The sequence below is a fragment of the Streptomyces durmitorensis genome (assembly GCF_023498005.1).
In the GTDB taxonomy this organism is placed as follows: domain Bacteria; phylum Actinomycetota; class Actinomycetes; order Streptomycetales; family Streptomycetaceae; genus Streptomyces; species Streptomyces durmitorensis.
This window is the reverse complement of sequence record NZ_CP097289.1, coordinates 5,288,797-5,345,414: the sequence shown is the minus strand read 5'-3', so window position 1 is coordinate 5,345,414 and position 56,618 is coordinate 5,288,797. Positions and strand designations below refer to the sequence as shown.

At 71.5% G+C, this 56,618-nt stretch carries 50 protein-coding genes (2 of these 50 only partly in view); 21 read left to right on the top strand and 29 right to left on the bottom strand.

What is annotated here, in order from left to right; genetic code table 11:
• Positions 1–649 carry the 3' portion of a cyclase family protein gene (locus M4V62_RS24085; protein ID WP_249589301.1) on the top strand. It extends 314 nt beyond the left edge of the window, so only the last 649 of its 963 coding nucleotides appear in the window; its start codon lies beyond the left edge, outside the window; its stop codon occupies positions 647–649.
• A gap of 379 nt (positions 650–1,028) precedes the next feature.
• Here M4V62_RS24085 and M4V62_RS24080 read toward each other — a convergent pair whose 3' ends face one another.
• The 3 genes from M4V62_RS24080 to M4V62_RS24070 all read right to left on the bottom strand — a co-directional run bounded on the left by M4V62_RS24080 (position 1,029) and on the right by M4V62_RS24070 (position 4,099).
• Positions 1,029–1,556, bottom strand: coding sequence for an ATP-binding protein (locus M4V62_RS24080; RefSeq protein ID WP_249589300.1), 528 nt, complete (start codon positions 1,554–1,556; stop codon positions 1,029–1,031).
• A gap of 489 nt (positions 1,557–2,045) precedes the next feature.
• On the bottom strand, positions 2,046–2,921 hold the full coding sequence (locus M4V62_RS24075; protein WP_249589299.1) for an acyl-CoA dehydrogenase family protein: 876 nt from the start codon (positions 2,919–2,921) through the stop codon (positions 2,046–2,048).
• Between the two features lie 8 nt (positions 2,922–2,929).
• A complete protein-coding gene (locus tag M4V62_RS24070) occupies positions 2,930–4,099 on the bottom strand; it encodes an acyl-CoA dehydrogenase family protein (RefSeq protein WP_249589298.1) in 1,170 nt (389 codons plus the stop codon).
• 162 nt (positions 4,100–4,261) lie between these two features.
• Here M4V62_RS24070 and M4V62_RS24065 point away from each other — a divergent pair, with 162 nt between their 5' ends.
• Entirely contained in the window at positions 4,262–5,869 is a 1,608-nt protein-coding gene (locus tag M4V62_RS24065; RefSeq protein ID WP_249589297.1) for an AMP-binding protein, read from the top strand.
• Positions 5,870–5,882: 13 nt separating this feature from the next.
• On the opposite strand, the gene M4V62_RS24060 is transcribed toward M4V62_RS24065, so the two are convergent.
• The gene (locus tag M4V62_RS24060; RefSeq protein WP_249589296.1) at positions 5,883–6,395 is read right to left on the bottom strand and encodes an EF-hand domain-containing protein; all 513 of its coding nucleotides are present in this window, start codon (positions 6,393–6,395) and stop codon (positions 5,883–5,885) included.
• Between the two features lie 424 nt (positions 6,396–6,819).
• Between M4V62_RS24060 and M4V62_RS24055 the strand changes: the two genes are divergently transcribed.
• The 3 genes from M4V62_RS24055 (at position 6,820) to M4V62_RS24045 (ending at position 10,341) form a co-directional block, all read left to right on the top strand.
• A complete protein-coding gene (locus tag M4V62_RS24055; protein ID WP_249589295.1) occupies positions 6,820–7,269 on the top strand; it encodes a hypothetical protein in 450 nt (149 codons plus the stop codon).
• An 85-nt stretch (positions 7,270–7,354) separates the two neighbouring features.
• Positions 7,355–8,074 carry an ABC transporter ATP-binding protein gene (locus M4V62_RS24050; RefSeq protein ID WP_249589294.1) on the top strand — a complete coding sequence of 240 codons (720 nt, stop codon included), beginning with the start codon at positions 7,355–7,357 and terminating at the stop codon, positions 8,072–8,074.
• Positions 8,071–10,341 (top strand): ABC transporter permease family protein, encoded by a 2,271-nt coding sequence (locus M4V62_RS24045; protein WP_249589293.1) that lies wholly within the window; start codon positions 8,071–8,073, stop codon positions 10,339–10,341. Before M4V62_RS24050 ends, M4V62_RS24045 begins: the two co-directional genes overlap by 4 nt.
• 54 nt (positions 10,342–10,395) lie before the next feature.
• Here M4V62_RS24045 and M4V62_RS24040 read toward each other — a convergent pair whose 3' ends face one another.
• Entirely contained in the window at positions 10,396–10,770 is a 375-nt protein-coding gene (locus tag M4V62_RS24040; RefSeq protein WP_249589292.1) for an STAS domain-containing protein, read from the bottom strand.
• A gap of 308 nt (positions 10,771–11,078) precedes the next feature.
• Between M4V62_RS24040 and M4V62_RS24035 the strand changes: the two genes are divergently transcribed.
• A complete protein-coding gene (locus M4V62_RS24035; protein ID WP_249589291.1) occupies positions 11,079–11,678 on the top strand; it encodes a sigma-70 family RNA polymerase sigma factor in 600 nt (199 codons plus the stop codon).
• Positions 11,675–12,997, top strand: coding sequence for a maleylpyruvate isomerase mycothiol-dependent enzyme family protein (locus tag M4V62_RS24030; protein WP_249589290.1), 1,323 nt, complete (start codon positions 11,675–11,677; stop codon positions 12,995–12,997). Before M4V62_RS24035 ends, M4V62_RS24030 begins: the two co-directional genes overlap by 4 nt.
• A gap of 40 nt (positions 12,998–13,037) precedes the next feature.
• On the opposite strand, the gene purU is transcribed toward M4V62_RS24030, so the two are convergent.
• Both purU and M4V62_RS24020 read right to left on the bottom strand, forming a co-directional pair.
• Positions 13,038–13,922: a formyltetrahydrofolate deformylase gene (purU, locus tag M4V62_RS24025; RefSeq protein WP_249589289.1), complete on the bottom strand. Its 885-nt coding sequence runs from the start codon at positions 13,920–13,922 to the stop codon at positions 13,038–13,040.
• Between the two features lie 119 nt (positions 13,923–14,041).
• The gene (locus M4V62_RS24020; protein WP_249589288.1) at positions 14,042–14,545 is read right to left on the bottom strand and encodes an SCO4402 family protein; all 504 of its coding nucleotides are present in this window, start codon (positions 14,543–14,545) and stop codon (positions 14,042–14,044) included.
• 117 nt (positions 14,546–14,662) lie between these two features.
• On the opposite strand from M4V62_RS24020, the gene M4V62_RS24015 reads away from it, so the two are divergent.
• Entirely contained in the window at positions 14,663–15,937 is a 1,275-nt protein-coding gene (locus M4V62_RS24015) for an ABC transporter substrate-binding protein (protein ID WP_249592963.1), read from the top strand.
• Between the two features lie 36 nt (positions 15,938–15,973).
• Here the strand turns inward: M4V62_RS24015 and M4V62_RS24010 are convergent, their stop codons facing one another.
• Both M4V62_RS24010 and M4V62_RS24005 read right to left on the bottom strand, forming a co-directional pair.
• Entirely contained in the window at positions 15,974–17,941 is a 1,968-nt protein-coding gene (locus M4V62_RS24010; protein ID WP_344646341.1) for a hypothetical protein, read from the bottom strand.
• A 273-nt stretch (positions 17,942–18,214) separates the two neighbouring features.
• Entirely contained in the window at positions 18,215–19,603 is a 1,389-nt protein-coding gene (locus M4V62_RS24005) for an NsdA family TPR-like regulatory protein (RefSeq protein WP_249589287.1), read from the bottom strand.
• A 298-nt stretch (positions 19,604–19,901) separates the two neighbouring features.
• Between M4V62_RS24005 and M4V62_RS24000 the strand changes: the two genes are divergently transcribed.
• The 4 genes from M4V62_RS24000 (at position 19,902) to M4V62_RS23985 (ending at position 24,901) form a co-directional block, all read left to right on the top strand.
• Positions 19,902–20,549, top strand: coding sequence for a bifunctional DNA primase/polymerase (locus M4V62_RS24000; protein ID WP_249589286.1), 648 nt, complete (start codon positions 19,902–19,904; stop codon positions 20,547–20,549).
• A gap of 105 nt (positions 20,550–20,654) precedes the next feature.
• Positions 20,655–21,449, top strand: a complete 795-nt coding sequence (locus M4V62_RS23995) for an ABC transporter ATP-binding protein (protein WP_249589285.1) — start codon at positions 20,655–20,657, stop codon at positions 21,447–21,449.
• Positions 21,446–23,053: a transporter gene (locus tag M4V62_RS23990; protein ID WP_249589284.1), complete on the top strand. Its 1,608-nt coding sequence runs from the start codon at positions 21,446–21,448 to the stop codon at positions 23,051–23,053. The genes M4V62_RS23995 and M4V62_RS23990 overlap by 4 nt, the downstream gene beginning before the upstream one ends.
• 474 nt (positions 23,054–23,527) lie before the next feature.
• Positions 23,528–24,901, top strand: a complete 1,374-nt coding sequence (locus M4V62_RS23985) for a PAS domain-containing protein (protein WP_249589283.1) — start codon at positions 23,528–23,530, stop codon at positions 24,899–24,901.
• A gap of 121 nt (positions 24,902–25,022) precedes the next feature.
• Here the strand turns inward: M4V62_RS23985 and M4V62_RS23980 are convergent, their stop codons facing one another.
• From M4V62_RS23980 to M4V62_RS23965, 4 genes are read right to left on the bottom strand one after another with little or no spacing between them, the layout of a single operon-like run.
• Complete coding sequence (locus M4V62_RS23980) at positions 25,023–26,240, bottom strand: ABC transporter permease (protein WP_249589282.1); 1,218 nt, start codon at positions 26,238–26,240, stop codon at positions 25,023–25,025.
• Positions 26,237–26,938, bottom strand: coding sequence for an ABC transporter ATP-binding protein (locus M4V62_RS23975; protein WP_249589281.1), 702 nt, complete (start codon positions 26,936–26,938; stop codon positions 26,237–26,239). The genes M4V62_RS23980 and M4V62_RS23975 overlap by 4 nt, the downstream gene beginning before the upstream one ends.
• On the bottom strand, positions 26,935–28,002 hold the full coding sequence (locus tag M4V62_RS23970) for a peptidoglycan-binding protein (RefSeq protein ID WP_249589280.1): 1,068 nt from the start codon (positions 28,000–28,002) through the stop codon (positions 26,935–26,937). The genes M4V62_RS23975 and M4V62_RS23970 overlap by 4 nt, the downstream gene beginning before the upstream one ends.
• Positions 27,999–28,481 carry a hypothetical protein gene (locus tag M4V62_RS23965; RefSeq protein ID WP_249589279.1) on the bottom strand — a complete coding sequence of 161 codons (483 nt, stop codon included), beginning with the start codon at positions 28,479–28,481 and terminating at the stop codon, positions 27,999–28,001. The genes M4V62_RS23970 and M4V62_RS23965 overlap by 4 nt, the downstream gene beginning before the upstream one ends.
• A 132-nt stretch (positions 28,482–28,613) precedes the next feature.
• Between M4V62_RS23965 and M4V62_RS23960 the strand changes: the two genes are divergently transcribed.
• Together M4V62_RS23960 and M4V62_RS23955 are read left to right on the top strand one after the other, a co-directional pair.
• Positions 28,614–29,282, top strand: a complete 669-nt coding sequence (locus tag M4V62_RS23960; RefSeq protein WP_249589278.1) for a response regulator transcription factor — start codon at positions 28,614–28,616, stop codon at positions 29,280–29,282.
• A gap of 86 nt (positions 29,283–29,368) precedes the next feature.
• Positions 29,369–30,538, top strand: coding sequence for a sensor histidine kinase (locus M4V62_RS23955; protein ID WP_249592961.1), 1,170 nt, complete (start codon positions 29,369–29,371; stop codon positions 30,536–30,538).
• Here the strand turns inward: M4V62_RS23955 and M4V62_RS23950 are convergent.
• Positions 30,526–31,290: an SIS domain-containing protein gene (locus tag M4V62_RS23950; protein WP_249589277.1), complete on the bottom strand. Its 765-nt coding sequence runs from the start codon at positions 31,288–31,290 to the stop codon at positions 30,526–30,528. The genes M4V62_RS23955 and M4V62_RS23950 overlap by 13 nt on opposite strands.
• Before the next feature lie 228 nt (positions 31,291–31,518).
• On the opposite strand from M4V62_RS23950, the gene M4V62_RS23945 reads away from it, so the two are divergent.
• Positions 31,519–32,211 carry an iron-dependent transcriptional repressor DtxR gene (locus M4V62_RS23945; protein WP_249589276.1) on the top strand — a complete coding sequence of 231 codons (693 nt, stop codon included), beginning with the start codon at positions 31,519–31,521 and terminating at the stop codon, positions 32,209–32,211.
• 615 nt (positions 32,212–32,826) lie between these two features.
• Entirely contained in the window at positions 32,827–33,690 is an 864-nt protein-coding gene (locus M4V62_RS23940; protein WP_249589275.1) for an alpha/beta fold hydrolase, read from the top strand.
• Between the two features lie 43 nt (positions 33,691–33,733).
• On the opposite strand, the gene pdxH is transcribed toward M4V62_RS23940, so the two are convergent.
• Positions 33,734–34,453 (bottom strand): pyridoxamine 5'-phosphate oxidase, encoded by a 720-nt coding sequence (pdxH, locus tag M4V62_RS23935; RefSeq protein ID WP_425575129.1) that lies wholly within the window; start codon positions 34,451–34,453, stop codon positions 33,734–33,736.
• 314 nt (positions 34,454–34,767) lie between these two features.
• Between pdxH and M4V62_RS23930 the strand changes: the two genes are divergently transcribed.
• A complete protein-coding gene (locus M4V62_RS23930) occupies positions 34,768–35,868 on the top strand; it encodes a citrate synthase 2 (protein ID WP_249589274.1) in 1,101 nt (366 codons plus the stop codon).
• A 92-nt stretch (positions 35,869–35,960) separates the two neighbouring features.
• On the opposite strand, the gene M4V62_RS23925 is transcribed toward M4V62_RS23930, so the two are convergent.
• From M4V62_RS23925 to M4V62_RS23880, 10 genes are all read right to left on the bottom strand, one after another.
• Complete coding sequence (locus M4V62_RS23925; protein ID WP_249589273.1) at positions 35,961–36,563, bottom strand: TetR/AcrR family transcriptional regulator; 603 nt, start codon at positions 36,561–36,563, stop codon at positions 35,961–35,963.
• Entirely contained in the window at positions 36,551–37,285 is a 735-nt protein-coding gene (locus M4V62_RS23920; protein WP_249589272.1) for an enoyl-CoA hydratase family protein, read from the bottom strand. The genes M4V62_RS23925 and M4V62_RS23920 overlap by 13 nt, the downstream gene beginning before the upstream one ends.
• Before the next feature lie 33 nt (positions 37,286–37,318).
• On the bottom strand, positions 37,319–38,485 hold the full coding sequence (locus M4V62_RS23915) for an acyl-CoA dehydrogenase family protein (RefSeq protein ID WP_249589271.1): 1,167 nt from the start codon (positions 38,483–38,485) through the stop codon (positions 37,319–37,321).
• A 36-nt stretch (positions 38,486–38,521) separates the two neighbouring features.
• Positions 38,522–40,447, bottom strand: a complete 1,926-nt coding sequence (locus M4V62_RS23910) for an ATP-binding protein (protein WP_249589270.1) — start codon at positions 40,445–40,447, stop codon at positions 38,522–38,524.
• Positions 40,448–40,457: 10 nt separating this feature from the next.
• Complete coding sequence (locus M4V62_RS23905) at positions 40,458–42,059, bottom strand: acyl-CoA carboxylase subunit beta (protein ID WP_249589269.1); 1,602 nt, start codon at positions 42,057–42,059, stop codon at positions 40,458–40,460.
• The gene (locus M4V62_RS23900; RefSeq protein WP_249589268.1) at positions 42,056–43,816 is read right to left on the bottom strand and encodes an acyclic terpene utilization AtuA family protein; all 1,761 of its coding nucleotides are present in this window, start codon (positions 43,814–43,816) and stop codon (positions 42,056–42,058) included. Before M4V62_RS23900 ends, M4V62_RS23905 begins: the two co-directional genes overlap by 4 nt.
• A gap of 155 nt (positions 43,817–43,971) precedes the next feature.
• Positions 43,972–44,772 carry a TIGR03084 family metal-binding protein gene (locus M4V62_RS23895; protein WP_249589267.1) on the bottom strand — a complete coding sequence of 267 codons (801 nt, stop codon included), beginning with the start codon at positions 44,770–44,772 and terminating at the stop codon, positions 43,972–43,974.
• A 76-nt stretch (positions 44,773–44,848) separates the two neighbouring features.
• On the bottom strand, positions 44,849–45,889 hold the full coding sequence (locus M4V62_RS23890) for an EamA family transporter (protein ID WP_425575130.1): 1,041 nt from the start codon (positions 45,887–45,889) through the stop codon (positions 44,849–44,851).
• 287 nt (positions 45,890–46,176) lie between these two features.
• Complete coding sequence (locus M4V62_RS23885) at positions 46,177–46,956, bottom strand: GntR family transcriptional regulator (protein WP_249589266.1); 780 nt, start codon at positions 46,954–46,956, stop codon at positions 46,177–46,179.
• On the bottom strand, positions 46,953–47,498 hold the full coding sequence (locus tag M4V62_RS23880; protein WP_249592958.1) for a UTRA domain-containing protein: 546 nt from the start codon (positions 47,496–47,498) through the stop codon (positions 46,953–46,955). Before M4V62_RS23880 ends, M4V62_RS23885 begins: the two co-directional genes overlap by 4 nt.
• A gap of 189 nt (positions 47,499–47,687) precedes the next feature.
• On the opposite strand from M4V62_RS23880, the gene M4V62_RS23875 reads away from it, so the two are divergent.
• A complete protein-coding gene (locus M4V62_RS23875) occupies positions 47,688–48,134 on the top strand; it encodes an ATP-binding protein (protein ID WP_249592957.1) in 447 nt (148 codons plus the stop codon).
• 782 nt (positions 48,135–48,916) lie between these two features.
• Here the strand turns inward: M4V62_RS23875 and M4V62_RS23870 are convergent.
• The gene (locus M4V62_RS23870) at positions 48,917–51,787 is read right to left on the bottom strand and encodes an FAD-binding and (Fe-S)-binding domain-containing protein (protein ID WP_249589265.1); all 2,871 of its coding nucleotides are present in this window, start codon (positions 51,785–51,787) and stop codon (positions 48,917–48,919) included.
• Positions 51,788–51,989: 202 nt separating this feature from the next.
• Between M4V62_RS23870 and serC the strand changes: the two genes are divergently transcribed.
• Positions 51,990–53,108: a phosphoserine transaminase gene (gene serC, locus M4V62_RS23865; protein ID WP_249589264.1), complete on the top strand. Its 1,119-nt coding sequence runs from the start codon at positions 51,990–51,992 to the stop codon at positions 53,106–53,108.
• A gap of 126 nt (positions 53,109–53,234) precedes the next feature.
• Here serC and M4V62_RS23860 read toward each other — a convergent pair whose 3' ends face one another.
• Together M4V62_RS23860 and M4V62_RS23855 are read right to left on the bottom strand one after the other, a co-directional pair.
• Positions 53,235–54,080: an ABC transporter permease gene (locus tag M4V62_RS23860; RefSeq protein WP_249589263.1), complete on the bottom strand. Its 846-nt coding sequence runs from the start codon at positions 54,078–54,080 to the stop codon at positions 53,235–53,237.
• Complete coding sequence (locus M4V62_RS23855) at positions 54,077–55,156, bottom strand: ATP-binding cassette domain-containing protein (RefSeq protein WP_249589262.1); 1,080 nt, start codon at positions 55,154–55,156, stop codon at positions 54,077–54,079. The genes M4V62_RS23860 and M4V62_RS23855 overlap by 4 nt, the downstream gene beginning before the upstream one ends.
• Positions 55,157–55,269: 113 nt before the next feature.
• Here M4V62_RS23855 and M4V62_RS23850 point away from each other — a divergent pair, with 113 nt between their 5' ends.
• Positions 55,270–56,055, top strand: a complete 786-nt coding sequence (locus tag M4V62_RS23850) for a TetR/AcrR family transcriptional regulator (protein ID WP_249589261.1) — start codon at positions 55,270–55,272, stop codon at positions 56,053–56,055.
• A gap of 31 nt (positions 56,056–56,086) precedes the next feature.
• Positions 56,087–56,521 carry a PPOX class F420-dependent oxidoreductase gene (locus M4V62_RS23845; protein WP_249589260.1) on the top strand — a complete coding sequence of 145 codons (435 nt, stop codon included), beginning with the start codon at positions 56,087–56,089 and terminating at the stop codon, positions 56,519–56,521.
• A gap of 30 nt (positions 56,522–56,551) precedes the next feature.
• On the opposite strand, the gene M4V62_RS23840 is transcribed toward M4V62_RS23845, so the two are convergent.
• A protein-coding gene (locus M4V62_RS23840; RefSeq protein ID WP_425575132.1) for a TolB-like translocation protein crosses the window boundary here: on the bottom strand, positions 56,552–56,618 show its final stretch. Its footprint extends 926 nt past the window's final position; 67 of the gene's 993 nt are visible here — the last part of the coding sequence; its start codon lies off the right edge, out of view — the gene reads right to left on this strand; it ends in the stop codon at positions 56,552–56,554.

The following is a 56,618-nucleotide window of genomic DNA, read 5'->3' as shown; positions in this document are numbered from 1 at the left end:
CGACGCGGTCACCATGGGCCTGCAGACGGCCACCCACTGGGACGCGCTGACCCACGCCGCGCACTCGGGGAAGATCTACAACGGCCGCCCGGCGGACAGCATCACCGCCCACACCGGCGCCCGGTTCAGCGGCATCGACAAGGTGCCGCACCTCGTCTCGCGCGGCGTCCTGCTCGACGTCGCCCGCGCCAAGGGCGTCGACCGACTGCCCGGCGACCACGCGGTCACCCCCGAAGACCTCGCGGAGGCCGAGGAGTTCGCGGGGCTCACCGTCCGCGCCGGCGACATCGTCCTCGTACGCACCGGGCAGATCCAGACCTACCTGGCGGGCGACAAGCACGCGTACGGCTATCCGTCCCCCGGCCTCTCGATCCGCACCCCGGAGTGGTTCCACGCGCGCGATGTCGCGGCGGTCGCCAACGACACCCTGACCTTCGAGATCTTCCCGCCCGAGATCGAGAACCTCTGGCTGCCCGTACACGCGCTCGACCTGGTCGAGATGGGGATGCTGCAGGGTCAGAACTGGAATCTGGAAAAGTTGTCCACAGCCTGTGCAGAAGTTTCCCGCTACAGCTTCCTGCTCTCCGCGATGCCCGAGCCGTTCATCGGCGGCACCGGAACACCCGTGGCCCCGGTCGCGATTCTGTGAGTCCCGCCCCACACACCCTGTGAGCCTTCGGATGGCGGCGCCCCGGCTCCCGCCCCGAGCGCGTTGCCGCACGCGCCGCCATCCGGCTCCGGCGCGCAAGTCCTGCCTTCCACGGCCACGAAGGGACCGGCGCCGACTGGCGACCCACATCTCGTCGAGGACCGGGCCACGGGCCGCAGGCCACGGACCACCGTCCCTCGACGTCCCCTCGCGGCGAATCGCTGCACACAAGCGTGATCAATCGGACACGTTACGTCAACACCCGTCCGGTGATTAATGAATTATGCCGCTTTTGTTCGGACCGCGCACGGCCGCGCATCGTGGCATGTGACGGCGCATGCGGGCGCCCACCACGGACAAGTGACGTTCAGAGGCTTCGTCAGACCGCTTCGTACGCGACGTCTTCGTACGTCGTCCCCTCGAACGCGACCGCCGAGACCCCCGGCTCGCACCGGTCCACCTCGCACCAGATGCTCTTGCCCGCGCCCTCGGTCTGCCAGCCCCAGCGATCGGCGAGGCCGTCGACGAGTTCGAGGCCCCGGCCGTTGGTCGCGTCACCGTCCGCGTGCCGTTGCTTCGGCGGACATGCGCTGGCATCGGCGACCTCGACGCGCACCGTCCCGGGGCCCGCTCCCGCGGCTCCCGCAGCGCCCGAGGAGCCCGAAGCGTCCGCGGCCTTCTCGGCGACGTCGGGGGCGTCCGGGAGCCGCATGCGCAGGACAGCCGGACAGCCCGTGTGCACCACCGCGTTGGTGACCAGCTCCGAGATCAAGAGGATCAGCGTCTCGGCCAGTGGCTCATCCACCCCTATCCCGGAACAGGCGAGCCGCGAACGCGCCCACCTTCGGGCCCGCCCCACCTCCGCGGGGTCAGGCCTGACCTCCAGCTGAACTTGAAGCACCTGCACCGCTCACACCATCCGAACCGGCGGACACATCGCCTCGCGACTCCACAGGGTCACGGAACGTGATCCCCTTGAGAGACAGCATGGTTGACGTTCAGTCACCCCAACAAGCGCTTCAGGCATATTCCAGCGCGAAGGAGTACGCGTGCGGCATACTGTGCGACGCGCGCTGCGGGGGGTCGAACAGGCGGGCATACAGCCCCCTCCTGCACTGCGAACGGCACGCATTGCCGGGCCCGGCGCCGCCTCAGGGGCAACACCGGCATGGCTCGACCTCAGAACCACTCGCATCTCACACAAGGTACCGGAGCGGAAGCCCGACTCCATGCCGTGACGAGTCACGCCTAGGACACAACCCGATATCGACGCTCAGTAGCCTCCCCCCACTTCGGGGACCCGGCAAGTCGATCACTCTCCGCGCATCCGCCCCAGGGCAATTCCCCCGCCCCAGGGACCCCAAAGGCCCCACGGACCCCGCCGAGCCCCACAGGCTCACAGCGCCGCAGCCAGCTCCTCCTCCGCGCGAGCCGCCGACCGCCCGAGTCCTTCCCGCACCCAGGCCCGCTTCAGATGCAGATGCACATCGGCTTCCCAGGTGAACCCCATTCCGCCGTGCACCTGAAGACAGTCCCGCGCGTTGCGCACCGCCGCCTCGTCGGCGAGCAGCTTGGCGCCCGCGATCTCCGCACCGTCACCGGTGACGGACGCGGCGTACACGGCGGCGCGGGCGACCTCGGCGCGGACGAGCATCTGCGCGCAGAGGTGCTTGACGGCCTGGAAGGCCCCGATGGCCTGCCCGAATTGCGTACGTTCACGGGCATAACGGACGGCCATCTCGCAGGTCTTCCCCGCGCTGCCGAGCTGCTCCGCTGCGATCAGCAGGTCACCCTCCGCGTCCGCCGCCCCGCCCTCACCACCGTCGCCGGGCACCCGATGCAGCGGCGTCAGCGGATCGACGGACCGCAGCGGAACAGCCCCGGACACATCCCCCCGCACCACGTCCGCCTCCTCCAGCCAGGGCACGAGCCCGCCCGAGGCAGCCGTCACCACGGTCGTCCCCTGCGCCGCGCCCGCGACTTCCCCCGCCGCGAGGAACGTCGCCACCAGCGGCCCGGGAAGCAGCGCACGCCCCGCCTCCTCGAAGGCCAACACGGCCTCCGCAAGCCCCAGTCCGACCCCGCCCTCCGCCTCCGGCACCCGCAGCGAGAAGAACCCGGCGTCCCCGAGCTCCCGCCACAGGGCCCGGTCCAGCGAAGGGGGCCCGGAGTCCGCCGCGCCCCGCAGCGCGGCTCCGTCGAACCTCCCTTCCAGGATCTCCCGCACCCCGTCCCGCAACGCCCGCTGGTCCTCGGTCAGTTGGAAGTCCATGCGCCCCCTCACCGCCCCTTCGGGAGGCCGAGTATCCGCTCGGCCACGATGTTCTGCTGGATCTGCGAGGTCCCTGCGGCGATCGTGTACGAGAGCGAGGAGAGCCGGTCCAGGGTCCACTCGTGGCCCAGGTCGAGCGCGCCCGCGGGCCCGAGGACCTCGCCCGCGGCCTCGTACAGCTCCTGGCGGGCGTGCGAGTACCGCAGCTTGAAGACGGACCCGCCGACCCCCGGCACTCCGCTCCCCGCCCGCTGCGACTCGCTGACGTTCCACTGCGTGAGCCGCCACAGCGCCCCGAACTCGGCGCTCAGCCTGCCGAGCCTGCGCCGCAGCACCGCGTCGTCCCAGCGGCCGTTCTTGCGGGCCTCGCGCGCGAGATCGCCCAGGACCCGCCGGCAGGCGACGACCTCCCCCACGAAGGCCGTGCCGCGCTCGTACGACAGGGTCACCATCGTCACGCGCCAGCCGTCGTTCTCCGCGCCGACGCGGTTGGCGACCGGCACCCGCACCTCGTCGAGGAACACCTCGGCGAACTCGGTCGATCCCGCGAGCGTGCGCAGCGGACGGACCGTGATCCCCGGGGCGTCCATCGGCATCGCGAGCCACGAGATGCCGCGGTGCTTGGGCACGTCATCGCTGACCGGGGTCGTCCGCACGAGGAGCTCGCACCAGTCGGCGACCTCGGCGTGCGAGGTCCAGATCTTGGAGCCGCTCACCACGTAGTCGTCGCCGTCGCGCCACGCGCGCGTGCGCAGCGACGCGAGGTCGGAGCCCGCGTCCGGCTCGCTGAACCCCTGGCACCACACCTCGTCGCCGCGCAGGACCGGCGGCAGCCATCGGGCGCGCTGCTCGGCCGTCCCCTCGGACGCGATGGTCGGCCCCGCGTGCAGGAGGCCGACGAAGTTCGCCCCCACGTAGGGCGCGCCCGCCTTCTCCGTCTCCTCCAGGAAGATGAGGTGCTGGGTGGGGGTGGCTCCCCGCCCGCCCGCGTCCACGGGCCAGTGCAGCCCCGCGTACCCGGCGTCGTACAGCCTGCGCTGCCACCCCATGTCGTACGCGCGGCGCCCCGGCCAGTCCAACGGGTCGGGGCGCGGTGGGAGTTGGGGAAGTGTCCGGGCCAGCCACTCCCGCAGGCCCGCCCGGAAGGATTCCTCCTCCTGCGTGTACGTGAGGTCCACGTCCGTCTCCTCCGGTCGTCTCTCCGGCCCTTCCGGCATACCTGATGGCCCGTCAGATAGCAGCAGGCTATCCCCGCACCTCTGGACCGACAAGGCGGTGAGGCTTACGCTCTCGGCACGATCTGACTCACCGTCAGTTCAGGGCCGTCCAGAGGGGATCGCATGAGGACCTCGGAGAACGAGACCGCGTACGAGCTGGGAGCGTCCCGCACCCTCTGGGAGCTCATCGAGCGCCGCGCCGCGCTCACCCCCGACGCGCCCGTCCTCATCCAGGCCGCGCCCGACGCCGCCGACGACAGGACGCTGACCTTCGGGGAACTGCGCGACCGCTCCGAGCGCGTGGCCGCCGGGCTCTACGGGATGGGCGTGCGCCCCGGCACGGTCGTCGCCTGGCAGCTGCCCACCCGCATCGAGACCGCCCTGCTCTCCTTCGCGCTCGCCCGCATCGGCGCGGTCCAGTCACCGGTCATCCCCTTCTACCGCGACCGCGAAGTCGGCTTCGCGCTGCGGGAGTCGAAGGCGGAGTTCTTCGCCGTGCCCGGGGTGTGGCGCGGCTTCGACCACGCGGAGATGGCCGAACGGCTGGGCGCCCGGGGCATCTTCGAGGCGTACGCGTACGACGACCTGCCGGACGGCGATCCCTCCGTGCTGCCCGCGCCGCCCTCCGACGGCACTTCCGTGCGCTGGATCTACTGGACGTCGGGCACGACGTCCGACCCCAAGGGCGTGCTGCACACGGACCGTTCACTGATCGCGGGCGGCTCCTGCCTCGCGCACGCGCTGCACCTCTCGGCGGACGACGTCGGCTCGATGGCGTTCCCCTTCGCGCACATCGCGGGCCCCGACTACACGGTGATGCTGCTCCTGTACGGCTTCCCCGCGGTGATGTTCGAGCAGTTCGCGCTGCCGGACGCGCTGGCGGGCTACCGGCGGCACGGCGTGACGGTGGCGGGCGGGTCGACCGCGTTCTACTCGATGTTCCTCGCCGAGCAGCGCAAGCTGGCGCCCGGCGAGAAGGTCATCCCCACCCTGCGCCTCCTCGCGGGGGGCGGGGCGCCGAAGCCGCCGGAGATCTATCACGCGGTCGTACGCGAAATGGGCTGCCAGCTCACCCACGGCTACGGCATGACCGAGGTGCCGATGATCACCATGGGCGCGCCGGACGACACCGCCGAGAACCTGGCGACGACGGAGGGGCTGCCGCCGGAGGGCATGGAGATCCGGGTCACGGACGCCGAGGGCAAGGAGGTGCCCGCCGGGGTCGACGGCGAGGTGCGGCTGCGCGGGGAGGCGGTCTGCCAGGGGTACTTGACTCGTTCTACCGGGGGTAGCCCCCCAGACCCCCACAAACAGAGTGCGGGGGTCTTCGACGCGGACGGCTTCCTGATCACGGGGGACCTGGGGCACGTACGGACGACGGGCCATCTGGTCCTGACCGGCCGGGCCAAGGACATCATCATCCGCAAGGGCGAGAACATCTCCGCGAAGGAGATCGAGGACCTGCTCCACCGGCATCCGGCCGTGGGGGACACGGCGGTGATCGGCCTGCCCGACCCCGAACGGGGCGAGCGGGTCTGCGCGGTGATCGAGCAGCGGCCGGGGGCCCACGACGCCCTGACGCTCAAGGCCGTGACCGCGTATCTGCGCGGGGAAGGACTCTCCACCCACAAGCTGCCGGAGCAACTGGAGCTGGTGGAGGCCCTCCCCCGCAACGAGACGCTGCGCAAGGTGCTCAAGTACAAGCTGCGGGAGCGCTTCACGCAGGGCTAGCGCACGGACGTGCTCACTCGGGAACGGTGAAGTACGCCGCGAACGCCGCGACGATCTCCTCCTCCGTGACCCGCCCGTCCCCGTCGGTGTCCAGCGAGCCGCCCGCGGCGCTCGCGATGTCCGCGGGGACGCCGAGGGCCTTGAGCACGCGCTCGACCTCCTGCGGGCTGACCGATCCGTCGCCGTCGCCGTCCGCGACGGCGATCACGGCGTCCAGGAACGGCCGCGCGATCTCGGCGAACCGGGCCGGGTTGTCCCGCAGCCGCTTCACCGCGCCGCCCACGAACTCCGGCTTGGTGATCCGCTGGTCGCCGTCACGGTCGGCGATCCCGGCCATGCCCTGCCAGAAGGCCTCGGCCCCGATGTAGAGGGCCTGCCCCTTCTCGGAGCGTGCCGTCGCGCCGAACTCGGTGAGCAGGGCGGCGGCCGCCGTGCTGAAGTCCTCGCGGGAGATGTAGCCGTTGCCATCCTGGTCGAAGGTGACGAAACGGGCCGCGATCTTACGCTCGTACTCGGCACTGTCCATGGTGTTCGGGCCGCCTCACTTCTGCGGTTGGGTGCGTGTGCACAGGGGGTTCCCTGGGTGTCTCTGGCAGCGAGCGTACGTGTTCGGCGACCGCCCGGAGGCGGGAAGCCGACGCTTGTGCCAAGACCGGAACAAGAGAGGTTGTACCAGGAGCCGATCCTTGGTGATCTTTTGGGTCTCCCTTGACCTCTCCTCACGCACCGTAGATGGCTGCGCTTTCACGCGACTGCGCTCCGTGATCCAAACCTCCCGAGTGACATGATCAAGTCAAAGATCATTTACGTACGCGCAAAGCGAACACACAGTGAGCCGCACCCGACAGTCCGTGCGCACGAAATCCCAACTGGTCCTGTCGTACCGGGGTGTTACGTTCCTGCCTCCCTTGATCAAACAAGGGGCGACCAACAAAAACGGGAGAACACAAATGAATCGGAAGCTGGCCGTCGGCGCCCTCGCGGCAGGGCTCTTTCTGACGGGTGCGGGGACCGCTTTCGCCACCGCGAGCGGGGGCAACGGGGATGTCGAGGCGACCGCCTCGTGGCACAAGATCCCGACGCTGTCGAGCAGCGGCGTCAAGTTCAAGAACGGCTACTACAAGTTCGAGGCGCCGGGCGCCAACCACGGTGCCTTCCACTGGAAGGGCGACCTTCAGGACACCTCCGCCGGGGACGGCCACAACGTCTACGTGCAGGTGAAGGTCGAGGGGTACGACTGGAACCGGTTCAACGGCAAGCAGAAGCGGACCGTCCACAAGGACAAGCTCGTGTACGACGGCGCCGCCCGCTACACCAGCGACGCCTGGATACGCGCCTGCCGTGACCGGGGCTCCTTCCACCCGGACAACTGCTCGGTGACCAAGCACTACAAGCGGTAGTCACCACCGGCACCAAGCGGCAGCCCTGACCAGCTGCCACGCATGCACGCCGGGCCCGGGCCCCCGCCCCGGGCCCTTCGCCTTCTTGGGGGAAGCGATCAGTACGCCGATCAATACGCCGATCAGTACGTCAGAAGTCCTCAGCGCCACGGGAGTCGACCTCTCCTACGGCTCCACTCCCGCCGTCCGCGACGCCCATCTGACCCTGGCGCGCGGCGAGGTCGCGGCGATCACCGGGGCCAGCGGCTCCGGGAAGTCCTCGCTCCTGTACTGCCTCGCCGGTGTGCTGCCGGCCGCGCGCGGTGAGGTGCGGTTCGAGGGACAGGCGTACGGCGAGCTCGACGACGAGGGCATCAGCGCGCTGCGCCGCGAGCGCTTCGGCTTCGTCTTCCAGTACGGCGAGCTGCTCCCCGAGCTGACCATCGAGGAGAACACCGCGCTGCCGCTGCGCCTGGCGGGACAGCGCAAGCGCCCCGCGCTCAAGGCCGCGGCCGAGGTCCTTGACCGGCTCGGGATCGCCGACCTGCGCGAGCGGCGACCCTCGCAGGTGTCGGGCGGGCAGAGCCAGCGTGTCGCCGTGGCGCGGGCCCTGGTGCACCGCCCTGCCGTCGTCTTCGCCGACGAGCCGACCGGGTCCCTGGACAGCGCCAACGCCGCCACCGTCCTCAAGGAGTTCCTCGGCCTCGCCCGCTCGCAGGGCACCGCCGTCCTCCTGGTCACGCACGACGCGAACGTCGCTGCCCAGGCCGACCGCAACTACACGATGGCCGACGGTGTCCTCACCGCGAAGGGCGCGTCCGCATGAGCGAGTTCCTGCTCGGCCTGCGGCTCCTGTTCGGCTCCGGGCGCGGCACCCGCGTACGTTTCCTCCTGATGACCCTCGGCGGCTCCCTCGGGGTGTGCTGCCTCGCGCTCGTCCTGACGATCCCTTCGATCCTGGACGCCCACGACGGCCGGGCCGCCGACCGCGACCCGCAGGTCCACGCCGGCAAGAGGTCCGGGCAGCCCACCCTCGTCCTGGAGCGCTCCGACCCGCACGGCTCGAAGCCGTTCAGCCGCGTCTTCGTCGCCCGGGGCAAGGACGCCGACAGCGTGCAGCCGCCGCCCGGTCTGGGCGAACTGCCCGCTCCCGGCGAGGTGTTCGTCTCCCCCGCGCTGCACGACCAGCTCCGCCGCGAGCCCGGCCTCAAGGGGCTGCTCCCCGGCGAGGAGAAGGGCCTGATCGGCCCCTCGGGCCTGACCGACCCGAACGAGCTGTACGCCTACGTAGGCGCCACCCGGGACCAACTCGGCGACGACGCACGCGCGCTGAAGAGCTTCGGCTCCGAGCACCCGCCCACCACCGCCGTCGAGAAGTCCACCCTCGACATCCTGCGCTTCACCCTCGCCGCCCTCGTGCTGCTGCCGCTCGGCGTCTTCCTCTCGGTCTGCGCCAAGCTCTCCGCCGCCAGCCGCAACCGGCGCCTCGCGGCCCTGCGCCTGCTGGGTCTGAGCGCCAAGGGCACACAGCGCGTGAACGCCGCGGAGACCGTCGTCGCCGCGTTCCTGGGGGCGCTGCTCGGTCTCGCCGAGTTCTGGCTCCTGAACCAGATCATGGCGAGGACCGGGCTTCCCGGCCTCAAGTGGTACCCGGCGGACGGAGCGCTCTCCGCGTCCACCATCGCCGTCTGCCTGATCGGCTGCACCGCGCTCTCCTGGTTCGTGGGCCGGGCGAGCGCCCGCGCCGCGGCCACCAATCCGCTGAGCACCCGGCGCACCGCGGCTCCGCGCGCGCCCCGCGTCTGGGGCGGCCTCATGCTCGTCACCGGGCTCGGCATCGTCATCGGCTACTGCGCGACCGGCCTCACCGACAACCCCGCGCAGAGCACCGGCATCAACTCCCTCCTGGTGCCCGGCGGGGTGCTGCTCACCGGGCTCGGCCTGGTGACGGTCATGCCGCTGCTCTCGTACGGCATCGCCAGGCGCCTGGCCCGCTCCGGGCATCTGGCCCTGAGCCTGGCCATGCGGCGCAACGAGGTCGAGCCGGGCAGCGCGATGCGTGTCGTGACGGGACTCGTGCTCCTCGTGTTCTCGGCGTCGCTCGCACAGGGCGTGCTGGTGGAGGAGCAGCAGATCACCCGGTCCGACTCACCCGTGCAGGAGTACGGCCTGCGGCTCTCGCAGCTCAGCGCGGACCAGCAGGGGAAGCTGCGGGAGATTCCCGGGGTGCGGGCGGACGCGATCGTGATGGATCCGCACACCGACCCCACCAAGGAGGGCGGCGACTGGCAGGCCCCCGCCCTGGTCGCCACCTGCGCCCAGCTCGCCCGTCTCGTCGAGCACTCGGCGGGCTGCGAGGAGGGCAAGGTCCTGCGGCTCCAGGACCCGAACGTGTCCGAGTCGCCCCTCAAGACCTCGACGTACGTGATGAAGCAGGGCGACAAGCGCACCTCCCTGAAGGTCGATGTGCCCGACGCCGCCGTGCTGTTCGACGGGTACGACGTCACCAACCTGCCCAGCCCCGGCCTCCTCGTGCCGCCCTCCGAGCTCCCCGCGCACGCCGTGCCCGCCGCGGCCACGCTCGTCCTGGTGAGCAGCTCGGACCCCGGCACCGTGCGCGACGTACTCGACCGCATCGGCGCCGTCGCGCCCACCGCGGAGGTCGACCCCGCGGGCATCAACATCGACGGCCTCCAGCAGATCACCGTCATCGAGACGCTGCTCGCGCTCGGCATGGTGATGGGCCTGGTCATCGGCGTCGCGGCGTTCCTCGTCTCCGTCACCGACCGGGCCGTGGAGCGCCGCCCCCAGGTCACCGCGCTCTCCTTGATCGGCGCACGGGCCCGCACCCTGCGCCTCGTGCAGTGCACGCAGGTGGTGCTTCCGCTGGCCGTGGGCCTGGTGCTCGCGCTCGTCGCGGGGAAGCTCGCGGAGTCCGCCTATCTGGTCACCGGCGGCGGCGAGATCTTCTGGGACGGGGCCGGGGTTCCGCTGCTGGTGGCGGCCATGGCCGGGGTGCTCGTCCTCGCCGTCCTGGGGACGCTGCCGCTGGTGGGGCGGCGCATCGACCCGGAGCTGATCCGGCGGGACTGAGGCGTGGGGAGCGTCATGGGGTGGCGCTTCACGGAGTACGTGCGCGGGGCGGGGTCACGCGGAGAGCGGGACCGCCTCGTCGTCCACCGCCGCCGCCACGTCCGGGAAGACCTCGAAGAGCCTGCGTACGCCGAGGGCCGCAAGGACGCGGTTCACGTGGGAGCCGTCCTCGGCGCCCTTGGCGGGCAGTATCAGACGCAGGCGTCCCTGGCAGGAGCGGAAGAGGCGCCGCGTCGCGATGAGCACGCCGACGCCGCTGGAGTCGCAGAAGAGCACGTCGGAGAGGTCGAGGACAAGGCTGTGGCGGCCGTCGGCCACCGCGTCGTGCACGCGCTGGCGCACGACGGGCGAGGTCACGAGGTCCATCTCGCCGGACACCCGCAGCACGGCCCAGCCGTCCTGCTCGTCCACGGCCACCTGCAGCGTCACTCGCACGCCTCTCGCTCGCTGATACCGCTCGCTCGTCGTAGCTCGCCGATGCGGAAGCCTTCCCTACGCTTCCTAGGTTCGCGGCTGCCCCACCTGTTCTCCATGAAACACCAGGAACACCGGTCCCTATCACCCGAGGCCAGGTGCTGGCGCACTTTGCCGTAAAGGGAGTGCGTTGTCGGTGGTGGCGACTACATTCGATGGAGGGTTTCGATCGGGACGCGCAGTTCGGGCACGCGTCGCTCGGGACGAGCAGGTCGGACGAGTTGTCGGCACGAGCAAGGAACGGCACGCGCAGAGGGGGCCGCATGGCGAAGGACGCGCCGCGTCGCTGGGACCGTCGCATGCAGCAGCGCCTCGCACACGGGGAGGCCGCCGCGCTCGGCGAGCTGTACGACCGCTTCGCCTCGCTCGTGCACGGCCTCGCCCACCGCGTGCTCGGCGACGAGGACGCCGCCGACCGGATCACCCGCGAGGTCTTCGCCCACATATGGGAGAACCCCGACGCGTACGACCCCAAGCAGGGCCCCCTGCGCTCCTGGGTCGCCACGCTCACCCACCAGCAGGCCGTCCGGCGGCTGCGCCAGACCGAGTCCGCCGCCCTGGCCCGCGGCGGCGAGGGCACCATGGAGGACCTGGAGCGCAAGGTGCGCCGCGCCTCCGCCGCCGCCCGCGCTGACTACATCGTCACGGCCATGCCCGCCCCGCTGCGCGCCGCCCTTGAGCTCGCCTACTTCCAGCGCCGGGACTACCGCCAGACGGCCGCCGACCTCGGCGTGACGGAGGACGAGGCGCGGCGCCGCCTGCGCCTGGGCCTCCAGCTGCTGTCCACGGCGAACGACGCGGCGGGACCGGCGGAGCCGCACCCCTCACCGGGCCCGCACCCCGGTTACGGGAGAGCGCTGTGAAGGGGCCCGACCGGCAAGAACCGTTCGAGGAACCGGACCGCCCCGAGAGCGAGAGCGACGGCGACGGCGCCGGTGCGCAGGACCGGGGCGAGCAGAAGGACTCCCGCCGGCCGCCCCGCATACCGATGCCACGCACCTCCATAGAGGACACCGGCAACCCCTTGCCGGATCTGCCCTTCGCGCTCGACCACCGCGTCCTGAAGTCCCTCCTCGGGGCCTGGGCGCTCGCCGCCTGCTCGGTCGACGAAGCCATCGCCGTCGAGGAGCACCTGGGCCACTGCGGCCCCTGCGCGGAAGAGGCCCTGCGGCTGCGCGACGCGGTCGGCCTGCTGCATCAGGAGGAGAGCCTCGACCTCGACCCGGGCCTGCGGGGCCGCGTCATCGAGAGCTGCCTCGGCCGCCGCCCGCCGCGCATCCCGGTGCCCGAGTGGGCCGTTCCGTACGACGCGGAGACCGCGCGGCTCGACGCCCTGCTCCGGGACATCGGCGAGTCGGAGTGGCACGCCCCGGTGCGCCTGCGCTGGTTCGACGAGGACAACCCCGTCAGCCGCAAGACGACGGTGGCCGGAGTGATCGCCCATCTCCTCGCGGTCGACGGCCTGGTCGCCCTTGCCCTCGGTCTCGACGACCCGCTGGGCAGGGAGACACCGCCGCAGTCCGACCCGGGCCGGCGCACCGAGGCGTACTGGCGCGCTTCGTACTTCCCGCCCACCCGCGCGGTGCGCGGCCCCTGGCGCGAGCAGACCCACGAGCTGATCCGCACGGTGTCCTTCACGGCGGGTGGTGCGTACGGCTCCGGCTCGGGCGGCCTCACCGTCCCGTACAGCGCCCCGGACGACCAGGGCCGCCGCGTCGAGCTGCCGCTGCGGGACTCGATGGTGGACCGCGCCTTCGAGTGCTGGATCCACGCGGGCGACATCGCGGAGGCGGTGGACTATCCCTATGAACCGCCGTCCCCGCGCCATCTGCACCGCATGATCGACCTCGCCGCCCGGCTGCTCCCCGGCACGCTCGCCGAGCGCCGCCGCTCGGGGCGCGCCGCCCCGTCGCGCGGCCTGGTGGCGGCGGGCGCCCCTGGCCGGAGCCTGCGCCTTGAGGTCGAGGGCATGGGCGGCGGCGAATGGTTCATCCCGCTCGACTCCCCCGGCGCGAGCGCGTCGGCGGACCGTGAGGTGGCCCATGTCGCACTGGACGGCGTCGAGTTCTGCCGCCTGGCCGCGGGCCACGTGTCGCCGGAGGAGGCGGCAGCGGGCCAGGTCGGCGACCGCGAGGCGATCAGGGACGTGCTGTTCGCGGCGGCGTCACTGAGCAGGATGTGACCTTCGCTCAAGGCCCACCCCGAGGCCGGGCACCCCGAGGTCAGGCGAAGACGACCGTACGCCGCCCGTTGAGCAGAATCCTGCGCTCCGCATGCCACTTGACGGCCCGCGCAAGCGCCTGGCACTCCACGTCACGGCCGATCGCCACCAGCTGGTTCGGCGTGACGTCGTGGCCGACCCGCTCGACCTCCTGCTCGATGATCGGCCCCTCGTCGAGATCCGCCGTCACATAGTGCGCGGTAGCGCCGATCAGCTTCACACCGCGCGCGTGCGCCTGGTGGTACGGCTTCGCGCCCTTGAAGCTCGGCAGGAAGGAGTGGTGGATGTTGATGATCCGCCCGCTGAGCTGCTTGCAGAGGTCGTCCGAGAGCACCTGCATGTAGCGGGCGAGGACGACGAGCTCCACGTTCTCCGCGCGCACGAGCTCAAGGAACTGCGCCTCGGCATCCGCCTTGTTGTCCTTGGTCACCGGGATGTGGTGGAAGGGGATGTCGTACGAGGCGACCAGCTCGGCGAAGTCCGTGTGGTTCGAGACGACCGCCGCGATCTCGACCGGCAGCGCGCCGATCCGCGAGCGGAACAGCAGGTCGTTCAGGCAGTGCCCGAACTTCGACACGAGCAGGACGACGCGCATCTTGTCGTCGGCGCGGTTCAGCTGCCAGTCCATGTGGAAGGAGTCGCCGATCGCCGCGAAGCTCGCCCGCAGCTTCTCCAGCGTCACCGGCGGCTCCGCCGAGAAGTGGACCCGCATGAAGAAGAGCCCGGTGTCGTGGTCGCCGAACTGCTGGCTGTCCTCGATGTTGCACCCGGTCATGAAGAGATAACTCGACACGGCGTGCACGATGCCCTGCTTGTCCGGGCAGGAGAGGGTGAGGACGTACTGCTCAGCGGGGTCGGCGGACGCGGCGACGGACGGCTCATTCATGCAGCCAAGGTTCCCACAACCGACACCCGCCGCGGAGCGGCCCCTGTAAGGGGCGCGGGGAGTTGCGCGATCAGCCCCCACAGACCCGCAGGTCCGTCACCGCGATTCCGGCGGGACGCTCAGCTCCCGGCCCGCGTCATGATCCGAAGGACCTCGAGCGTCCGCGGCGGCACGTCAGGCTCCTCCCCGTCGCTCGCCGCCAGGCGGACATGCGCGTCCCGCGCCGCCCTGACCGCCTCCGGCCACCCCGGGTGGTCCAGATAGGCGGACACCAACGCGTCCGGCCCGACCTCATGCATGATCCGCAAGACCCTCAGCACCGCCGCGTCGACCAGGGCCGCCTCCTCCTCGTCGCGGAAGATCGTCCCCACGTACTTCTCGGCGGACCAGTTGTCGAGCCACGTGTCCTCGACGAGGCGGTACACGGCGTCGGTCACGTCCCCGTACTCGTCGCGCCCGGCGAGCCAGCACTCACGCTGGAACCCCGGGTCGGAGAGCATGTGCAGCGCCGAGCGCACGTTGCTGCGCCAGCGCCACCATGGCATGTCGTTCGTTGGCATGCCGCCCATGGTGCTTGAGCGACGGCCACGACGGGAAGAGTTCTCCGAACCTTGCACGGTCATCGATCGTACGTTCCCCCTCCGCGGAGCCGAATCGGCCCCTGCCATTCACCTTCTTGTCACCATGCGTTGAGAGCACGTCACTCCATGGTTGGCACTGCGGCGGAATCGTGCATGACCATGCCCGTCTCGCGACGCACCTTGCTCCCCCGCCCCTCCAAGACCGCATCCCTCACCGCGATCGCCCTGGTGGCGGCGTGTGCGTCCTTGACCACCGCGTGCGGGGTCATCCCTGGATCCACGGGGGGATCCAGGGAGGACCCCGTGACCGTCATGACCTGGGCACCCGAGAAGACCAAGGCGACCAACAAGCCCGGCATCCCCGCGATGGCGCAGGCCTACGCGCGCTGGGTCAACGCGAACGGCGGGCTCGACGGCCACAAGCTCAAGGTCATCACCTGCAACGACCACAACGACCCGGTGGGCGCCGCCGACTGCGCCCGCAAGGCGGTCGACCTGGAGGTCTCGGCCGTCGTCGGCTCCTACAGCCAGCACGGCCAGTCCTTCCTCTCGCCTCTCCAGGTCGCCGGAATCCCCTACATCGGCGGATACGGCGTCACCGACGAGGAGTTCAGCAGCCCCCTGTCGTACCCCGTCAACGGCGGCGAACCCGCGCTCATGGCGGGCAACGGCCGGCAGCTCGCCGCCCGCTGCGAGCGCGTCTCCCTCGTACGCCCCGACACCATCGCAGGCGACGATCTCCCCAAGCTCCTGGACGCGGGCCTCGCCGAGGGCCACCGCAAGCCCTCCTCCGACATACGGGCGTCCGAGGACGGCACCGACTTCACCTCCCAGGCCGAGCAGGCACTGGAGCGCGCGGGCACCGGCGGCTGCGTGACCGCGGCGCTCGGCGAGCGCACGGACACGTTCTACGACTCCTACCGGCGCACCGAGGACGCGTACCCGCCCGCGAAGATCTCCTCCGTCCTCGGCAGCGTCGACCAGTCCCTCATCGACCGCACGGGCGGCGGCAACGGACCGTACGAAGGCGCCTACGTCACCGGCTGGTATCCGGCGGCGAGCGACGCCCGCTGGGACGAGATGCGCGAGGCCATCCGGCAGCAGGCGTTCGGCGACAACCGGATCGACCCGACGGACGCGGGCGTGCAGACGACGTGGATCGCCTACACCGTCCTGAAGCAGGCCGTCGAGTCGCTCGGCGGCGGCGAGGTCTCGGCGCGGACGCTGCGACGGGCACTGGACCAGGGGCTCAAGGTCCAGACCGGCGGACTCACTCCCACCCTGAGCTGGCGCTTCAAGGACATGCTCGCGGCGAGCGACTTCCCGCGCCTGGTCAACGCGAACGTCACGTTCCAGACGGTGCGCGACGGCCGCCTGGTGCCGGCCCGCAAGGGGTTCGTGAACGTGTCGAAGACCCTGGAACGGGTGCGGTAACCCGCACCCGGACCCAGCGCGGCCCCCGCGCCCGCCCTACAGCTGCGACTTGTCGCGCGTGGTGAGGCCGTACTGCTTGGCGATGGCGTTCCACAGCCCGGCCGCTTCCTGCTTGGCCGTGGTCGCCTCGCCGCTCGACTTGTTCGCGGCGACCGCCTGCGGTGTCGTGCGGGCGTGGCCCTTCTTGCAGCCCTTCTTTCCCGCGACCTGCCCCGCCCACGCGGCGTAGTGGTTGTCGGCCGCGGCGGACGCCTTCCAGGCCTTGGTGAGGGAAGCGGTCAGCTGGGCGTTGGCGGGCAGCTTGTCCACGGAGAGCTGCGAGAGGCGCGTGACCAGGCCGTTGCGCTGCTTGGCCGCGTTGCGCAGATCGGTGGCCGACTGGCTGAGGTCGGCGCACTTGCCGACGTTGCGTACGGCGCCGATCACCGAGTCACGGCTGTTGTTGCTGTCGGCGAGGAGCTTGTCCAGGGCGACGGCCTGCTCCTCGGCGGGGTCGACGGAGGGCGAGGGCTTCTCGTCGGAGGGCGCCGACTCGGAGACGGTCTGGGGACTGTCCTTGTCCTCGTCACCGCCGCCGCCGCTGAGCAGGGCTCCGGCCCCGACGCCGATCACGGCGATGGCGACACCGGCCGCCACGAAGATCGGCACCTTCGACCCGGTGCGTCCCCCGCCGCGCGGCGCGGGAGCGGCGGCAGCGGCACGGCGCGCGGCCCTGCCCCCACCGTCACCGTCACCGTGGCCGTGGGCGGCGGGCTGCGGCGGCTCGAAGCGGGGCATCTGCTGGGTCGAGGCGGGGCCTTCGGGCTCCGGCTGCTCGGTACGGAAGAGACTGTCGAACTCGGCGGGCGGCTGCCGGTCCCCCGGGGCGCCGGGCCGTATCCCGAAGGGTGCCTTGCCGGGCTCGGCGGGCACGGGGGCGATGAACTGCGTGGGCTCGTTGTCGGAACCGGCCGCCGGGGGCATGGGCGCGCCCGGCATGGGCGAGCGTCCCAGGAACTGCGTGGCATCCCCTGCGGGCGCCTCGGGCGGCAGGGCGCCGGGGGCCACGGGAGGTATGTACTGCGTGGCGCCTTCGTCGACGCCCGCGCCTGCGCCGGGCATCGCGGGTATGTACTGCGTCGCGTCCGCGTCACCCGGGGCGGCGGGCGGCAGCGGCGCGCCCCCGCCGGAGCCGCCGGGGGGAAGCTGACCGGCCTGCGCGGCCGGAGGGAGCTGCCCTGCCTGCGCGGCGGGCGGAAGCTGTCCCGCCTGCCCCGCCTGCCCGGCCTGCGGAAGCGGCTGCCCAGCCTGTCCGGGGTGTCCCTGCTGTACCTGCTGCCCCTGCTGCCCCTGCTGCCCCTGCTGCCCGGGGTACGCGGCGTCGGCGGGCTGCCCCGCGTGGGCTCCGCCCGCCTGCTGTCTCGCGTGCGCTCCACCCGCGGGCTGCCCCGCGTGGGCCCCACCCGCGCCCGGTCCCGCGTAGGGCCCGTCGGCGGCGGGCTGCCCCGCGTGCTGACCGCCCTGAGCGTGGCCCGCGTGCTGACCGCCCGCGTACGGCCCGCCCTGCGGCTGGCCCTGGGGCTGACCCGCGTACGGCCCGCCCTGGGGCTGCTGCTGCGCGTACGGGTCGCCCGCGCCCTGCTGCGTCCCGTACGAGGCCCCGTACGCCTCCGCCTGCCCTCCGTACGAGGCGCCCGAAGGCTGACCCCCGTAAGAAGCGTCCTGCGGATAGCCATAGCCCTGCTGCTGCGTGCCCTCGGCGGGCAGCGGGGTGCCCGCGCCGTACGACTGCTGCTGGCCGCCTGCGGAGTCCCACGCCTGGCCTGAGCCGGGCGGCGGGTCCGCGGGAGCCGGGCCCCACGGCTGGCCCCAGGGGCTGCCGCCCGCGGGGGCCACGTGGTCGCCGGTGGTGCCGGGCATCAAAGGCTCGCTTCCGTCGGCAGGCAGCACGATGCCTTCGTGCGCGTGCCGGTCCGCGGGATGCGGATCGGAGGAAGCGGCGCCCTGCCCGCTCTGCTGCGTCACCGGGACTCCTACGAATGGGGGACCTACGGAACCGTCGGCTCACGCTACCGGGTCGCCACAGCCGTCTGCCACGCAGCTCAAACCTCCGTCGCCGCTTCAATCGCGGAAGTAACAAAAGCTCTCCGCGAAACGCTGATTACGTCACCGGCATGGACCGATCGCGTACGGGAGTTGGCTGTTCACGGTACGGAAAGGGCGGGGACGGGCGACGTTCACCGGTGCGCGACACACATCACAAACCCTTCACGCACCCGCACCCGGTCCCGCACCCCTTCACGCCGCCTGGACGTCCATCCGCGCCCCGAACTCCCTTACCACCGGCTCCTCGCGGTACGGCTGGAGCCGCTGCTGGAAGTCCTCCAGGTACTCGGCGCCGCGGTTCGACCGCAGCGTGCCGAGGAGCTCGACCGCCTTCATGCCCGTGTGGCACGCCTGCTCGACGTCCCGGCTCTGTACCTGCGCCGTGGCGAGCAGGACGAGGCCGATCGCCCGCCGCCGCGCCCGCGTCTGGGGGTGCCCCGCGAGGGACTCCTCCGCGCTGCGCGCCGCCGCGTCCGCCTGCCCCAAGTCACGGTGACAATGCGCCAGTTCATCGGCCAGATACGCATGGTCGAAGTGCCGGATCCACACCGGGTCGTCGCCCGAATCCGTCTCCCCGGCCGCACGGTCCATCGCCTCGACCGCCCGGCCCGCCACGACCTGCGTGGAGCGACCGTCCCCGAGCAGCGCGTGCCCCCTGGCCTCGGCGGCGTAGAACATGGCCTCCGCGCGCGGGGTGACCCGCCCGCGCGTCCCCTCCTGGGCCGCCCGCGCCAACTGCGCGATCTCCCTCGGATTCCCGAGCTGGGCCGCGAGGTGGCTCATGGACGCGGCGAGCACATACCCGCCGTACCCACGGTCCCCGGCCGCCTGCGCGAGCCGCAGCGCCTGGATGTAGTAGCGCTGGGCAAGGCCCGGCTGGCCCGTGTCCACCGCCATGTACCCGGCGAGCTCCGTCAACCGCGCGACGGCGGCGAACAGTTCGCGCCCCACCGCCTCGCGGTACGAACCGGCGAGCAGCCCCGAGACGACGCTGTTCAGGTAGTGCACGACCACCGGCCGCACATGCCCGCTGCCGTACTGGTGGTCCAGCTGCGTAAGGGCCTCCGTCATGGCCCGCACCGCGGCCACGTCACAGAGGCCGACGCGCGGCCCGGCCATCCGGCCCACCTGCGAGTCCGGGGACGAGATCAGCCAGTCGCGGCTCGGCTCGACGAGCGCGGACGAGGCGACGGACGAACCGGACAGGAAGTCCCGCCGCCCCACGTCGCTGCGCCACAGCTCGCAGACCTGCTCGATGGCGCCGAGCACGGTCGGCGAGAACTGCAGACCGACGCCGGAGGCGAGGTTCTTGCCGTTCGCCATCCCGATCTCGTCGATGGTGACCGTCCGGCCCAGCTTGCGGCCGAGTGCCTCCGCGATGATGCCGGGCGCCCTGCCGCGCGGCTGCTGACCGCGCAGCCACCGGGCGACGGACGTCTTGTCGTAGCGCAGATCGAGACCGTGCTCCGCGCCGCACATGTTGACCCGGCGGGCAAGGCCCGCGTTCGAGCAGCCCGCTTCCTGAATGAGTGCCTGCAGCCTTTCATTGGGCTGCCGCGCGACGAGCGGCCTTGCGGCCATGGCGTACCCCCTGATGTGCACCGTGGTTCATCTGGTCGGAGGGGCCGGAATCAGCCACCCCAGATGATCAATGCCCTTGGAACAAACGGAAGATGCACCACAAACGGACGATAAGTCGGCAACTGGGCATCTTCGGAGTGCCACAGCCTTGGCTACCCGCACATGGAACCCATTCCCCATGCGCGCCCCCGCCCGTGCACCCATGCGCCCCACATGCAGGATCGATGCTCCGCCCCCGCGCACGCGCGGGCCGTAACCGTAGGTGGCGGGCGGAGTTGAGAAGTCCGTGGAAGAGACCATGGGAGTCACGTCAGCCGCGCACATCCCGAAGCAGCGCGGAGAATCCTTGCTGGACACGGCCGTGCGATACGCGGAAGAGCGCCACTGGGACGTGTTCCCGGGGACGTGGCTCGAGTCCGTCGAGGGGGCCGAGATCTGCTCGTGCGGTGACACCGCGTGCACGACACCCGGTTCGCACCCGGCGCGCGAGGACTGGGCCACGCAGGCGACGGGCAGCGCGACCGTCGCGAGGCGGCTCTGGTCCAAGCAGCCGAAGTCGTCGATCCTGCTGCCGACGGGCCGTACGTTCGACGCCATCGACGTGCCGGAGACGGCCGGGTTCCTCGCCCTTGCCCGCATGGAGCGGATGGAGCTGACGCTCGGGCCCGTGACGTGCACGCCCGACCGCCGGATGCAGTTCTTCGTCCTGCCCGGCGCCACCGCGAAGGTGCCCGACCTGGTACGCAAGCTGGGCTGGCCGCCGGCCGCGATCGACCTCGTGGCGCTCGGCGAGGGGGCGTACGTGGCCGCGCCCCCGACCCGCTTCGGCGCGTCGGGCGCCGTGCAGTGGGCGTGCCGCCCCACCGCTGCGAACCGCTGGCTGCCCGACGCCGAGGAGATCATCTCTCCGCTGGCCTACGCCTGCGGGCGCGAGGCACGCAGGTAGCCATCACGGGGGCGCAGAAGCCGGACGGGCTGGAAATCCAGCCCGTCCGGCTTTTGTCACCCTCGCCGACGTATCGTGCGGAAACGGCGACGAGAGGCGGGCACCGTGACCGAGGCAGCACCGGCGGAAGCACCCGCCGCAGTACGGGTGCAGGGGCTGTGGAAGGCCTTCGGCCAGCAGATCGCCGTCGCCGGGATCGATCTCACCCTCCCCGCGGGCAAGTTCATCGGCCTCGTCGGCCCGAACGGCGCGGGCAAGACCACCACCCTGTCCATGGTGACCGGCCTCCTCCGGCCCGACCAGGGCACCGTCGAGGTCGTCGGCCACGACGTATGGACCGACCCCGTCCAGGTCAAGGCCCGCATCGGTGTCCTGCCCGAAGGCCTGCGCCTCTTCGAGCGCCTCTCGGGGCGCGAACTCCTCGCGTACACCGGACGTCTGCGCGGGCTGCCCGGCGACGAGGTCGACAAGAGAGCGACCCAGCTCCTGGACGTACTCGACCTCGCCGGCGCCCAGCACAAACTGGTCGTCGACTACTCGACCGGCATGCGCAAGAAGATCGGGCTCGCCGCGGCCCTGCTCCACAACCCCGAAGTCCTCTTCCTGGACGAGCCCTTCGAGGGCGTCGACCCGGTGTCCGCCCAGACCATCCGCGGTGTCCTTGAGCGCTACACCGCGTCCGGGGCGACGGTCGTCTTCTCGTCGCACGTCATGGAACTCGTCGAATCGCTCTGCGACTGGGTCGCCGTGATGGCGGCAGGACGCATCCGCGCGCAAGGCACCCTCGCGGAAGTGCGCGGCGCGGCCCCGTCCCTCCAGCAGGCCTTCCTCGAACTGGTCGGCGCGGGCGGCCGGGACACCGGCTCGCACCTCGACTGGCTGGGCGGCGGCACCCGATGACCACGGCCCCTTCCCCGGCCCCTTCCCCCTCGATCACCCCCGTCTTCGTACGCCTGAAGCTCTCGCTCCTGCGCAACGGCCTGCACCAGTCGACCGGACGCCGCGCCGCCTACATCGCCTCCGTCGCCGCCGCGCTCCTCGTCGCCGCCCTCCAGCTCCTCGGCCTGATCGCCCTGCGCGGCAACGAACACGCCGCCACCGTCTCCGTCCTGCTCACCGCCGTGCTCGCGCTCGGCTGGGCAGTGATGCCGCTGTTCTTCGCCGGCGGCGACGAGACCCTCGACCCCACCCGCCTGGTGATGCTGCCGCTGCGCCCCCGGCCACTGGTGCGCGCGCTCCTCGTGGCGTCCCTGGTGGGCATCGGGCCGCTCTTCACCCTCTGCCTCGCGCTCGGCGCCGTGATCTCCCTCGCGCACGGTGCGGCGGCGGCCGTCACCGGGGTCCTGGCCATCGCGCTGACCCTGCTCGTCTGCGTGGCCCTCGCGCGGACCGTCGCCGCCGCCAACATCCGCCTCCTGACCAGCCGCAAGGGACGTGATCTGGCCGTTCTGAGCGGCCTGGTCATCGCGGTCGGCGCGCAGGTCGTCAACTTCGGGGCGCAGCGGCTCGGTTCGTCGGGGCTCTCGCAGCTCGACCCGGCGGCGGAGGTCGTCCGCTGGATCCCGCCCGCGTCGGCCATCGGCGCCGTCGACTCGGTCAGCGAGGGCGCGTACGCCACCGGGGTCGCCCAACTCGCCCTGAGCGCAGCCGCCCTCGCCGCGCTCCTGGCCCTCTGGCAGCGCAGCCTCACCCACCTGATGACGACCCCCGACGGCTCGACGCTCGCGGCGGCGGAGCCCACCAAGGCCCGCTCGGCGCGCGGCCTGGGCAAACTCCTTCCCGGCGGACGCACGGGCACGGTCATGGAACGCAGCCTGCGCTATGTGTGGCGTGACCCGAAGACGAAGGCGGCCTGGGTGACGTCCCTGGCCATCGGCCTGATCGTGCCGCTCTTCAACGCCCTCCAGGGCACGGGCTCGATCTACTTCGCGTGCTTCGCGGCCGGGATGCTCGGCGTCCTGATGTACAACCAGTTCGGCCAGGACACCTCGGCGTTCTGGATGGTCGCGATGACGATCTCGTCGACGTACGACGCGTACATCGAACTCCGCGCCCGCGCCCTGGCACTCCTCGCCATCACCCTCCCGTACGCGACGCTGGTGACGGTCATCACGGCATCGGTGCTCGGCGACTGGAAGGGCCTGCCGGAGGGCCTCGGCCTCTCCTTCGCCCTGCTCGGCGCGATGCTGGCGACGGGCGCCTGGTCATCGGCCCGCTTCCCCTACTCGATCCCGCAGGAGGGCTACAAGAACGTGGCCCCCGGGCAGGCGGGCCTGGCCTGGATCTCGATCTTCGGCGGGATGGTCGCGGCGGCCCTGCTCTGCGCCCCGGTGCTCGCCTTCACCATCTGGCTGCACGTCTCGGGCGCGAGCGACTGGTCCTGGGTGCTGCTGCCGCTGGGCGGTGCCTACGGAGCGGTGATCACGTACTTCGGTCTGCGGCTGGCGGCGCCGAGGGTGGCGCGGCGGCTTCCGGAGATCCTGACGGCGGTCAGCAGGGGCTGAGAGCCACTGACCGTGCGGGCCGCCCCTGGCACGCAGACGACCCGCGAGCCGTGGTTCCCGCCGTACGAGACGGCGGGAAGCCGGCCGGACTCACCGGCGGCTCGCGGGTCGGGTGACTGCTTGGGATTGGGCCGGTTGCACGCACATCACACGTGCTGGTCCGGCGCCGAAATCGAGTTGCGACGACGGGCCACTAGCCCGCAGTCACCTCACGCGTCCGGTTTCCATACATCTGCCGAACCACCTCCCTTCGTGTGTACGTGCCACCCTAGGAACGGCCCTGTCCGTCGCACAAGCGATTTTCTGAGGGCTTTGCCCGAGGGCTTCTCGGGGCTTTGGGGGCAACGATTTCGTCGAACTTCTGGGAAGTGCCTGTGGGCTGCGTCACGTTCGAGTTGAATGATCTGACGTGCGGTACATGCGGAACTCGCAGAACATGCAGCTCATGAGGACACGGCCTGCAGGGGGTGCCAGGTGAGTGCTTCCCGGCGTAGCGGAACCACCGACGAGCTGGGGCCTGAAGAACCCGAGCCCGGTGGCGCCGAATTGCTCGCGGCATTGCTGGACGGGATGGACGCCGCCCTGTGCGCGTTCGACGCCGACGGGGTGGTGACGCACTGGAATCGTGAGGCCGAGCGGATTCTCGGGTGGTCGGCGGCCGAGGCCGTCGGGCGGCAGGGGTTCGCGGGCTGGGCGGTGCGGACCGCCGACGCCGAGGAGGTCGAGGCGCGGCTTCTGTCGGCCATGGAGGCGCACGGGCGTCAGGTGCACGAGTTCGCGCTCCTGACGAAGGACGGCGGGCGGGTGCTCGTGCGGACCCAGTCCGCCGCCGTGCGAGGGGGGGACGGGAAGCCGGCCGGTGTGTACTGCGCGTTCAGCGAGGTCCATGCGCAGATCGACCTGGAGCGGTCCATCGCGCTGAGCGAGGCGCTGTTCGAGAACGCGTCGTGGGGTGTGGTGCTCGTCGACGCCGATCTGCGTCCCGCCGTGGCGAACGAACACGCGGCGCGTGCCCTGGGGATGGGGCGTACGGCCTTGCTGGGGCGCCCCCTTGGGGAGTTGCTCGGGCAGGGTGTGGAGGAGCTGGAGAGCGCGCTGAGCCATGTGCTCGCCGAAGGGGCGCCGCCCGCGCCTGCCGAGATGTGGGTGTCCGTGCGGGCCACGGAGAGCGGTGAGCCGGAGCGGCGGTGCTGGCGCAGCGGCTTCTTGCGGCTCGCGTCGCCGCTCGCGGAGGAGCCGGTGCCGCTGGGCGTCGGCTGGCTCTTCACGGACGTGACGGAGGCCAAGCAGACCGAGCAGGACGCGGCGCAACTGCGCTTCCGCTCGCAGCAGTTGCACCGGGCCGCGCGGGCCGCGGGCGAGTGCGAGGATCCTACGGAGGCGGCGACGGTCCAGCTGGACTTCGCGCTTGCCGGGTTCGCCGACCACGCGTTGATCGACCTGGTGGCGGGTGACGGGGAGCCGGTGCGGCTCGTGCGCGTCGCCGCGACGCCTGCGGGCGCTCCGGGTCCGTGTCTGCCGGTGGCCAAGGCGGGCCTTCCCGTGCGCTATCTGGAGGGCCACCCGGCCCCGCAGTGCGTGGACCGGGTGGGTTCCGTACGGGCCAGCGCCGGCACCGCGCCGCCCGAGCGGGCCCGGGAGTGGGCGGCGGCCAGGCAGTGGCCGGAGGACTCCGTCCACGCCCTGTGCACGGTGCTGCGCAGCCGGGGGCGGACGCTGGGCGTGGTGACGTTCCTACGGGGCGCGAGCCGCACCCAGTTCGAACGGGCGGACGCGACGTACGCGGAGAGCGTCTCGGCGAGGGTTGCGGCCTCGCTTGACCTGGCGGGGGTGCTGGACGCGGGCTGAGTTCCCCTGCCGGGGGGGCGGGCGGGTGTTCAAGGCCGGCCGTCCACCGCCGGGTGCTCGGGTGGGTGGGCGGGGGATATCCGCCGCGAAGCGGCGGTCCAGGACCCGCCCGCCCGGCCGGCTAGGCCGCGTGCAACGCCAGCGTCGGCGAAAGGCGGGCCGCACGGACCGCCGGGTACAGGCCGGCCACCGTACCGATCACCAGCGTCGCCCCGAAGCCCCCGCTCACCGCCCACAGGGGGACCACCCAGGGGAGCCCGCCCGACACCGCGTACGCGCCCGTCGCCGCCGCGCCCAGGGCGATTCCCGCAAGGCCGCCGAGGCCGGACAGCATCAGGGACTCCGTCACGAACTGGATCCGGATCTGCCCCTTCGTCGCGCCCATCGAGCGGCGCAGGCCGATCTCGTACCGGCGCTCCAGGACTGAGATGATCATGGTGTTGGCCACCCCCACGCCCCCCACCAGCAGGGCGATTCCGCCCAGCCCAAGGAGCAGCGTCGAGAACGCTCCCTCCGTCGCCGCCTTCGCCTTGAGCGCCGACGACGGGTCCGTCACCTGGACGTTGCGCGGGTTCTCCGGGTCGATCGAGGCGGCGAGCAGGCTCCGGACCTCGTGCACCGAGGCGTCGGTGGAGCGTTCGTACACCGACGTGGGACGCCCGTCGAAGCCGAGCTCGCTCTTGGCCGCCTCCCAGCCCACGAGGGCCGAGCGCTCCACGTCGGGCGAGAGCGGCAGCGGGTCGAGGATGCCGACGACCGTGAAGTAACGGTCGTCCACCCACACCTGCTGGCCCGGCTCCGTGATGCCGAGGCGGTCGGCCGCGACATGGCCGAGGACGATCGAGGGGTAGCGGCTGTTGGCCGCGTTGAACCACGTGCCGTGCCCCATCTCGCCGCGCAGCACCTTCAGCAGGCCCTCGGTCGCCGCCTTGACGGCGATGCCGCCGGTCTCGTCCTCGGGGATCTTCTCGCTGCGCCGCACGGTGCGTTCGAGGTCGCCGGTCGCGCCGACGTCCCGTACGCCCTTCACCCGGGAGACCCGCCCTGCCGCGTCACGCGGGAGCACCACCTTCTCGCCGGAGAACAGGGGCTCCCCCGGCGCGGCCACCAGCATGTTCGTGCCCAAGTCGTCCAACTCACGCATCAGTTGGGCCTTGCTCGACGACGAGATGCCCACCACCGCGATCATCGTGGCGATCCCGATGGCGATCCCGAGTGCCGACAGCACGACCCGCACGGGGCGGCTGCGCAGGCCCGCCGAGCCGACGTGCAGGACGTCCCGCGGCCCGAGCCGCGCCGCCTTCAGGCGCGGGTTGCCGACCTTCTTCGTACGGATCATCCGGCGAGCACCCCCTGGCCAACAGTGGCGCGGGTATCCGCCACCACCTGCCCGTCCCGGATCCGCACCTGCCGCGGAAGTCTCTCCGCGATCTCCACGTCGTGCGTGATGACGGCGATGGTCGCGCCCTCCGCGTTGAGATCGTGAAGCAGCTCCATCACCGCCTCGCCGGACGCCGAGTCCAGCGCCCCGGTCGGCTCGTCGGCCAGGAGCAGGTCCGGCGCCCCGACCACGGCGCGCGCGATGGCGACGCGCTGCTTCTGGCCACCGGAGAGTTCGTGCGGGCGGTGCCTCATGCGGTCCGCGAGGCCGACCCGGTCGAGGGCGTCGGCGGCCCGCGCCCGGCGTTCCCCGCGCGAGAGGCCCGAGTACAGGAGCCCCTCCGCCACGTTGTCGCGCGCGCTGATCCCCGGCACCAGGTGGAACGCCTGGAACACGAAGCCGATGTGCCGTGCGCGCAGCGCGGAGAGGCTGCGGTCGGCGAGCGTCGCGACGTCGTGTCCGGCGATCGCCACCGAGCCCTCCGACGGTCGGTCCAGGGTGCCGATGATGTGCAGCAGCGTCGACTTGCCGGACCCGGAGGGGCCGACGATGGCGAGGAGTTCGCCCTCCTCCACCCTCAGGTCCACGCCGCGCAGGGCGGCGACTCCGCCCGGGTACTCCTTGGTGACCCCGGCCAACTCCACGACGGCGCTCATATCTTGGGCACCCCGACCTTCATTCCGTCCCGCAGGCCGCCGCCCGTCACCTCGACGCGTCCCTGTCCGAACATGCCGAGTTCGACCTTCACCTGGCGGGCGCGGCCGTGCTCGACGACCTGGACGCCGTAGCCGCCGCCGGGCAGGGCGAGGAGGGCGTTGACGGGGACGGAGAGGACGTCCTTGCGGGTCTCTCCGGTGAGGTTGACCGTCACCGGGGACTGGTCGAAGCCGTCGACCTTGCCGGGGTCGTCGAAGGAGACCGTCACCGGGATCTTGGGGGTCTTGTCGGCCGGGTCGTCGCCCGGCTTGGCGGTCTTGCCGACGGACGCGACCTCGCCCTTGGCGGTCGAGCCGTCCGGCAGGTCCACGGTGACCTTGGTGCCCACCTTGGCGAGCTTCCCCTCGGCGACGTCGAGCTGGAAACGTACGACGCGCTCGGAGCCCGTCGTGCTGAGCACCGGCTTGCCCGGGGCGACCTGGTCGCCGACGGCCGACTCGGTGGACTTCACGCGGACGCCGCCCGGCGAGAAGGCGATCTGCTCGGGGCCCACGCGCCCGGTCTGCTTCTGGTCGTGCGCCTTCTGCCACTGCTTGACCGCGGCGGCCGTACCCGCCGTGTACGCGTCGTCGACGGCGAGCCCGGCGCCGTACCCGAGCGCCTGGAGGTTCTCCTCCAGCTGCCGTACGTCGTTGCCCTCGTCGCCGGTCTTCAGCGTGCGGTACATGGGTTCGGTGCCGTACATGAGGCGCACCGGGACGCCGTTGACCTCGTACAGGCGCCCGTCGCGCTCGATCGTCGAGCCGTTGCCCGTGGACCAGGTGAGGGTGCCGGTGGTGCCCGCGTTGACCTTGCGTTCCTTGGCGTAGCCGAGGGTGCCGTCGCTCTGGGTGCCGCTGCTGAGGTCGCCGCGCTCGACGGCGGCGGTGGCGGGCGGGAGTCCGGTGTCCTGCTGGGTGGACGTGTTCTTGCCGTTGTCGGCGAGCGCGGTGACGGCGACGCCTCCGCCGGTGATGGCGAGCAGGGCCACGACGGTGGCGACGACGGCGGTGCGGCGCCTCACGCGACGATGTCCTTGCACGCCTTGGCGGCCTTCTCCATCTTCTTGGCCTCTGCGCCCTCGGGCATCTTCTGGGCTTCCATGGCGCCGCCGTCGAACTTCGGGTCGGGCATGTTGAAGCCGTTCTCGCGCATGCACCGGGCGTACTTGAGCATCTTGTCCTTGTCGGCCTGCGAGACCTTGCCGCCGCCCGCGCCGCCGCCCTTGGTGCAGGCCTTCAGGGCGGCCTGCATCTTCTCCTTGCTCATGTCGCCGCCGATGGTGACCCCGTTGGTGTCCCCGCCGGCCTTGGGCTCGGGCACCTTGAGGCCGTGCTTGCGCAGGCACTCGCGCTCCTTGAAGGCGGCGTCGGCCTGCTTGCCCTTGCCGCCGTCGGCCTTGTCCTGGCTGCTGTCGCCGCCGCCGGACGAGCAGGCTCCGGCGAACAGGGCGAGTGCGGCGAACCCCGATGCGATGGCCGTTGAACGCGTACGAGTCCTCATGACGTCCCCTTCACTGGTCGCGTAGTCGCGTTGTCACGTCGACGCGCACAGGCTGACGGCAGGGGAGGTTTCGTTTCTCTCAACGGAGACGCTTACACCGACGAAAGGTGCACTTCAGGTACACAGGGCCGCATGCGCGTACTGCTGGTGGAGGACGAGGAATTCCTGGCCGAGATGATCGCCGACGGGCTGCGCCGCGACGCGCTCGCGGTCGACGTCGCGGCCGACGGCCTGACGGCGCTGCGCAAACTCCAGCTCGGCGAGTACGACGTCGTCATCCTGGACCGGGACCTGCCGGGCCTGCACGGCGACGAGGTGTGCCGCAGGGTGGTGGCGCAGCGGCTGCTCACGCGCGTCCTGATGCTGACGGCGTCGGCCACGATCAGGGACCGGGTCGCGGGCCTGGGCCTGGGCGCCGACGACTACCTGACCAAGCCCTTCGCGTACGACGAGCTCCTCGCCCGCGTCCTGGCCCTCGGCCGCCGCACGCGCCCCGCGCTGCCGCCCGTCATCGAACGCGCGGGCCTCGTCCTGGACACGGCCCGCCGCCAGGCGAGCCGCGACGGCCGCCATCTGTCGCTCTCCCGCAAGGAGTTCGCGGTCCTTGAGGCGCTGCTGCGGGCGGAGGGCGCGGTGGTCAGCGGCGACGACCTGATCGAACAGGTCTGGGAGGAGGACACCAGCTACCGCACGAACGCGGTCCGCGTCACCCTCTCCAAGCTCCGCACCAAGCTGGGCGATCCCCCGGTGGTGGAGACGGTCCCGGGCGCGGGCTACCGGATCACGGGCTGGTCGGCGTGAGGCGCTTTTGCCGGGGCAACGGGCGCGGGTTCCGCATCGGTGGCCTCAGCAGTGAACGCGGCCGTCTCACCGCCCTCTACGGCGGCATGCTCGTCCTGGCGGGAGCGCTGCTCACCGGCCTGGTCTACTTCCTCGTACGGCAGGGTCTGTACTCCTCGATCAGTACCGCCGTCACCACCGCCGTCCCCGGCCGGAAGCTGAGTCCGCCCTGGGTGATGCCCACCCCGGCCGCGTCCGCGTCGCCGGTCGGGGCGACGCCTCTGGAGAACTTCTCGGCCGACGACGTCACGCAGGGCCTCGCCGTCACGAAGATCAGTGATGTGGCCGAGCAGGCGGCCCTGAGCCGGCTCCTGACCGTCTCCGTCATCGTGCTGTTCGTGTACGCGGCGCTGTCCATCCTGCTCGCCTGGTGGATGGCGGGCCGCGTCCTGCACCCCGTGGCCGTGATCACCGGCACCGCGCGACGGCTGTCCGGCGAGAACCTGCACGAGCGGATCGCGCTCGACGCCCCGCCCGGCGAGCTGAAGCAGCTGGCCGACACGTTCGACGAGATGCTCGGGCGGATAGAGCAACTGGTCAGCGCGCAGCAGCGGTTCGCCGCCAATGCCGCGCACGAGCTGCGCACCCCGCTGGCCGTGCAGCGGGCCGCCGCCGAGATCGGTCTCGCGGGTGAGCCCGACGCGCGTCAGGTGGCCCGGATCCGTACGAAGCTCATCTCCGTCGCCGACGACAGCGAGCACCTGATCGAGGGGCTGCTGCTCCTTGCCACCTCGGAGCGGGGGCTTGAGCGCAGGGAGACCGTCGCGCTCGACGTCATCGCCGACGCGGTGACGGAGGGGCTCGTGGGACAGGCGGCCGAGCGGGACGTCACGCTCTCCCTGCACGCCGAGCCGCTGACCGTGTACGGCGACGGGGTGCTCCTGGACCGCCTCGTGCACAACCTGGTGGCGAACGCCGTGCACTACAACGTCAAGGGCGGCCGGGTCGAGGTGCGCACGGGCCCCGAGGGCATCGAGGTCACCAACACCGGACCCGCCGTCCCGCCGGACACCGTCCCGCACCTCTTCGAGCCCTTCCGGCGCCTGCGGGAACGTACGCATGCGAGGGGCGAGGGTGCGGGCCTTGGCCTGTCCATCGTCGAGGCGATCGCCCGCGCGCACGGGGCGCAGGCGACCGCGGAGGCGAACGCGCGGGGAGGGGGGCTCACCGTGCGGGTGCGCTTTCCCACGGGCTCGCAGGAGCCTCAGCGGCGGTAGAAGATCCGGTCTCCGTACTCCTCGAAGACCTTGCCGTTCCAGTCATGCCCGCCGTCCACGTTCCCGGACCGCAGGACCGGCGGCTCGACGCCCCGCGCGGCCAGCAGCTCGACGGCGGTCGCCGTCATCGCCTGCATGATCGTGTTCGCGACCACGCTGGAGGCGGGACCGAAGGGCGCGCCGACCGAGTCGAGGCTGAGCTCCGCGTCGCCGAGGGCGATCTTGGAGTCGATCACGACGTCGCAGTGGTCCTTCAGGAAGGTACCGGACACGTGCCGCGACTTCGTCTCCGTCGCGTACGCCACCGACGTCACGCCGATGACCTTCAGGCCGAGCGCGCGGGCGTTCATCGCCATCTCCACGGGCAGCGAGTTCCGCCCGGAGAGCGAGATGATCACGAGTGCGTCGCCGGGGCGGGCCGGCGAGGAGTCCAGGACGGCGCCCGCGAGCCCGTCCACCCGCTCCAGGGCCGAGCCGAGCGTGGCGGGCATGACGTCGATGCCGACGACCCCGGGGACGGCCAGGAGGTTCATCAGGGCGAGGCCGCCCGCGCGGTAGACGACGTCCTGCGCGGCCAGCGAGGAGTGCCCGGCGCCGAAGGCGAAGAGCCTGCCGCCCGCCTCGACCGCGTCGGCGAGGAGCGTGCCGGCCGCCTCTACGTTCCCGCCCTCCTCGTCGCGCACACGGCCGAGCAGGCCGATCGCGGCGTCGATGTACTGACCGGCCAGCTTGCTCTCGCTCTTCGAGCCCATGCGCCGAGGAACCTTTCCGGGTACGTATGTCTTGTACGCATCTACTGCACGTGTTTCCCGTGTGCCGCGGATCACGTTGCGGTCTGGACCAGTGCCCTGTCAATACGGCCCGAGCACCCCGTCAAGGCCGCCTGGACCGGGTTTTCCCCCGGCGCGATCCGGTTGTCAGTGGTATGCGTCAGAATTGAGGGCAGGGCCGGCCGCACGAGAGAAATCTGAGGGGCACCCATGTCGGGGCTTATTGACACCACTGAGATGTATTTGCGCACCATCCTCGAGCTGGAGGAGGAAGGTGTGGTCCCCATGCGCGCCCGGATCGCCGAGCGTCTCGACCAGAGCGGGCCGACGGTGAGCCAGACGGTCGCGCGCATGGAGCGCGACGGCCTGGTGGCGGTCGCCAGCGACCGGCACCTGGAGCTGACCGAGGAGGGCCGCAGGCTCGCCACCCGCGTGATGCGCAAGCACCGCCTGGCGGAGTGCCTCCTCGTCGACGTGATCGGCCTGGAGTGGGAGCAGGTCCACGCGGAGGCGTGTCGCTGGGAACACGTGATGAGCGAGGCCGTGGAGCGCCGCGTCCTTGAGCTCCTGCGCCACCCCACCGAGTCTCCGTACGGCAACCCGATCCCGGGCCTGGAGGAGCTGGGCGAGAAGGACAGCGCCGATCCGTTCCTGGACGAGGGCATGGTCTCCCTGGTCGACCTCGACCCGGGCGCGGAGGGCAAGACCGTCGTGGTGCGCCGCATCGGCGAGCCGATCCAGACGGACGCGCAGCTGATGTACACGCTGCGGCGCGCGGGCGTGCAGCCCGGCTCCGTGGTGAGCGTGACGGAGTCCGCGGGCGGGGTGCTCGTGGGCAGCAGCGGTGAGGCCGCGGAGCTGGACGCGGAGGTCGCTTCGCACGTCTTCGTCGCCAAGCGCTGAGGTCCGCAGGACCGGGCGATGACGTCCACAACCCCGGGCGACGGCGGAATCCGGCTCCCGTTACCGGGAGTTCGCGTCAACTAGCGGTAACTGTTGGGCAGTTGTGAAGACTCCGGGATCGAATGGGGTCCAAGATTCAGTGTGCGGAATCGCAGCGCCCGGACGTTTTGCGTGCGAGGCTGTCGCGAGAGGCATATGACCTGAGGGCTCTTGACCGTGTCGGCGCCGGGTCTGGCTGCCACGGCCGTGGGAGGGGGCAGGAGGATGTGCCCATCTGGTGAGCGGGAGCGCGTCGTGGGCGAGCGGTGCACATCGGCACGCCCTGTGCGTACAGAGGGCCCCGGCGCCCTTGAGCGCCGGGGCCTGTCCTCCCCTGTTCTGACCCGGAGCCCCGAGCTCCCAGGGTCATCCCCCTCGGACCGTTTTCCCCGAGCGGCCCGCCTCCCGATGAAGATCTCCCCTCGGCAGCGGCGGCCAATCCTTGAGCGTGGTCACTCGAATGAGGGGTGTTGCCGGCGATCTGGCCGCTTTCGAAAAAGAGTTCGATAGCGTGCGGGGGTGCGTGACAGAACCAGGCGTTCAGCCCGAGATGATTCAAGGGGGGTGCCAGGAACCATGGTGCGGCGCATTGACGTGACGGGCGCGGGTGGCGTACGCCTTGCCGCCTGGGAGTTCGCCGATCCTCCCAAGTCCAGGGAGACCGACGGATCGCCCGGAGGCGTCCTGTTACTGCACGGCCTGATGGGCCGTGCATCGCACTGGGCGGGCACCGCCCGCTGGCTCGCCGAGCGGCATCGCGCGGTCGCACTCGACCAGCGCGCGCACGGGCAGAGCGACAAGCCCCCCGAGGGCCCCTTCACCCGCGACGCCTACGTGGACGACGCCGAGGCCGCGCTCGTCCAGCTCGGCCTCGCCCCCGCCGTTCTCATCGGCCACTCCATGGGCGCGCTCACCGCCTGGCAGCTCGCCGCGAAGCGCCCCGATCTCGTCCGCGCCCTGATCATCACCGACATGCGGGCCTCCGCACTCGGTGCCGCGTCGCAGCGCGAGTGGGAGGACTGGTTCAGGGCCTGGCCCGTGCCCTTCGCCACGCTCGCCGACGTACGCAAGTGGTTCGGCGAGGACGATCCCTGGGTCGAGCGGCCCAACCCATCGCGCGGCGAGTTCTTCGCCGAGGTGATGACCGAGGGCCCGGACGGCTGGCGCCCCGTCTTCGACCGCGACCAGATGCTGAAGTCCCGCGAGACGTGGGTGTACGACGCGCACTGGGAGGACCTGACCCAGGTCCGGTGCCCCGCCCTGGTCGTCCGCGGCCTGGACGGCGAGCTGGGCCGTGCCGAGTCCCAGGAAATGGTCCGCGTGCTGCCCCGCGGGGCCTATGCGGAAGTGGCCGACGCGGGCCACCTGGTGCACTACGACCAGCCGGAGGCCTGGCGCGAGGCGATCCAGCCGTTCCTGGACGGGGTCCTGACGGGGTAGCACCCCGCGGCCGCGCTCACGGGGCAGAGCCCTGCAACCACGCTCACGGACTGAGGCGCTCCACGGTCCAGCCGTCCCGCTCGGCGGGTACGTACCGCAGGCGGTCGTGCAGGCGGTTCGCCCTGCCCTGCCAGAACTCGACGCTCTGCGGCTCCACGCGGAAGCCGCCCCAGTGCGGAGGCGCGGGCACCTGCTCGCCCTCCGGGTAGCGCGCCTCCAAGTCGGCGTAACCGCGGTCCAGTTCATCGCGCGTGGCGATGACCGAGGACTGGGCGCTGGCCCAGGCGCCTAGCTGCGAGCCGTGCGGGCGGGTGCGGAAGTACGCCACCGTCTCCTCGCGGGCGACACGCCGCGCCGTGCCCGTGACGATGACCTGGCGGGCCATCGGGTGCCAGGGGAAGAGCAGCGCGATGTTCGGATTCTCGGCCAGTTCGCGGGCCTTGCGGGACTCGTAGTTGGTGAAGAAGACGAAGCCGCGCTCGTCGAAGCCCTTCAGCAGGACCGTGCGCGAGCTGGGGCGGCCTGCGGTGTCCACCGTCGAGACGACCATGGCGTTCGGCTCGTGGAGCAGGCCCGCTTCGGCCGCGGCGAGCGCCTGCGTGAACCAGAGGGCGAAGAGCTCGACGGGCGTGGCGGGCAGCTCCGTCTCGACGAGTCCGTCCAGGCCGTAATGGGCCCGTATGGCGGCGGGATCGGACACGGAGGAGGCAGCGGACGAGGATCCTGCGGCGTCTGCTGCGGAGGCGGCGGCTCGATCGGTCACGCGGTCATCTTGCCGTATACGAAGAGTCAGCCGGGGGCCGTCGTGCACCACGGGGAGGTGACGTGTGGCACTGAGTGCCGTATGCCATCGCCAAGGGTGGCACCAAGGGATATCGTTCCGCTGCCGAATCGGTTGGGTGACCACCAGCCGGGCGGGGCATCACCGGGGTGACCGATCCGGACCGCGAGTCGAAAGCCGGAAGCCATCGACGTACCGGCAGACCGCGGAACCGGACCGCGAATGCCCACTTCTGACACATGGTCACGAGCTGTCTGTCACCACCATCTGTCGTACACATCACGAGGAGCCGCCTGATGTCCGACTTCGTACCCGGACTTGAGGGAGTCATCGCGTTCGAGACGGAGATCGCCGAACCGGATAAGGAAGGCGGCGCGCTTCGCTATCGCGGCGTCGACATCGAGGATCTGGTCGGCCACGTCTCCTTCGGCAACGTCTGGGGCCTGCTGGTCGACGGCGCGTTCAACCCCGGCCTGCCGCCCGCCGAGCCGTTCCCGATCCCGGTGCACTCCGGCGACATCCGCGTCGACGTCCAGTCCGCCCTTGCGATGCTCGCCCCCGTGTGGGGCCTGAAGCCGCTCCTGGACATCAGCGAGCAGGAAGCCCGCGAGGACCTGGCACGGGCCGCCGTCATGGCCCTCTCGTACGTCGCCCAGTCCGCCCGCGGCCAGGGCCTGCCGATGGTGCCGCAGCGCGAGATCGACAAGGCGGACACGGTCGTCGAGCGCTTCATGAAGCGCTGGCGCGGCGAGCCCGACCCCAAGCACGTCCAGGCCGTCGACGCGTACTGGACGTCGGCCGCCGAGCACGGCATGAACGCCTCCACGTTCACGGCCCGCGTCATCGCGTCGACGGGCGCGGACGTGGCGGCGGCGCTGAGCGGGGCCGTGGGCGCGATGTCCGGGCCGCTGCACGGCGGCGCCCCCTCCCGCGTCCTCGGCATGATCGAGGAGATCGAGCGGACGGGGGACGCGGTCGCGTACGTGAAGCAGGCCCTTGACAAGGGCGAGCGCCTGATGGGCTTCGGGCACCGGGTGTACCGGGCCGAGGACCCGCGTGCGCGAGTCCTGCGCCGTACGGCGCGCGAGCTGGGCGCTCCGCGCTACGAGGTGGCCCAGGCGCTGGAGAAGGCGGCGCTCGACGAGCTGCACGCCCGGCGCCCGGACCGTGTCCTGGCGACGAACGTCGAGTTCTGGGCCGCGATCGTCCTCGACTTCGCCGAGGTGCCCGCGCACATGTTCACGTCGATGTTCACGTGCGCGAGGACTGCCGGGTGGTCGGCGCACATTCTTGAACAGAAGCGGACGGGGCGCTTGGTCCGGCCTTCGGCCCGGTATGTGGGGCCGGGGACGCGGGATCCTCGTGCGGTGGAGGGGTACGGGGACATCGCGAGGTAGGGATTCTTCGCCGGACGGGCTGAAGCCAGCCCGTCCGGCGTTTGAGGACGAACTCGGCGAAGCCGGTGATGACGGCAGCCAAGGCCCCCGAATCAGTTCTCCAGCGCCCCCTCCACCAGCACGGTCCACTGCGCCACCACCCTCTCCCGCCGGACCCCGTCATCCGTCAGGAGATTCGCCAGACCGAGGCCTCGCGCCATGTCCAGGAGGCCCTGGATGGTCTCCCGGACCCCGGGGCGGGACTCGTCCGCCCCCAGTAGCTGCACCGCTATCCGGTGCGTCTCCCGCCCCACCCGCGCCTCCAGCTCCGTCACCCGCGACCCGAGCTGAGGCTCATTGGACGCCGCCACCCACAGATGCAGCGCCGCCCGGAAGAGCGGGCCCGTGTACAGGTCCACCAGAGCCGCCACCACCGACGCCCGGTCCTGCGCCGGAAGCTCCCGCAACGCAGTCGACCGCTGCTCGGCCACGTACTCCACCGCCGCCGTGAAGAGGTCCTCCCGCGTCGGGAAGTGATGCTGGGCCGCACCCCGCGAGACACCGGCCCGCTCGGCGACCACGGACACCGTGGACCCCGCCCAGCCGCTCTCGGCGAGGCACGCCACCGCCGCCTCCAGGAGCCGCTGCCGCGTCACGCGGCTGCGGTCCTGCTTGGGCGAGCGATCGGCACGATCAGCCGCGGTCACAGCACCCATGGGCACTCCCGTCGTTCAAGGAACGCCCCCATCCCATCCCGCGCCTCCGCCGAGGCGAAGAGCCGCGCGGACAGGGCGATGAGGGAGTCCGTGTGGTGGTCGAATGCGTCGAGCACCCTAGCCGTGAGCAGCTTCTTCGTCTCGGCCAGGGCCTCCGGCGCCCCCTTCCGCACCCCTTCGAGGAGGGGCTGGAGCTCCGCGTCCACGTCCTCCCCCGCCACCGTCACCAGACCGATCCGCGCCGCTTCCGCCCCGCCGAACCGCTCCCCGGTGAGGAAGTAGCGGGACGCCGCGCTCGGGTCGAGCCGCGCGAGCAGCGGCATGGAGATCACCGCGGGCGCCACCCCGATCCGTACCTCCGTCAGCGCGAACGAAGCCCCCGGCCCCGCGACCGCCATGTCGCACACGCCGAGCAGGCCGAGCCCGCCCGCCCGCACATGCCCGTCCACCCGCGCCACCACCGGCTTCGGAAGGTCCACGATCTGCCGGAGCAGCGCGACGAAGACGGCCGGGTCCGGCGGCTCCCGCAGGTCGGCGCCCGAGCAGAACGTCGAGCCGGTGTGCGTGAGGACGACCGCGCGGACGTCCGGGTCCTTGCCGCAGTCGTCAAGCGCCTCCGCGAGCCCGTGCAGGAGGCCCGCCGAGAGCGCGTTGCGGTTGGCGGGTGTGTCCAGGGTGAGCGTGACGATGCCGCGCTCCGGGGGCGCGTACACAAGTCCCATGAGTCCTCCGGGAGTTCAAGACCGAGCAGGGGGTCAGTACGACTTGGGCAGGCCCAGCGTCTGATGCGACACGTAGTTGAGGATCATCTCCCGGCTCACCGGGGCGATCCGCGCCACCCGCGACGCCACGATCAGCGAGGCGAGACCGAACTCCTTCGTCAGGCCGTTGCCGCCCAGCGTGTGCACCGACTGGTCGACGGTTTTCACGCACGCGTCGGCCGCCGCGAGCTTGGCCATGTTGGCGGCCTCGCCTGCGCCCATGTCGTCGCCGTCGTCGTAGAGCCGGGCGGCCTTCTGCATCATCAGACGGGCCAGTTCGATGTCGATGTGGGACTGCGCGAGGGGGTGCGCGATGGCCTGGTGGGCGCCGATCGGGCTCTTCCACACGCTGCGTTCCTTGGCGTACCCGACCGCCCGCGAGAGCGCGTAGCGCGCCATGCCGATCGAGAACGCCGCCGTCATGATCCGCTCGGGGTTGAGGCCCGCGAAGAGCTGGAGCAGCCCGGCGTCCTCGTCACCCACCAGGGCGTCTGCGGGCAGCCGTACGTCGTCGAGGGTCAGCTCGAACTGCTTCTCCGGGGCCTGGAGTTCCATCTCGATCTGGCGCCGCTGGAAGCCCTCCGTCTCGCGCGGGACGATGAAGAGGCAGGGCTTGAGGCTGCCGGTGCGGGCATCCTCCGTACGGCCCACGATCAGCGTCGCGTCGGCGATGTCGACGCCCGAGATGAACACCTTGCGGCCGGTCAGGATCCAGTCGCCGCTCGCCTCGTCCTTGCGCGCGGTCGTCGTGATCCGGTGGGAGTTGGAGCCCGCGTCGGGCTCGGTGATGCCGAACGCCATGGTCCGGGTGCCGTCGGCGAGACCGGGCAGCCAGGCCTGCTTCTGCTCGTCGGTGCCGAAGCGGGCGATGACGGTCCCGCAGATCGCGGGTGACACGACCATCATGAGCAAGGGGCAGCCTGCCGCCCCCAACTCCTCAAGGACTATGGAGAGTTCGGCTATGCCGCCGCCTCCTCCGCCGTACTCCTCGGGCAGGTTCACGCCCAGATAGCCGAGCTTGGCGGCGTCGGCCCACAGTTCGTCGGGGTGGCCCTCGTCCCGGACGACGCGGGTGAGGTAGTCACGGCCGTAACGCTTGCCGAGTGCGGCGACGGCTGCGCGCAGGGCCTGGTGCTCTTCGGTTTCGAGGACGGTGCTCATACGGACTGTTCCTCCTGTACGACGGCTCAAGCGACTTCAGGCGACTTCAGGGGCTTCTACGACGTCTGCGGCATCTACGGGACCTACGGGATCCACGACATCTACGACCGCGAGCAGTGCGCCGACCTCGACCTGGCGGCCGGGCGCTGCGTGCAGGGCGGTGAGTGTGCCGGAGGCGGGAGCGGAGATGCGGTGCTCCATCTTCATCGCCTCCAGCCAGACGAGAGGCTGCCCGGCGGTGACCCGCGCCCCCTCCGCGAGACCGTCGGCCAGGCGCACGACGGTGCCGGGCATCGGGGCGAGCAGGGAGCCGGGCTCCTGCCGGGTGGTGGGTTCGGGGAGCAGCGGGAGCGGGGTGAGGGCGGTGTTGCCGACGTACACGCGATAGCTGCCGTACACGCGATCGCCGCCGTAGCGGCTGACAGTGAACTGCCGCCGTACGCCGTCGACTTCGAGCACCACGACCTCACCGGACACGGAGAGCACCCGCACACCCTCCGCGCTCAGCCCCTCCCGCTCGTGCCGGTAGCGCACCTCGTGCTCGGCGCCGTCCGGCTCGCTCCGGAAGAGCTTGACCTGCGGCTGCGACGCGAGATTGCGCCAGCCGCCGAACCGCGAGCGCCCGTGCGCGTCGGCCAGCGCTGCGGCCAGCGGGGCATACGGGTCCGGGGCGGGGGCGGCGAGTTCGGCGACGTACCGGTCGTAGAAACCCGTGTCCATGCGGGCCTCGACGAACTCCGGGTGCCGCAGGGACCGTACGAGCAACTCCCTGTTGGTGACAGGGCCGTGGACCACCGCACGCTCCAGCGCGCCCGCCAGTCCACGCAGGGCCTGCGCACGCGTGGGGGCGTACGCGATGGCCTTGGCCAGCATCGGGTCGTAGTGCACGCCGATCGTGTCGCCGTCCGCGTACCCCGTGTCGAGCCGCACCCCCGGCACGAAGAGCCGGTGCAGGGTGCCGGTCTGCGGGGCCCACTGCGCCGCCGGGTCCTCGGCGTAGAGGCGGGCCTCGACGGCGTGCCCGCGCGCGGTGGGCTGCTCTTCCGGGAGCCGTGCGCCCTCCGCGACCTGGATCTGCAGCGCGACGAGATCGATGCCGAACACGGCTTCCGTGACCGGGTGTTCAACCTGGAGGCGGGTGTTCATCTCCAGGAACTGCACCCGGTCGCCCGCGACCAGGAACTCCACCGTGCCCGCACCGCGATACCCGGTCACGCGCGCCGCACGCACGGCCTGCGCGTGCAGCTCCTCGACCAGATCAGGGGCAAGGCCCGGCGCAGGGGACTCCTCGATGACCTTCTGGTGCCTGCGCTGGAGCGTGCAGTCCCGCGTGCCGAGCGCCCAGACGGTGTCGTACGCGTCGGCCATGATCTGCACCTCGACGTGCCGGCCGCCCTCCAGATAGGGCTCGACGAAGACCTCGCCGTCCCCGAAGGCACTGGCCGCCTCCGCGCTCGCGGCGGCCAACTCACCCTTCAGGGCGTCCAGTTCCCGTACGACCCGCATGCCGCGCCCGCCACCGCCGGCCGCCGCCTTCACCAGGACCGGCAGATCGGCAGCGGTGACGTCGTCCACGGCCATCGGCGCGATGCCCATGAGCTCCTTGGCGCGCGTCTTGGAGGCCATGGATTCGATCGCCTCGGGCGGCGGCCCGATCCACGCGAGCCCGGCGTCCACGACGGCGCGCGCGAAGTCCGCGTTCTCGGAGAGGAAGCCGTAGCCGGGGTGGACGGCGTCCGCGCCTGCCGCCTGCGCGGCCTTCACGACGAGGTCGCCGCGCAGATACGTGTCGGCGGGCGCCGCACCAGGCAGGCGTACGGCCGAATCCGCCTCACGGACGTGCAGGGCGTCCGCGTCGGCGTCGGAGTACACCGCCACGGTGGCGATGCCCAGCTCGCGGCAGGTGCGGAAGACGCGGCAGGCGATCTCGCCGCGGTTGGCGACAAGGATGCTGCTGATCATGGTGAGTTCCTCACATCCGGAAGACGCCGAAGCCACCGCGCGCGCCCTCGTAAGGGGCGGTGTGGATCGCGGACAGGCACAGGCCGAGGACCGTGCGGGTGTCGCGGGGGTCGATCACCCCGTCGTCGTAGAGGCGGCCCGAAAGGAACATCGGCAGCGACTCCGACTCGATCTGCTGCTCCACCATGGCGCGCAGCCCGGCGTCCGCCTCGTCGTCGTAGGGCTGCCCCTTGGCGGCGGCGGAGGCACGCGCCACGATCGACAGGACACCCGCGAGCTGCTGCGGCCCCATGACGGCGGACTTGGAGCTCGGCCAGGCGAAGAGGAAGCGCGGGTCGAAGGCGCGCCCGCACATGCCGTAGTGCCCGGCTCCGTACGAGGCCCCCATCAGCACGCTGAGATGCGGGACGCGCGAGTTCGACACGGCGTTGATCATCATCGCGCCGTGCTTGATGATGCCGCCCTGCTCGTACTCCTTGCCGACCATGTAGCCGGTGGTGTTGTGCAGGAAGAGCAGCGGAATGTCCCGCTGGTTGGCCAACTGGATGAACTGGGCTGCCTTCTGGGACTCCTCGCTGAAGAGCACGCCCTGCGCGTTGGCCAGGATGCCGATGGGATAGCCGTGCAGCGAGGCCCACCCTGTGGTGAGGCTCGACCCGTAGAGCGGCTTGAACTCGTCGAAGTCGGAGCCGTCGACGATGCGGGCGATGACCTCGCGCGGGTCGAAGGGCACCTTGAGGTCGCCTGGCACGATGCCGAGCAGCTCGTCCTCGTCGTACTTGGGCGGCTCGACGACTCCGGCCGGATCGGCGTACGCCTTGCGCCAGTTGAGCCGCTTGACGACGCGCCGGGCCTGGCGGAGGGCGTCCCGCTCGTCCTCGGCGAGATAGTCCGCGAGGCCGGAGGTGCGGGCGTGCATCTCGGCGCCGCCGAGCGACTCGTCGTCGCTCTCCTCGCCGGTGGCCATCTTCACCAGCGGCGGCCCGCCGAGGAAGACCTTGGCACGCTCCTTGACCATGATCACGTGGTCGCTCATGCCGGGGACGTAGGCGCCTCCGGCCGTGGAGTTGCCGAAGACGACGGCGACCGTGGGAATTCCGGCGGCCGACGACTGGGTGAGGTGCTTGAAGAGCGCACCGCCCGGAATGAAGATCTCCTTCTGGGACGGGAGGTCAGCGCCCCCCGACTCCACGAGATGGATGGACGGCAGCCGGTTGGCGTGCCCGATCTCGTGCGCACGGAAGGCCTTCTTCAGGGTCCACGGATTGCTGGCGCCGCCGCGCACGGTCGGGTCGTTGGCGGTGATCAGACACTCCACGCCTTCGACGACACCGATGCCGGTGACCATCGAGGCGCCGACGGGGTAGTCGCTCCCCCAGGCGGCCAGCGGCGACAGCTCCAGGAACGGCGTATCGGGGTCGAGGAGCAGCTCGATCCGCTCCCGGGCGAGCAGCTTGCCGCGCTTCCGGTGCCGGGCGACGTACTTCTCGCCGCCGCCCTCAAGGGCCTTGGCCTGCTCGGCGTCGAGCTCGGTGAGCTTGGCGAGCATGGCCTCGCGGTGCTCGGCGTACTCGGTGCTCGCGGGGTCGAGCGCGGACGCGAGGACGGTCACGGGAGTACCTCCGTCGATTCGATCGGTTCGACTGCTGCGGCCTCTCCGGCCGCTCCGGCCGGTTCGAGAAGTGCGACCGGTACGTCGATGTGGCGGGCGCGCAGCCACTCGCCGAGGCCCTTGGCCTGCGGATCGAAGCGGGCCTGGGACGCGACGCCGGCGCCGAGGATCCCCTCGACGACGAAGTTCAGCGCCCGCAGGTTCGGCAGGACATGGCGTACGACGGTCAACTCGGCCGCCTCTGGAATGAGTTCACGGAAGCGCTCGACGGTCAGCTCATGGGCGAGCCAGCGCCAGGCGTCGTCCGTGCGCACCCACACCCCGACGTTCGCGTCCCCGCCCTTGTCACCGCTGCGGGCCCCGGCGACGAGGCCGAGGGGGGCGCGGCAGGTGGGGCCCTGCGGGAGCGGGTCGGGCAGGGGCGGCGGGGCAAGGTCTTCGAGGACGCGGGTGTCGCCGAGGGCCTCGACGGGGGTGCGCTCACCGCCGGGCAGTACGGCAACGTGGTCGACGGTGCCGCGCTCGGCGTACGCGGCTTCGAAGACTCCGTAGGGCGCTCCCTTGCCCGGGGGCGCGGTCACGTGGAAGCCGGGGTAGCTGCCGAGGGCAAGCTCGATCGCGGCGCCGCTCAGGGCGCGGCCGACGGGGTCCTGCTGCGGATCGCGCACGACGAGACGCAGCAGGGCGGACGCGGCCTCTTCGCTCGCGGCGTCCGGCCGATCGGTGCGAACGAGCTCCCAACGCACTTCACTGGGACGCGACTTGGCGTGCCCCAGCGCATCCTCGACCTGAGCCCGCACAAGATCTGCCTTCGCCTCCACGTCGAGCCCGGTGAGGACGAAGACGACTTCGTTGCGGAAGCCGCCGAGGCGGTTGAGGCCGACCTTCAGGGTCGGCGGCGGGGCTTCCCCGCGCACACCCGCGACGCGCACCCGGTCGGGCCCTTCCTGGGTGAGGGTGACCGTGTCGAGCCGGGCGGTGACGTCGGGCCCCGCGTACCGGGCGCCGGAGGTCTCGTACAGCAGCTGCGCGGTGACCGTACCGACGTCGACGAACCCACCCGTGCCGTCGTGCTTGGTGATGACGCTGGACCCGTCCTCATGGATCTCGGCGAGCGGAAAGCCGGGCCGGAGCAGTTCGCGCGGCGAACGCCCGCCGAAGAAGGCGTAGTTGCCCCCGGTGGCCTGCGTCCCGCATTCGAGGATGTGCCCGGCGACGACGGCACCGGCGAGCCGGTCGTGGTCGCCGTCCCCCCAGCCGAAGTGCGCGGCGGCGGGCCCGCTGACGAGGGCGGCGTCGGTCACGCGCCCGGTGACAACGACATCGGCACCGGCACGCAGGCAGGCGGCGATTCCGGCGCCGCCGAGGTAGGCATTGGCGGTGAGGGCATCCGGAAAGCGCGCACCCAGATCGTCCCCTTCGACATGCGCGACGCGCACGCCGATCCCGAGCCGCCCGGCCAACTCCCGCACGGCATCGGCGAGTCCGGCCGGATTGAGCCCACCGGCGTTGGCGACGATCTTCACGCCCCGCTCCTGGGCGAGCCCCAGGGACTCCTCCAGCTGCCGCAGGAAGGTCTTCGCATAGCCGCGGGAGGAGTCCTTGAGCCGGTCGCGGCCGAGGATCAGCATGGTCAGCTCGGCGAGGTAGTCGCCGGTGAGGACGTCGAGCGGGCCGCCGGTGAGCATGTCGCGCAGGGCGTCGAAGCGGTCACCGTAGAAGCCGGAGGCGTTGCCGATGCGCAGGGGGCGGGGCACTGCGCGCTCTCCTTGGCCGGTCTCCGTCCGCTCTCCTTGGCCGGTCACGACTTGGCTGGCCGCCGCCCGCTCCCCTTGACCGGTCGCCGCCCGTCCCCCTTGACCGGTCACGGCCCGCTCCCCTTGGCCGGTCGCCACCGGCTCTCGCTGGCCGGTCACGGCAGCTGTCCGCTCTCCTTGGCGGGTCGTCCGGGACCCGGGGGCCCCGCGAAGGCCTGCGCGATGCCGAGCCACCGCTCGGCGTCGGCACCTTCCGCGCGCACGGCGAGGTCGTCGCGGTGCGCGCGCTGCGTGACGAGGAGACAGAAGTCGAGGGCGGGCCCGGTCACGCGCTGATCGGCACCCTCGGGGCCACTGACCCACAACTCCCCACCGGGAAGCCGGAGTTCGACACGGAACGCGGCTTCCGGCGCGGGCAGCTCTCGTACGCCGAAGGAGAAGTCCCGGGCCCGGACGCCGATGTGGGCCACGTGCCGCAACCGGTCCGTCGGCACTCTCACGACACCCAGCGCGTCGGCGACGTCCTGGCCGTGGGCCCATGTCTCCATCAGCCGGGCGGTCGCCATGGAGGTGGCCGACATGGGCGGCCCGTACCAGGGAAACCGGGTGCCGCGCGGGGCGCCCTTCAGAGCCTCCAGCAGCGCGTCCCGCCCCGCACGCCACCGGGAGAGCAGCTCACCGGGCGGCAGCGCGGCGCCCTCATCGGCCCCGTCGTCGACGAACGACTCGGGAGCCGCGAGGGCCTCCTCGACGAGCCGCCCGAAGGCGTCGCCGTCGGTGACGGCGGTCAACGCCGCCCGGTCGGTCCAGGCGAGATGGGCGATCTGATGGGCGACGGTCCAGCCGTCGGCGGGGGTGGGAAGCGCCCAGCGCTTCTCGCTCAACCCCTCGACCAGCTGGTCGAGTTCCTCACTCTCACGGCGCAGATCGTCGAGTACGGGCACAGCTTCGGACACGGAGCGCTCCCCTCGGGGCACGGCGGTGTGCCCCGGAGCATGGCAGCGTCCAGAGAAACAAGCAAGCGTGCTTGCATTACTTTCCGGACGTCTCCGAAACGGGTTCCTCGGCGCCCTTGATGTGCCCGGCGTGCCCGGCGGCCCCCTCGGTGGGGAGCAGCACGGCATCCGGGGTGGCCCCGGAGACGGAGACGACATCCCCGGACTTACGGGCCTTCCCGCGCCCGACCTGGGTCCGTACGGCACCCATGCTGGCGGCGATGACGAGCGAGATCGCCAGGGCCTCGTTCACGGAAAGGGCCTGGTTCAGGACGAGGAATCCGGCGATGGCCGCGATGGCCGGTTCCAGACTCATCATGATCGCGAAGGTGGAGGCGGGAAGCCGGCGCAAGGCGAGAAGCTCAAGCGTGTACGGCAGCACGGAGGACATCACAGCGACGGCCGCGCCGAGCGCGAGGACCTCGGGCCGGACGAGCTTGTCCCCCGACTCGACGAGGCCGAGCGGCAGGAAGAGAACGGCCGCGACGACCATCGCGAGGGCGAGCCCGTCGGCCTGCGGGAAGCGACGCCCCGTACGGGCGCTGAAGAGGATGTACGTGGCCCACATGACACCGGCGCCAAGGGCGTACGCGACACCGACGGGATCGAGCCCGCTGAACCCGCCGCCGCCCCCCAGCAGAAAGACACCGCAGAGGGCGAGCCCGGCCCACACGAGATTCACGGCACGGCGCGAGGCGAAGACGGACAGGGCGAGCGGCCCGAGCACTTCCAGCGTCACGGCGGGCCCCATGGGAATGCGGGCAACGGACTGATAGAAGAGCCCGTTCATTCCGGCCATGGCGACACCAAAAGCGACAACGGTCCCCCAGTCGGCCCGGGAGTACCCCCGGACCCTGGGCCGGCAGACGATCATCAGCACCAGAGCGGCGAAGGCGAGCCGCAGGGTCACGATGCCGAGGGCCCCGGCCTTGGGCATCACACTCACGGCGATGGCCCCGCCGAACTGGACGGAGATTCCGCCCGCGAGCACAAGCCCGACGGGCCCGAGGGCACCCCACCGCCCACCGGGTGCGGCCTCCTGCCCACTCCTCGACGCGTCCACAGCCAACCCTTCCACTTCTCCAGCCTCGGCCAGTCCACTTACCTGAACTACTCCGTCCAAGGTAGTAGACCACGTCAGGATTGTGGAGCCCTTTTACTGCTGTACGCAAACCGCGTCCACATTCCGAAGGTACGAGGCGGGGCGGGGCGCGTGAAATGCCGATTGAGCGCTGGTTATGCGTTGCAGACATGACGGGAGGGCTGCGTCACCTCGGGGCCGACGGGGGCATGGGTGGCCAGCACCCGCGCACCCGCTCGCCCACCGACCACCGACCACCGAATACCGACCCGGCCGATCGACGGTCACATCGGCGTGAACTCGTACTGGAGCTCATACAGGTGCCCGGACTTGACCATCACCGTCGCCTCGATGGGCAGCTCGTCGTCGCTGTAGACGACACGCAAGGTGCGCAGCACCGGAAGGCTGCCGGGGAGCAGGAGAGCCGTGTACTGCTCCTGCGTCGGCACCCGCGCCGAGACACGGTCGACACTGACCCGAGGCGGGAAGCCGAGATCGGCCAAGAGCGCCGGGGTGCCACCACGAATCCTGCGACGCTCGGTGATCGGGGTGCCCTCCGCGACACCCACCGGATAGTAGGAGGCCACCAGCTCCACCGGCTCGTCGTCGATGGAGAGAAGCTGTCGACGCAAGACGGCGGTACCACCGTCGGCGAGACCCAACGCCGCCGACACATCCGCCGGCGGAACCACCTCCGCCACCTCCAACAGCGTGCTGCGAGGGCTCGTGCCGCCCTCTGCGACTTCGGTGAGCCAGCGGTAGGGCCGACCGCCTCCGGCGGGGGCCATGTACGCGGCGGGGCGCAAGGTCCGCTGCCGGTGCTCGCGGACGGTCACCGCCGAGCCCGCGCGGCCCACGGCCAGCCCCTCGTCCTTGAGCAGCTGGAGCGCCTTCTGCACGGTGGCGCTCGATGCGTCGAATCTGGACTTGAGCTGAGCCGTCGAGGGAAGCCTGGCGCCGGGTGCCAGTTCCCCGCTCATGATCTCGTCCCGCACATCGGCGGCGATGCGCTCGTGCAGGGCCCGGCGGTCGGATGCGGTGGCGTCGGTACGGGGCACGGTCATCCGATCCTGATCTCGTAGTGCAGGCGCTGACGGGCGGCGGGCATGGTCATCAGGTCGGCCTGGATGGGTCGGCCCTCTCCGTCCAGGGTGACCCGGGCCAGCCGCAGCACGGGCTCGTCCACGCCGGTGCGCAGAACCGCCCGCTCCTCCTCGCTCGGCATCCGGGCGGTGACGTCCTCGCGCACGGTGACGCCGACGTGCCCGAGTTCGGCGAGCAGCGTCACCGCACCCCCGCGGATCTTGGCCGTACCGGCGAGCGGGGTCCCTCGGGCGATCTCGACGGGATAATAGGTATCAGTCAACTCGCTCGCCGCACCGTCGAGTTCAATGACCCGCCGCCGCACGACCACGACCTCCCCTTCGGCCACCCCGAGCAGGTCGGCAAGCTCCCGGGGCGCCGGCACCTCACCGGCCTGGACGATGCGCTGAGTCCCCCTGCGCCCCCGCGCGGCTGCCTCAGCACCCCAGGCGTCTGGGCGCCCCCGGTCCCGTGGCGTCAGATACGGCATCGATGTGCTGACCCAGTCGCCATTGCTGCTCATCGTGAACTCCCGTACGCCGGAGGGCTTCTTGCTGCGCTGCACCGCGTTCGTACCGTAGCCAACTCACCCTGAGTTGGCGCCTTGGCCCGACCTTGCTGCTATTCGCGAATAGCAGTACGGTCCTGCTCGATCGTACAACCCCCCGGCACAAGGCGGTGGTTCACTGTGCACCTGCACCAGCACCTGCACCTGCACCTGTCACAGCGGCGGCGATTCCCCCGGTCCCCAAGATCTGTCGGTGCGGCCCGCACCTTCGCCCTCGGCATCCTCACTGCCTGGGGCATCGTTGATCGACTCGACGACATCCGGCTCTGCGTCTCCGAACTCACCACGAATGCCCTGCTGCACGGAGTCCCCCAGGGCCGCGACTTCGAGCTCACCCTGTCGACCGACGGCACCGATCTCCGTATCGCGGTCCGCGACAGCGGCGACGGCCGTCCCGTGGCATCGACCCCCACCACCGAGGACTGCACCGGGCGGGGCCTGTACCTGCTCCGCGAACTGGCCGACGACTTCGGGGTGACAGAACACTCCGTGGGCAAGACGGTGTGGCTCACTTTCAAAGCCCTGCAATCCGCTCCCCTCGACCACCACGCCTGCCGGCCACGCCCGATGGACCGGTCACCGTCCGCTTGACGAAACCGGCACCCACCAGGGAGCGTCCGCGCACCCCACCCCGTGACGGCCACCCCGGAAGACCCGGTCGGCACCCGGCAGCGAATCCGGACGCCCCGAACAGAGATGTCCGTAGAGCCTCACCCCTGGGCCGCCCGGTCGCCGTCCACGTGCGGTGGAGGGACGGGTGTCAAGGGTGGCCCGCAGGGCCATCGGCGAAGCCGACGCGACGCAGGAGCGCCCTTGACTCCCGGCCCGGAACCGCCAACCTCGCACCAGCCGGGCGGCCCCGGCACCGACTGCACCGCAGGTGCACCGAAGCAGAGGTACCGGGCACCCTCAGGGGCACCAACACACAGCTACCGAGCCCCGGTTCACCGAGCCACAGCCCGGGCGGGCTGCCCAACTAGGTGGGGGCGGGTGGGTGGGGACGAGGCGGCACCGCACCCGCGCCGGGCACCGATGCCGCAGCCAGCACCCGGGGCCCGTAGCCCGAGGGCCAGGGGTTCGGGGGATCCGGACACCCAGCTAGGTGGGGGCGGGTGGGCGGGGACGAGGCGGCATCGAACCCGTGCCGGGGCACCGATGCCGCAGCCGGCACCCGGAGCCTGTAGCCCGCCGGGGGGGCAGGAGCCCGTAGCCCGTAGCCCGGAGGCCAGGGGCTCAGGGGCTCCGGACACCCAGCTAGGTGGGTGGGAACGAGGCGGCACCGCACCCGCGCCGGGGGCACCGACGCGGTGGGGAGAGGCGGCACCGCACCCGCGCCGGGACACCGATCCCCCCAAAGCCCCGCGCAGCGCCCCTCACCGCTCCCCCAACCCCTCAGCCAAAACCTCCGCCAAATGCCTCCCCCGCACCCCCTCCCCCAACTGCTCCAGCTGCGTCCGGCAGGAGAAGCCGTCCGCGAGGACCACCGGGCCGCCCTGCGCCTCCGGCACGGAGCCCCGTACCGCCGGCAGCAACTGCTCCTCCGCGCACGCCACCGAGACCTCGTAATGCCCCGCCTCGAAGCCGAAGTTCCCCGCAAGACCGCAGCAGCCCCCGCTCAACTCGCCCTCCAGGCCCGCCTTCTCCCGCAGTCGGCGCTCGGCCCCGTCCCCCAGGACCGCGTGTTGATGGCAGTGGGTCTGGCCGACCACCGTCCGGTCGATCCGCGGCGGCGACCACCCCGGGGCCAGTTCCTCCAGCGCCTCCGCGAACGTCCGTACGCGACCCGCCAGTTCAGCCGCCCTCGCGTCCCCATCCCCATCCCCATCCCCGTCCGCGCCCTCCCCGACCAGCTCCACCAGATCCGTCTTCAGCGCCGCCGCACAGCTCGGTTCGAGGACCACGAGGAGCGCCCCCGAATCCAGCAGCGGCCCCATCCGCTCCAGCGTGCGCCGCATCACCGCGCGCGCTCGGTCGAGCTGCCCCGTGGACACGTACGTCAGCCCGCAGCACACATCCCCCGGCGGTACGACGGGACGCAGGCCCGCGTCCTCCAAGACCCGCACCGCGGCCCGCCCCACGCCCGGCGACAGGTAATCCGTGAACGTGTCCGGCCACAACACCACCGCCGGACCACCCGAAGCCCCCGAAGCCCCCGACGAATCCGAAGAATCCGCCCTCCCCCTGAACCAGCCCCGAAACGTCTCCCCCGCCAGCCGCGGAATCTCCCTCTCCGGCGCGATGCCACCCACCCGCTTCGCCAGCGACGCCAACACCCCCACCCGCGCGAGCGCATTGGCCACGCCCGACGTCCGCGTACGCGACGCGAGCCGCAGCCACATCGGCAGCCAGCCCATCGCGTAGTGCGCCGCGGGGCGCCTGCGGCCCTCGTAGTGGTGGTGCAGGAACTCCGCCTTGTACGTGGCCATGTCCACGCCCACCGGGCAGTCCGACCGGCAGCCCTTGCAGGACAGGCACAGGTCGAGCGCGTCCCGCACCTCCTCCGAGCGCCACCCGTCCGTCACCACCTCCCCCGCGAGCATCTCGTGCAGGAGCCGGGCCCGGCCCCGCGTGGAGTGCTGCTCCTCGCCCGTCGCCCGGAAGGAGGGACACATGACACCCCCGCCCGAACCCGCCGACGTCGTACGGCACTTGGCGACCCCCACACACCGCCGCACCGCCGCCGAGAAGTCCCCGCCGTCCTGCGGGTAGCCGAAGGCCACGTCCACCGGCTTCCGCGGCAGCGGGTCGAACCGCAGGTTCGCGTCCAGCGGCGCGGGCCGCACCAGCATCCCCGGATTCAGCAGGTCCGCCGGGTCCCACACCCCCTTCACCCGCTCGAAGAGGCGGATGAGCTCCGCCCCGTACATCTTCGGCAGCAGCTCAGCCCGCGCCTGGCCGTCCCCGTGCTCGCCCGACAGCGAACCGCCGTGCGCGACCACGACCTCCGCCAGATCCTCCGAGAAGCGCCGGAAGCGCCGCACTCCCACCTCGCTCATCAGGTCGAAGTCGATGCGTACGTGAATGCAGCCGTCCCCGAAGTGGCCGTACGGAGTGCCGCGCAGGCCGTGGTCGGCCAGCAGACCCCTGAAGTCCCGCAGATACGCGCCGAGACGGGCCGGCGGCACCGCGCAGTCCTCCCAGCCCGGCCACGCCTCGCTGCCGTCCGGCATCCGCGTCGCCGTACCGCTGGCGTCCTCGCGGACCCGCCACAGGGCGCGCTGCCCCGCCGGGTCGGTCACGACCACGGAGTCCACCGTGTCCCCGGAGGCCGCCCGCGCGATCGACTCCGCACGCGCGCGTGCCTCGCCCTCGCTCGCGCCGCCCGTCTCCACGAACAGCCAGGCGCCGCCCTTGGGCAGCCCGCTCGTCCCCCGTACGAGGTCGGCCGCCATCCCCTCCACCGTCAGCGGGCCGTGCGGAAGCAGTCCGGCCGCGGCCTCCGCCGCCGCGCTCTCGTCGGCGTACCCGAGGACCGCGAGCGCACGCGCGCGTGGCGCGTCGACAAGGCGTACGACCGCCTCCGTCACCACGCCCAGCGTGCCCTCCGACCCGCAGAACGCGCGGGCCAGGTCCACGTCCCGCTCGGGAAGGAGGGCGTCGAGCGCATAGCCGGAGATGCGGCGCGGGAGCTCCGGGAAGCCGGTGCGCAGGAGCTCCAACTCACCCTCCACCAGCGGGCGCAGGCCCTCCGGCGCCCCGGACCAGCCCTGGCCCAGGGCGAGCCGTGCGCCCGCGCCGCTCACGACCGAGAGCGACGCGACGTTGTCGGCGGTCGTGCCCCAGGCGACCGAGTGCGATCCGCAGGAGTTGTTGCCGATCATTCCGCCCAGGGTGCAGCGGTTGTGGGTGGAGGGGTCGGGGCCGAAGGTCAGGCCGTGCGCGGACGCCGCGCCCCGCAGGCTGTCGCAGATCACGCCCGGCTGTACGACCGCGGTCCGCGACTCCGCGTCGAGGGACACGATCCGGTTCATGTGCCGGGTGAAGTCCAGGACGAGCCCCGTGCCGGTCGCCTGCCCGGCGATGGACGTACCGGCGCCGCGGGCCACGACGGGCACCCCGCGCTCCCGGCACACGGCGAGCGCCGCCGCCACGTCGTCCGCGTCGCGCGGGGCGAGGACACCGAGCGGCACGCGACGGTAGTTGGACGCGTCCATGGTGTTCAGGGCCCGCGCGGTGACGGAGAAGTCCACCTCCCCCCGCACAGCAGCCCGCAGTTCCGCTTCCACGCCTCCGAGATCACTCATGCCCATATCCATGCCCTCAGGATGCCTCCGCGAAGGGTTCGATCAGCCGCGGTCAACAGCCCGTCCTGCATTCGAGGACGAGCGCGCAGCGCGATGACCGGGGTCCGGGGGCGGGTCCCCGCGGCGTCCACCTGGGGGGCGGCACGATCTCAGCCGCCGGACGTCCGGATGACCGCCCGCCCTGAGCCGTTAGGCTCACCCCGTGGCTGAGATCCAGATTCCCGCTGACATCAAGCCCGCCGACGGACGTTTCGGCGCGGGCCCCTCCAAGGTGCGCACGGAGGCGCTGGACGCGCTCGCCGCCACCGGTACCTCTCTGCTCGGCACCTCCCACCGCCAGGCCCCGGTCAAGAACCTGGTCGGCAAGGTGCGCGAAGGCGTGCGCGACCTCTTCTCCCTCCCCGAGGGGTACGAGGTGATCCTGGGCAACGGCGGCTCCACCGCCTTCTGGGACGTCGCGACGCACGGCCTCATCGAGAACAAGTCGCAGCACCTCAGCTTCGGCGAGTTCTCCTCCAAGTTCGCCAAGGCCTCGAAGCTGGCCCCGTGGCTCGCCGAGCCCACCGTGATCACGAGCGAGCCGGGCACGCACCCGGAGCCGCAGGCCGAGGCGGGCGTGGACGTCTACGCGTTCACGCACAACGAGACCTCGACCGGCGTCGCGGCCCCCATCAAGCGGGTGGCCGGCGCGGACGCGGGCTCCCTCGTCCTGGTGGACGCCACCTCCGGCGCGGGCGGCCTGCCGGTCGACATCGCCGAGACGGACGTCTACTACTTCGCCCCGCAGAAGTCCTTCGCGTCGGACGGCGGTCTGTGGATCGCCGCGTTCTCCCCGGCCGCGATCGAGCGTGCCGAGCGGATCCACGCGTCCGGCCGTCACGTCCCGGAGTTCTTCAGCCTGCCGACGGCGATCGACAACTCCCGCAAGAACCAGACGTACAACACCCCGGCGCTCGCCACGCTCTTCCTGCTCGGTGAGCAGCTGGACTGGATGAACAGCCAGGGCGGTCTGGAGTTCACGACCGGCCGCACGGCCGCCTCCTCGCGCACCCTGTACGGGTGGGCAGAGGAGTCCAAGTACGCGACGCCGTTCGTCACGGACCCGGCCAAGCGCTCGCAGGTCATCGGCACGATCGACTTCGCGGACGAGATCGACGCTGCCGCGGTCGCGAAGGCTCTGCGGGCCAACGGGGTCGTCGACACCGAGCCGTACCGCAAGCTGGGCCGCAATCAGCTGCGCGTGGCGATGTTCCCGGCGATTGATCCTGCGGATGTCGAGGCGCTGACGAAGTGCATTGACTACGTGATCGAGAAGCTTTAGCGGTTCTTACGTAGAGGGGGCGCCCGGCAGGATTACCTGCCGGGCGCCCCCTCTACGTAGACAGAGCTAGCACTTCACCTGCGGGTGCGTCGTGGCTGGTCGCGCAGTTCCCCGCGCCCCAACTCTTCACCTGCTCAGCTGCTTGAACTTCCGTACCGCCAGTGGCAGGAACAGCAGTGAGATCGCCACCGGCCACACCACCGCCATCAGCACCGCGTTCTGCTCGACCCAGCTCGCCCCGCCCGCCCCGGGGTTGCCGAACAGCTCGCGGGCAGCGGTGCCGGTGGAAGAGACCGGGTTCCACGCGGCGATCGGCGCCAGCCAGTCCGGCATCAGGGACGGCGCGACGAAGACGCTGGAGATCATGGTGAGCGGGAAGGCGACCGCGTAGAGGCCACCTGCCGCCTCCGGGGTCGGCACCACCAGGCCCAGGAACACGCCCACCCAGATCAGGCTGAACCGCAGGAGCAGCAGCAGGCCGAACGCGGCCAGGGTCTCAGGCAGCCCCGCGCTCGACCGCCAGCCGATCGCGAGCGCGGTGAGCGCGAGGATCGTCAGCTCGGCGCAGGCCACGATCAGGTCGGCGAGTCCGCGCCCCGCCGCCACCGCCGATGGGGCCATCGGCATCGAGCGGAAGCGGTCGATGACGCCCTTGGTGGAGTCCGTGACCACCGCCATCGCGGTGTTCATGAAGCCGAAGGCCATGGTCATCACGAACATGCCGGGCATCAGGAACTGCTTGTAGTCGCCGTCGTCGCCCCCACCGGGCACCTTCATCGCCTCGCCGAAGACGAACCCGTACAGAAGTACGGAGATGATCGGGAAGCCCAGCTGCCAGGCGATGTTGACGGGCTGGCGCTGGAACTGGGTGAGGTAGCGGCGGGTGACGTTCCAGGTGTCGGAGAGCGCCCAGTAGAGGCGTCCGTGGGCGGACTGCGTGTCCGTGGCGTCCGCGGTCAGTACGGCGCTCATGCCGCGACTCCCGTCTTCTCGTCCGTCTTCTTGTCCGTCTTCTTGTCCGTCTTCTTGTCCGTCTTCTCGTCCGTCTTCTCGTCGATTCCGGCGGCGGCTTCCGCGGGAGCGGTCGCGCCTTCCTCGTCCTCCGTGCGGTGTCCCGTGAGGCGCAGGAACACGTCGTCGAGGCTCGGCCTGCGAAGCCCGATGTCCTCCACCGCGATCCCCTGGTCCTGCAAGGTCCGCGCCACGTCCGTCAGGGCGCCGACCCGGTCGGTCACGGCGGCCTGGACGCGCCGCTCCAGGTCGACGGCCTCGGGCACGCCCTGTGCGACGCGGGCGACGGCCTTCATGGCCGCCGGCAGATCGGCGGCATCGCGCACCACGACCTCCAGATAGCTGCCGCCCACCGTGTTCTTCAGGCCGTCCGGGGTGTCGTCGGCGATGGCGCGGCCCCGGTCGATGACGGTGATCCGGGACGCCAGCTTGTCGGCCTCCTCCAGATACTGCGTGGTGAGCAGGACGGTCGTGCCGTCCGCGACCAACTTCCTTACGGTCTCCCAGACTTCGAGGCGCCCCCTCGGGTCGAGCCCGGTGGTCGGCTCATCCAGGAAGAGGACGGCGGGCGCGAGGATCATCGAGGCTGCGAGGTCGAGCCTGCGCCGCATGCCGCCGCTGTACTGGCCCGCGCCCTTGCCTGCCGCGTCCACCAGGTCGAACTGTTCGAGCAGTTCCTGGGCGCGCAGTGCGGCCCGCTTGCCGCCCAGGTGGAAGAGGCGGCCGAACATCTCCAGGTTCTGCCGTCCGGTCAGGACCTCGTCGACCGCCGCGTACTGGCCGGTCAGGCCGATGCGGCTGCGCACGACGGCGGGGCTGCGCACGACGTCCGCGCCCGCGACCTCGGCCCGGCCGCCGTCGAGGCGCACCAGCGTCGCCAGGATGCGGACGGCGGTGGTCTTGCCCGCGCCGTTCGGGCCGAGCAGTCCGTGCACCGTGCCGCGCTCCACGCGCAGATCGAAGGCGTCCAGGGCCCGCTTCTCCCCGTAGCGCTTGTCGAGCCCCTCGGCCCGCACCGCGTATGCGTTCTCGCTCACTGCCCCTCCAGATCTCACCCTCTGGGTACACCGTACCCAATGAAGAGTACACCGTACTCAGTTTCTTGGGTACGGTGTACCCAATTAATGATCCGGCGATTAGGCTGAGCGCCATGACGAGCACGAACGGCGGCGACACCCAGCGCACCGGCAGCGACATCTCCCGCAGCCTGGAACTGCTCTGGGGCGAGGGCGAACGCCCCACGCGGGGCCCCAAGCCCGGCCTCACCCTGGAGCGGATCGTCACGGAGGGGGTGCGCCTCGCTGACGCCGAGGGGCTCACGGCGGTCTCGATGCGCCGCCTGTCCACGGAGCTCGGCACCGGCACGATGTCCCTGTACCGCTACGTCCCCGGCAAGAGCGAGCTGCTCGACCTGATGCTGGACCGCGTGTACGCCCCGTCCGCCGACGCCGAGCCCCCCAGTGGCAGCTGGCGCGAGGCCGTGGAGGCGTACGCCCGCGAGACTCTCGTCCTCTACCGCGACCACCCCTGGCTGCTCCAGGTCAACCAGGCCCGCCCGGTGCTCGGCCCCGGCTCGGTCGGCGGCCTCGAGCGGACCCTGTCCGGGATCAAGTCCATGGGCCTGACCGACCCCGAACTGATCGGCGTGATCGTGATGGTCGAGGGGTACGTCACCGGGGTCGCCCGCACCCAGGTGCACGAGGTGGAGGCGGTGAAGAAGAGCGGCCTGACGGACGAGGCGTTCTGGGAGGCGCAGTACCCGACCCTCGAACGGATCATGAGGAGCGGCAGCTACCCCCACCTCGCCGGTCTCTCCGATGACGCGTTCGGCTCGCAGTTCGACCATTTCGAGTTCGGGCTCCAGCGCCTGCTCGACGGCCTGGACGTCTTCGTGGCCGGGCGCGCGGCGGCGGGATCCGACGCGCGGAAGGCATGACAAAGCGGGCGATCAGTGCCTTGATGGAGGGATGACGCCGAACCCTGCGAGCCCCGCGGATCCCGCGAACTCCGGAGCGAGCGCCGCGCTCGCCCCGTTCGTGAAGCAGTACACCGTCCTGCTCACGAGCCACAAGAAGGACGGCACGGGCGTGGGCACCCCCGTCAACATCGTCGTCGAGGGCGACCACGCGTACGTCCGCACGTACGCCACGGCCTGGAAGGCCAAGCGCATGCGCCGCAACCCCGAGATCGAGATCGCCCCGTCGACGGTGCGCGGCGCGCCGACCGGGCCCGAGATCAAGGCGCGGGTGCGCCTCCTCGACCAGGGCGGCGAGGAGAACAAGCACGCGTCGAAGCTGATGCGGCGCAAGCACCCGGTGCTGCACGGGGTCTTCGTACCGCTCACGCACAAGGTGAAGCGGGACAAGACGCTGCATTACGAGGTGCGGGTGCTGGGCGAGTAACTCGGGCGGCCCCGGGCCCCCTTGCCTCCGCTACTTCCGCCGGAACATCCGCTTCAGCCCGAAGAAGCCGACGAGCACGGCAAGGGCGACCGCGCCC

What these genes read in the sequence shown, in the direction of transcription:
- M4V62_RS24075 (WP_249589299.1), bottom strand. Translation starts at nt 2,921, where the DNA reads ATGGACTTCCAACTGACCGAGGACCAGCGGGCGTTGCGGGACGGGGTG.
- M4V62_RS24065 (WP_249589297.1), top strand. Translation starts at nt 4,262, where the DNA reads ATGAGGACCTCGGAGAACGAGACCGCGTACGAGCTGGGAGCGTCCCGC.
- M4V62_RS24060 (WP_249589296.1), bottom strand. Translation starts at nt 6,395, where the DNA reads ATGGACAGTGCCGAGTACGAGCGTAAGATCGCGGCCCGTTTCGTCACC.
- M4V62_RS24055 (WP_249589295.1), top strand. Translation starts at nt 6,820, where the DNA reads ATGAATCGGAAGCTGGCCGTCGGCGCCCTCGCGGCAGGGCTCTTTCTG.
- M4V62_RS24045 (WP_249589293.1), top strand. Translation starts at nt 8,071, where the DNA reads ATGAGCGAGTTCCTGCTCGGCCTGCGGCTCCTGTTCGGCTCCGGGCGC.
- M4V62_RS24035 (WP_249589291.1), top strand. Translation starts at nt 11,079, where the DNA reads ATGGCGAAGGACGCGCCGCGTCGCTGGGACCGTCGCATGCAGCAGCGC.
- purU (WP_249589289.1), bottom strand. Translation starts at nt 13,922, where the DNA reads ATGAATGAGCCGTCCGTCGCCGCGTCCGCCGACCCCGCTGAGCAGTAC.
- M4V62_RS24020 (WP_249589288.1), bottom strand. Translation starts at nt 14,545, where the DNA reads ATGACCGTGCAAGGTTCGGAGAACTCTTCCCGTCGTGGCCGTCGCTCA.
- M4V62_RS24015 (WP_249592963.1), top strand. Translation starts at nt 14,663, where the DNA reads ATGCCCGTCTCGCGACGCACCTTGCTCCCCCGCCCCTCCAAGACCGCA.
- M4V62_RS24005 (WP_249589287.1), bottom strand. Translation starts at nt 19,603, where the DNA reads ATGGCCGCAAGGCCGCTCGTCGCGCGGCAGCCCAATGAAAGGCTGCAG.
- M4V62_RS24000 (WP_249589286.1), top strand. Translation starts at nt 19,902, where the DNA reads ATGGGAGTCACGTCAGCCGCGCACATCCCGAAGCAGCGCGGAGAATCC.
- M4V62_RS23990 (WP_249589284.1), top strand. Translation starts at nt 21,446, where the DNA reads ATGACCACGGCCCCTTCCCCGGCCCCTTCCCCCTCGATCACCCCCGTC.
- M4V62_RS23980 (WP_249589282.1), bottom strand. Translation starts at nt 26,240, where the DNA reads ATGATCCGTACGAAGAAGGTCGGCAACCCGCGCCTGAAGGCGGCGCGG.
- M4V62_RS23975 (WP_249589281.1), bottom strand. Translation starts at nt 26,938, where the DNA reads ATGAGCGCCGTCGTGGAGTTGGCCGGGGTCACCAAGGAGTACCCGGGC.
- M4V62_RS23965 (WP_249589279.1), bottom strand. Translation starts at nt 28,481, where the DNA reads ATGAGGACTCGTACGCGTTCAACGGCCATCGCATCGGGGTTCGCCGCA.
- M4V62_RS23960 (WP_249589278.1), top strand. Translation starts at nt 28,614, where the DNA reads ATGCGCGTACTGCTGGTGGAGGACGAGGAATTCCTGGCCGAGATGATC.
- M4V62_RS23955 (WP_249592961.1), top strand. Translation starts at nt 29,369, where the DNA reads ATGCTCGTCCTGGCGGGAGCGCTGCTCACCGGCCTGGTCTACTTCCTC.
- M4V62_RS23950 (WP_249589277.1), bottom strand. Translation starts at nt 31,290, where the DNA reads ATGGGCTCGAAGAGCGAGAGCAAGCTGGCCGGTCAGTACATCGACGCC.
- M4V62_RS23945 (WP_249589276.1), top strand. Translation starts at nt 31,519, where the DNA reads ATGTCGGGGCTTATTGACACCACTGAGATGTATTTGCGCACCATCCTC.
- M4V62_RS23940 (WP_249589275.1), top strand. Translation starts at nt 32,827, where the DNA reads ATGGTGCGGCGCATTGACGTGACGGGCGCGGGTGGCGTACGCCTTGCC.
- M4V62_RS23930 (WP_249589274.1), top strand. Translation starts at nt 34,768, where the DNA reads ATGTCCGACTTCGTACCCGGACTTGAGGGAGTCATCGCGTTCGAGACG.
- M4V62_RS23925 (WP_249589273.1), bottom strand. Translation starts at nt 36,563, where the DNA reads ATGGGTGCTGTGACCGCGGCTGATCGTGCCGATCGCTCGCCCAAGCAG.
- M4V62_RS23920 (WP_249589272.1), bottom strand. Translation starts at nt 37,285, where the DNA reads ATGGGACTTGTGTACGCGCCCCCGGAGCGCGGCATCGTCACGCTCACC.
- M4V62_RS23915 (WP_249589271.1), bottom strand. Translation starts at nt 38,485, where the DNA reads ATGAGCACCGTCCTCGAAACCGAAGAGCACCAGGCCCTGCGCGCAGCC.
- M4V62_RS23910 (WP_249589270.1), bottom strand. Translation starts at nt 40,447, where the DNA reads ATGATCAGCAGCATCCTTGTCGCCAACCGCGGCGAGATCGCCTGCCGC.
- M4V62_RS23885 (WP_249589266.1), bottom strand. Translation starts at nt 46,956, where the DNA reads ATGACCGTGCCCCGTACCGACGCCACCGCATCCGACCGCCGGGCCCTG.
- M4V62_RS23880 (WP_249592958.1), bottom strand. Translation starts at nt 47,498, where the DNA reads ATGAGCAGCAATGGCGACTGGGTCAGCACATCGATGCCGTATCTGACG.
- M4V62_RS23870 (WP_249589265.1), bottom strand. Translation starts at nt 51,787, where the DNA reads ATGAGTGATCTCGGAGGCGTGGAAGCGGAACTGCGGGCTGCTGTGCGG.
- M4V62_RS23860 (WP_249589263.1), bottom strand. Translation starts at nt 54,080, where the DNA reads ATGAGCGCCGTACTGACCGCGGACGCCACGGACACGCAGTCCGCCCAC.
- M4V62_RS23850 (WP_249589261.1), top strand. Translation starts at nt 55,270, where the DNA reads ATGACGAGCACGAACGGCGGCGACACCCAGCGCACCGGCAGCGACATC.
- M4V62_RS23845 (WP_249589260.1), top strand. Translation starts at nt 56,087, where the DNA reads ATGACGCCGAACCCTGCGAGCCCCGCGGATCCCGCGAACTCCGGAGCG.